General features: G+C 64.1%; 56 protein-coding genes (2 of these 56 cut by a window edge). 32 read left to right on the top strand and 24 right to left on the bottom strand.

All coding sequences use genetic code 11. The annotated features are described in order from the left end of the window. The 6 genes from GR158_RS02640 to GR158_RS02615 all read left to right on the top strand — a co-directional run. Nucleotides 1-1438: the 3' portion of an AAA family ATPase gene (locus GR158_RS02640; RefSeq protein ID WP_160869759.1), read on the top strand. Its footprint begins 473 nt before the window's first position; 1438 of the gene's 1911 nt are visible here — the last part of the coding sequence; its start codon lies off the left edge, out of view; the stop codon is at nucleotides 1436-1438. A gap of 69 nt (nucleotides 1439-1507) precedes the next feature. After that, complete coding sequence (locus GR158_RS02635; protein ID WP_160869757.1) at nucleotides 1508-1741, top strand: DUF6290 family protein; 234 nt, start codon at nucleotides 1508-1510, stop codon at nucleotides 1739-1741. Then, a complete protein-coding gene (locus GR158_RS02630) occupies nucleotides 1725-1994 on the top strand; it encodes a type II toxin-antitoxin system RelE/ParE family toxin (RefSeq protein ID WP_134646952.1) in 270 nt (89 codons plus the stop codon). The genes GR158_RS02635 and GR158_RS02630 overlap by 17 nt, the downstream gene beginning before the upstream one ends. Nucleotides 1995-2012: 18 nt before the next feature. Then, nucleotides 2013-3314, top strand: a complete 1302-nt coding sequence (locus tag GR158_RS02625; protein WP_134646954.1) for a DUF6638 family protein — start codon at nucleotides 2013-2015, stop codon at nucleotides 3312-3314. Beyond that, nucleotides 3307-4455: a DUF2333 family protein gene (locus tag GR158_RS02620; protein ID WP_134646956.1), complete on the top strand. Its 1149-nt coding sequence runs from the start codon at nucleotides 3307-3309 to the stop codon at nucleotides 4453-4455. The genes GR158_RS02625 and GR158_RS02620 overlap by 8 nt, the downstream gene beginning before the upstream one ends. Before the next feature lie 217 nt (nucleotides 4456-4672). Then, nucleotides 4673-6352 (top strand): formate--tetrahydrofolate ligase, encoded by a 1680-nt coding sequence (locus GR158_RS02615; protein ID WP_160869755.1) that lies wholly within the window; start codon nucleotides 4673-4675, stop codon nucleotides 6350-6352. A gap of 53 nt (nucleotides 6353-6405) precedes the next feature. On the opposite strand, the gene GR158_RS02610 is transcribed toward GR158_RS02615, so the two are convergent. The 3 genes from GR158_RS02610 to GR158_RS02600 form a co-directional block, all read right to left on the bottom strand. After that, nucleotides 6406-6912, bottom strand: coding sequence for a DUF1993 family protein (locus GR158_RS02610; protein ID WP_160869753.1), 507 nt, complete (start codon nucleotides 6910-6912; stop codon nucleotides 6406-6408). 86 nt (nucleotides 6913-6998) lie between these two features. Then, nucleotides 6999-7721: an extensin family protein gene (locus tag GR158_RS02605; protein WP_160869751.1), complete on the bottom strand. Its 723-nt coding sequence runs from the start codon at nucleotides 7719-7721 to the stop codon at nucleotides 6999-7001. Nucleotides 7722-7947: 226 nt separating this feature from the next. Continuing rightward, the gene (locus GR158_RS02600) at nucleotides 7948-10248 is read right to left on the bottom strand and encodes a TonB-dependent hemoglobin/transferrin/lactoferrin family receptor (RefSeq protein WP_160869749.1); all 2301 of its coding nucleotides are present in this window, start codon (nucleotides 10246-10248) and stop codon (nucleotides 7948-7950) included. A gap of 351 nt (nucleotides 10249-10599) precedes the next feature. Here GR158_RS02600 and GR158_RS02595 point away from each other — a divergent pair, with 351 nt between their 5' ends. From GR158_RS02595 to queF, 4 genes are all read left to right on the top strand, one after another. Beyond that, a complete protein-coding gene (locus tag GR158_RS02595) occupies nucleotides 10600-12795 on the top strand; it encodes an anthranilate synthase (protein ID WP_160869747.1) in 2196 nt (731 codons plus the stop codon). Nucleotides 12796-12852: 57 nt separating this feature from the next. After that, on the top strand, nucleotides 12853-13662 hold the full coding sequence (gene lepB, locus GR158_RS02590; protein ID WP_160869745.1) for a signal peptidase I: 810 nt from the start codon (nucleotides 12853-12855) through the stop codon (nucleotides 13660-13662). Between the two features lie 151 nt (nucleotides 13663-13813). Then, entirely contained in the window at nucleotides 13814-14731 is a 918-nt protein-coding gene (locus tag GR158_RS02585) for a cation diffusion facilitator family transporter (protein WP_160869743.1), read from the top strand. Then, the gene (gene queF, locus GR158_RS02580; protein ID WP_134646972.1) at nucleotides 14728-15192 is read left to right on the top strand and encodes a preQ(1) synthase; all 465 of its coding nucleotides are present in this window, start codon (nucleotides 14728-14730) and stop codon (nucleotides 15190-15192) included. Before GR158_RS02585 ends, queF begins: the two co-directional genes overlap by 4 nt. A 6-nt stretch (nucleotides 15193-15198) precedes the next feature. Here the strand turns inward: queF and GR158_RS02575 are convergent, their stop codons facing one another. Then, entirely contained in the window at nucleotides 15199-15777 is a 579-nt protein-coding gene (locus GR158_RS02575; RefSeq protein WP_134646974.1) for a HupE/UreJ family protein, read from the bottom strand. Between the two features lie 279 nt (nucleotides 15778-16056). On the opposite strand from GR158_RS02575, the gene GR158_RS02570 reads away from it, so the two are divergent. From GR158_RS02570 to GR158_RS02560, 3 genes are all read left to right on the top strand, one after another. Then, entirely contained in the window at nucleotides 16057-16635 is a 579-nt protein-coding gene (locus GR158_RS02570; protein ID WP_117366840.1) for an ATP-dependent Clp protease proteolytic subunit, read from the top strand. 531 nt (nucleotides 16636-17166) lie between these two features. Continuing rightward, nucleotides 17167-18873 (top strand): 2-isopropylmalate synthase, encoded by a 1707-nt coding sequence (leuA, locus tag GR158_RS02565; protein WP_134646976.1) that lies wholly within the window; start codon nucleotides 17167-17169, stop codon nucleotides 18871-18873. 131 nt (nucleotides 18874-19004) lie between these two features. Further along, nucleotides 19005-19478 (top strand): VOC family protein, encoded by a 474-nt coding sequence (locus tag GR158_RS02560; RefSeq protein WP_134646978.1) that lies wholly within the window; start codon nucleotides 19005-19007, stop codon nucleotides 19476-19478. A gap of 65 nt (nucleotides 19479-19543) precedes the next feature. On the opposite strand, the gene GR158_RS02555 is transcribed toward GR158_RS02560, so the two are convergent. The 4 genes from GR158_RS02555 to GR158_RS02540 all read right to left on the bottom strand — a co-directional run bounded on the left by GR158_RS02555 (nucleotide 19544) and on the right by GR158_RS02540 (nucleotide 22750). Continuing rightward, nucleotides 19544-20404 (bottom strand): anti-sigma factor, encoded by an 861-nt coding sequence (locus GR158_RS02555; RefSeq protein WP_160869741.1) that lies wholly within the window; start codon nucleotides 20402-20404, stop codon nucleotides 19544-19546. Continuing rightward, the gene (locus tag GR158_RS02550) at nucleotides 20404-20922 is read right to left on the bottom strand and encodes an RNA polymerase sigma factor (RefSeq protein WP_160869739.1); all 519 of its coding nucleotides are present in this window, start codon (nucleotides 20920-20922) and stop codon (nucleotides 20404-20406) included. The genes GR158_RS02555 and GR158_RS02550 overlap by 1 nt, the downstream gene beginning before the upstream one ends. Before the next feature lie 192 nt (nucleotides 20923-21114). Then, nucleotides 21115-21717 carry a hypothetical protein gene (locus tag GR158_RS02545; RefSeq protein WP_134646984.1) on the bottom strand — a complete coding sequence of 201 codons (603 nt, stop codon included), beginning with the start codon at nucleotides 21715-21717 and terminating at the stop codon, nucleotides 21115-21117. A 130-nt stretch (nucleotides 21718-21847) separates the two neighbouring features. Beyond that, nucleotides 21848-22750: a metallophosphoesterase gene (locus GR158_RS02540; RefSeq protein ID WP_160869737.1), complete on the bottom strand. Its 903-nt coding sequence runs from the start codon at nucleotides 22748-22750 to the stop codon at nucleotides 21848-21850. A gap of 109 nt (nucleotides 22751-22859) precedes the next feature. Here GR158_RS02540 and GR158_RS02535 point away from each other — a divergent pair, with 109 nt between their 5' ends. Continuing rightward, nucleotides 22860-23357 (top strand): NUDIX domain-containing protein, encoded by a 498-nt coding sequence (locus tag GR158_RS02535; RefSeq protein ID WP_160869735.1) that lies wholly within the window; start codon nucleotides 22860-22862, stop codon nucleotides 23355-23357. Between the two features lies 1 nt (nucleotide 23358). Here GR158_RS02535 and GR158_RS02530 read toward each other — a convergent pair whose 3' ends face one another. Then, entirely contained in the window at nucleotides 23359-24345 is a 987-nt protein-coding gene (locus GR158_RS02530; protein WP_160869733.1) for a glutathione S-transferase family protein, read from the bottom strand. Nucleotides 24346-24636: 291 nt separating this feature from the next. Here GR158_RS02530 and GR158_RS02525 point away from each other — a divergent pair, with 291 nt between their 5' ends. Next, entirely contained in the window at nucleotides 24637-25137 is a 501-nt protein-coding gene (locus GR158_RS02525; protein WP_134647248.1) for a GNAT family N-acetyltransferase, read from the top strand. A 20-nt stretch (nucleotides 25138-25157) separates the two neighbouring features. On the opposite strand, the gene GR158_RS02520 is transcribed toward GR158_RS02525, so the two are convergent. From GR158_RS02520 to GR158_RS02500, 5 genes are all read right to left on the bottom strand, one after another. Continuing rightward, a complete protein-coding gene (locus GR158_RS02520) occupies nucleotides 25158-25694 on the bottom strand; it encodes a glyoxalase superfamily protein (protein ID WP_160869731.1) in 537 nt (178 codons plus the stop codon). 194 nt (nucleotides 25695-25888) lie between these two features. After that, nucleotides 25889-27961 (bottom strand): hypothetical protein, encoded by a 2073-nt coding sequence (locus GR158_RS02515; RefSeq protein WP_160869729.1) that lies wholly within the window; start codon nucleotides 27959-27961, stop codon nucleotides 25889-25891. A 1-nt stretch (nucleotide 27962) separates the two neighbouring features. After that, a complete protein-coding gene (locus GR158_RS02510; RefSeq protein ID WP_160869727.1) occupies nucleotides 27963-30773 on the bottom strand; it encodes a DUF4159 domain-containing protein in 2811 nt (936 codons plus the stop codon). Continuing rightward, a complete protein-coding gene (locus tag GR158_RS02505; RefSeq protein WP_160869725.1) occupies nucleotides 30770-31687 on the bottom strand; it encodes a DUF58 domain-containing protein in 918 nt (305 codons plus the stop codon). Before GR158_RS02505 ends, GR158_RS02510 begins: the two co-directional genes overlap by 4 nt. 13 nt (nucleotides 31688-31700) lie before the next feature. Next, nucleotides 31701-32714, bottom strand: coding sequence for a MoxR family ATPase (locus GR158_RS02500; protein WP_134647000.1), 1014 nt, complete (start codon nucleotides 32712-32714; stop codon nucleotides 31701-31703). 191 nt (nucleotides 32715-32905) lie between these two features. Here GR158_RS02500 and GR158_RS02495 point away from each other — a divergent pair, with 191 nt between their 5' ends. Genes GR158_RS02495 through GR158_RS02485 form a run of 3 tightly spaced genes read left to right on the top strand, consistent with a single transcriptional unit; the run spans nucleotide 32906 to nucleotide 35408 of the window. Further along, on the top strand, nucleotides 32906-33523 hold the full coding sequence (locus GR158_RS02495) for a DUF1285 domain-containing protein (protein ID WP_160869723.1): 618 nt from the start codon (nucleotides 32906-32908) through the stop codon (nucleotides 33521-33523). Next, nucleotides 33520-34152: a CoA pyrophosphatase gene (locus GR158_RS02490; RefSeq protein WP_134647004.1), complete on the top strand. Its 633-nt coding sequence runs from the start codon at nucleotides 33520-33522 to the stop codon at nucleotides 34150-34152. The genes GR158_RS02495 and GR158_RS02490 overlap by 4 nt, the downstream gene beginning before the upstream one ends. Beyond that, nucleotides 34149-35408: a CCA tRNA nucleotidyltransferase gene (locus GR158_RS02485; protein ID WP_160869721.1), complete on the top strand. Its 1260-nt coding sequence runs from the start codon at nucleotides 34149-34151 to the stop codon at nucleotides 35406-35408. The genes GR158_RS02490 and GR158_RS02485 overlap by 4 nt, the downstream gene beginning before the upstream one ends. Before the next feature lie 25 nt (nucleotides 35409-35433). Here GR158_RS02485 and GR158_RS02480 read toward each other — a convergent pair whose 3' ends face one another. From GR158_RS02480 to hemF, 3 genes are all read right to left on the bottom strand, one after another. Then, on the bottom strand, nucleotides 35434-35625 hold the full coding sequence (locus tag GR158_RS02480; RefSeq protein WP_134647008.1) for a DUF1059 domain-containing protein: 192 nt from the start codon (nucleotides 35623-35625) through the stop codon (nucleotides 35434-35436). Between the two features lie 97 nt (nucleotides 35626-35722). After that, nucleotides 35723-35974, bottom strand: a complete 252-nt coding sequence (locus GR158_RS02475; RefSeq protein WP_134647010.1) for a hypothetical protein — start codon at nucleotides 35972-35974, stop codon at nucleotides 35723-35725. A 112-nt stretch (nucleotides 35975-36086) separates the two neighbouring features. After that, nucleotides 36087-36998 (bottom strand): oxygen-dependent coproporphyrinogen oxidase, encoded by a 912-nt coding sequence (gene hemF / locus GR158_RS02470; RefSeq protein ID WP_160869719.1) that lies wholly within the window; start codon nucleotides 36996-36998, stop codon nucleotides 36087-36089. A 171-nt stretch (nucleotides 36999-37169) separates the two neighbouring features. On the opposite strand from hemF, the gene GR158_RS02465 reads away from it, so the two are divergent. Further along, nucleotides 37170-37427, top strand: coding sequence for a hypothetical protein (locus GR158_RS02465; protein WP_134647014.1), 258 nt, complete (start codon nucleotides 37170-37172; stop codon nucleotides 37425-37427). 133 nt (nucleotides 37428-37560) lie between these two features. Further along, nucleotides 37561-38841: a hemolysin family protein gene (locus GR158_RS02460; RefSeq protein WP_160869717.1), complete on the top strand. Its 1281-nt coding sequence runs from the start codon at nucleotides 37561-37563 to the stop codon at nucleotides 38839-38841. A gap of 6 nt (nucleotides 38842-38847) precedes the next feature. On the opposite strand, the gene soxR is transcribed toward GR158_RS02460, so the two are convergent. Next, a complete protein-coding gene (gene soxR / locus GR158_RS02455; protein ID WP_134647017.1) occupies nucleotides 38848-39318 on the bottom strand; it encodes a redox-sensitive transcriptional activator SoxR in 471 nt (156 codons plus the stop codon). A gap of 70 nt (nucleotides 39319-39388) precedes the next feature. On the opposite strand from soxR, the gene GR158_RS02450 reads away from it, so the two are divergent. After that, complete coding sequence (locus GR158_RS02450) at nucleotides 39389-39961, top strand: NADPH-dependent FMN reductase (protein ID WP_160869715.1); 573 nt, start codon at nucleotides 39389-39391, stop codon at nucleotides 39959-39961. Next, nucleotides 39958-41193 (top strand): MFS transporter, encoded by a 1236-nt coding sequence (locus GR158_RS02445; protein WP_160869713.1) that lies wholly within the window; start codon nucleotides 39958-39960, stop codon nucleotides 41191-41193. Before GR158_RS02450 ends, GR158_RS02445 begins: the two co-directional genes overlap by 4 nt. 19 nt (nucleotides 41194-41212) lie before the next feature. Here the strand turns inward: GR158_RS02445 and GR158_RS02440 are convergent, their stop codons facing one another. After that, nucleotides 41213-41674, bottom strand: coding sequence for a tRNA (cytidine(34)-2'-O)-methyltransferase (locus GR158_RS02440; RefSeq protein ID WP_134647023.1), 462 nt, complete (start codon nucleotides 41672-41674; stop codon nucleotides 41213-41215). Nucleotides 41675-42104: 430 nt separating this feature from the next. Between GR158_RS02440 and GR158_RS02435 the strand changes: the two genes are divergently transcribed. From GR158_RS02435 to GR158_RS02400, 8 genes are all read left to right on the top strand, one after another. Beyond that, nucleotides 42105-43961 carry an ABC transporter ATP-binding protein gene (locus GR158_RS02435; RefSeq protein WP_134647025.1) on the top strand — a complete coding sequence of 619 codons (1857 nt, stop codon included), beginning with the start codon at nucleotides 42105-42107 and terminating at the stop codon, nucleotides 43959-43961. Nucleotides 43962-44061: 100 nt separating this feature from the next. Further along, the gene (locus GR158_RS02430; RefSeq protein ID WP_160869711.1) at nucleotides 44062-44334 is read left to right on the top strand and encodes a type II toxin-antitoxin system ParD family antitoxin; all 273 of its coding nucleotides are present in this window, start codon (nucleotides 44062-44064) and stop codon (nucleotides 44332-44334) included. Further along, nucleotides 44331-44642, top strand: coding sequence for a type II toxin-antitoxin system RelE/ParE family toxin (locus GR158_RS02425; protein WP_160869709.1), 312 nt, complete (start codon nucleotides 44331-44333; stop codon nucleotides 44640-44642). Before GR158_RS02430 ends, GR158_RS02425 begins: the two co-directional genes overlap by 4 nt. A gap of 60 nt (nucleotides 44643-44702) precedes the next feature. Continuing rightward, entirely contained in the window at nucleotides 44703-46571 is a 1869-nt protein-coding gene (locus GR158_RS02420; protein WP_160869707.1) for an ABC transporter ATP-binding protein, read from the top strand. A gap of 265 nt (nucleotides 46572-46836) precedes the next feature. Further along, a complete protein-coding gene (gene petA / locus GR158_RS02415; RefSeq protein WP_134647031.1) occupies nucleotides 46837-47415 on the top strand; it encodes a ubiquinol-cytochrome c reductase iron-sulfur subunit in 579 nt (192 codons plus the stop codon). A 14-nt stretch (nucleotides 47416-47429) separates the two neighbouring features. Beyond that, on the top strand, nucleotides 47430-48698 hold the full coding sequence (locus GR158_RS02410) for a cytochrome b N-terminal domain-containing protein (protein WP_134647033.1): 1269 nt from the start codon (nucleotides 47430-47432) through the stop codon (nucleotides 48696-48698). 26 nt (nucleotides 48699-48724) lie between these two features. Continuing rightward, nucleotides 48725-49603, top strand: coding sequence for a cytochrome c1 (locus tag GR158_RS02405; protein WP_160869705.1), 879 nt, complete (start codon nucleotides 48725-48727; stop codon nucleotides 49601-49603). A 107-nt stretch (nucleotides 49604-49710) separates the two neighbouring features. Next, entirely contained in the window at nucleotides 49711-50253 is a 543-nt protein-coding gene (locus GR158_RS02400) for an adenine phosphoribosyltransferase (RefSeq protein WP_134647037.1), read from the top strand. Nucleotides 50254-50287: 34 nt separating this feature from the next. Here the strand turns inward: GR158_RS02400 and GR158_RS02395 are convergent, their stop codons facing one another. After that, nucleotides 50288-50755, bottom strand: a complete 468-nt coding sequence (locus GR158_RS02395) for a MaoC family dehydratase (protein ID WP_134647039.1) — start codon at nucleotides 50753-50755, stop codon at nucleotides 50288-50290. Continuing rightward, the gene (locus GR158_RS02390) at nucleotides 50742-51212 is read right to left on the bottom strand and encodes a MaoC family dehydratase (protein WP_370359282.1); all 471 of its coding nucleotides are present in this window, start codon (nucleotides 51210-51212) and stop codon (nucleotides 50742-50744) included. Before GR158_RS02390 ends, GR158_RS02395 begins: the two co-directional genes overlap by 14 nt. Before the next feature lie 112 nt (nucleotides 51213-51324). Between GR158_RS02390 and GR158_RS02385 the strand changes: the two genes are divergently transcribed. After that, entirely contained in the window at nucleotides 51325-52440 is a 1116-nt protein-coding gene (locus tag GR158_RS02385; RefSeq protein ID WP_160869703.1) for a hypothetical protein, read from the top strand. A 37-nt stretch (nucleotides 52441-52477) separates the two neighbouring features. On the opposite strand, the gene ychF is transcribed toward GR158_RS02385, so the two are convergent. Further along, entirely contained in the window at nucleotides 52478-53581 is a 1104-nt protein-coding gene (gene ychF, locus GR158_RS02380; protein ID WP_134647045.1) for a redox-regulated ATPase YchF, read from the bottom strand. A gap of 157 nt (nucleotides 53582-53738) precedes the next feature. Between ychF and clpS the strand changes: the two genes are divergently transcribed. After that, nucleotides 53739-54050, top strand: coding sequence for an ATP-dependent Clp protease adapter ClpS (gene clpS, locus GR158_RS02375; RefSeq protein WP_134647047.1), 312 nt, complete (start codon nucleotides 53739-53741; stop codon nucleotides 54048-54050). A gap of 26 nt (nucleotides 54051-54076) precedes the next feature. Here clpS and pth read toward each other — a convergent pair whose 3' ends face one another. Together pth and GR158_RS02365 are read right to left on the bottom strand one after the other, a co-directional pair. After that, nucleotides 54077-54790: an aminoacyl-tRNA hydrolase gene (gene pth, locus GR158_RS02370; protein WP_160869701.1), complete on the bottom strand. Its 714-nt coding sequence runs from the start codon at nucleotides 54788-54790 to the stop codon at nucleotides 54077-54079. A 74-nt stretch (nucleotides 54791-54864) separates the two neighbouring features. Next, nucleotides 54865-55146, bottom strand: partial view of an ABC transporter substrate-binding protein gene (locus GR158_RS02365; protein WP_160869699.1) — the 3' portion only. Its footprint extends 468 nt past the window's final position; only the last 282 of its 750 coding nucleotides appear in the window; its start codon lies beyond the right edge, outside the window — the gene reads right to left on this strand; it ends in the stop codon at nucleotides 54865-54867.

Below are 55146 nucleotides of genomic sequence, written 5' to 3'. Positions count from 1 at the left end.
GGGCGAGCCGGTCGAGGATGGCGGGGAGCCGGACTATCTGTTCGACACGCCGCAGGATGCGCTGAAGAGCATGGTCTCGGGGCTCGACCGCACACTTGCCGGCGCGCCCGACGATGCCGCGCTCGTCAGCCGTGCGCGCGCCTTTTCGCGCGTCGCCATCGAGGGACTGATCTCGCGCCGCGCCCGTTTCACGGGGCTCGCCGGCTTCGAGAACGCGCATATCCGTATCGAGCAGGACGATTTCACGCTCTCCGGTTTCGACGTGGCGCCGGGCCAGAAGCGCAAGCCGCTGTCCATGACCTTCAAGAAGCCGAACGAGATCATCGGCAACCACATCGCCAAGTATCAAGCGATGAAGCTTGCCAAGATGCTGGTCGCCTACGATTTCGAACGGCAGATGAACCCGTTCGTGGAACTCGGAGGCTTCCTCTTCACCTTCATTGGCGATGGCATGCCGGGCACGGGCAAGACGATCCTGATCCAGATGCTGGCCGGCCTCGTCAACGATTACTGCCAGACCGCCGGCTATGCTTTCCACTACGAGAATTTCGGCGTCGACCAGATCTCGTCCTACCAGGGCAAGTCCGGCCAGAACTGCAAGGAGTTCGTCACCAACGTCATGAACCCGAAGGCGATCGGCTTCGGGACCATCGACGATGTCGACCAGGTGGCCGCCAAGCGCTCCGATGACCGGGCGTCCGCCGGCCAGCACGAAGTGACGGCTGTGCTGATGGAAAGCTTCGCCGGCGCCTCGACGGTGGTGCGCGGCAACTGCACCTTCGGCATGTTCTCCAACTATCCGGAGAATGTCGATGACGCGCTGCGCCAGCGCGCCGGCGCCCGCTGGCTGGTGGATGGGCCGCAGACCGAGGACGACTATATCGACATCTTCGCCATGCTGGTCGGCAAGAACCATTCGATCCCGCTCGGCGAGCACACCTTGTTCGAGGGGCAGGAGATCAAGCGTGCCGTCTCGACCTCCTACGGGCAGCACGCCAGGCCGCAGGAAGAGGGGTTGCTTGCCGTGTGGGAGGCACACGAGAAGGAGCATGGCGCGATCCGCTCGCTCGCCGATGTCGGCGGCTATCTTCACCGCATCAAGGTCGCCGAGCCGCGCTTCACCGGCCGCGCGATCAAGAACATCACCGACGCGATCAAGATGCGCGCCATGGACGTGGACCTGCCGGACGACTGGTTCGCGGACGCGGGCACCTTCATGCACAAGAGCTACGACGAGAAGAAGGCCATGATCGAGGAACTGCGCGGGCCGATCTCGATGGACATGGTGCTGCAGGAGATCAACCGCTACGCCGACTCGGAATTCCGCTACACCGACAAATCCGACGACGCCGCCGTCTCCGACATCATCCGCCGCGAGCGCCAGCGCGAGAAGGCCATCCGCGAAATGGAGAAGATGAAGGCGGAGGGGCGGTGGTAGCGGCCTTGTTGGAAAAGTCTTGGCACAGATGCTATATGTTCGGGATGCATGTACCCCAAGGAGGATGGCATGGCGAGACAGACGGCAATCCGACTTCCTGACGAAACCTATGAGCGGCTACAGGCATTGGCCGCGCGGACTGGGCGCACAGCGACATATTATATTCGCGAGGCCATTGAACAGCATATCGAGGATCTCGAGGACATTTATCTCGCGGAGCAGGAACTTGAGCGCGTGCGGCGTGGCGAAAGCCGTGTCTATTCTCTGAAGGAGGTTGAGGACGAGCTTGGCCTGGGCGATTGAGATCACCGAAGGGGCTAAGAAAGAGCTCGATAAGCTCGGTCATGTCGAGGCAAAGCGCATTCGTAATTTTCTTGTCACGAAGCTCGCTTCCTCCGAAAATCCCCGTTTGCTCGGGAGCGCTTTGCAAGGCGCGCGGCTGGGAAGCTATTGGCGGTATCGCATCGGCGACTATCGGGTCATTTGTGACATCCAGGACAACAGGCTTGTCGTGGTCGTCGTTCGTGTAGGACATCGGCGTGAAATATATTCCTGAAGCTTCCGGTGTCTCGGCATGAAACTCCTCCTCGAAGCCGAACTGATCTATGGGCGTTTGCTGCCGATCGATGAGCCGCATCTTGTCGAGCGCTACAACAAGGCACTTGACGGGTTCGGCATGCGGCGTACGCAGCTTTCGCGTTTCCGCATCGACATGACGGGCTTTTCGCCTGAAATCGCTGATGAACTGGGCGACCGGGATTATCTCGATCCGAACCGCGTCAACCGCCGCTTCATCATCATGACGCCGGAGCAGGTGAACCTGCCGGTGGTGCATACGAGCTTTTCCAATACCGCCGCACTGATGCACGAGTTCTTCTCGGCCAATGCACGCGCGATCAACGCGATCACCATCCGCGATGCGCTCTATGGCGAGATCGAGGACTCGGTGTCTGTCGTCAACGATATCGACGACCTGCTGTCGATCAACGAAGTGCGCTTCAAGGTGCTGTCGGCGGAGGACATGCTCGGCAAGGCGGCGGAGCTGCGCGGGCTGGTCGACCGGCTGAAGACGGTGCCGAACGCCTGGTCGGACGATGCGATGCTCAACCGCATGGTGGACCTCGCCAAGCAGACCGGCGACATCAGGCAGAACGCGCTGGTGCCCGACCAGCTCGTGTTTCGCCATGATGCCTATTGGGCGAACCATTTCGGCGGCGTCTATGTCTTTCTCGACGACAAGACGACGACGGTCATCTGCGATCCGACCGTGCCGGGCTTCCGCCGTTCGCGCCCGTGGCAGGTCAGCTATATCGCGCTCGACGACCACAAGCGCATCTTCGATTTCCTTGCCTCCACCGGGAGGCTGGAACTGCCGCGTGCCTCCTGGGTCGAGCCGTCCGGGCTCTTCCAGCACCGGGCGGACATGACGATCGTGAACCTCGTCAACCAGGCCGATCCCACGACCGATCTGGAGAAGATGGACCGGATCTGGCTGCAGACCTGGATGCACCGCAATGCCGGTCTCGTGGCGCGCGACGGAACCTATCCCTTCCTGCAGGAAGCGATCCGCACGGTAGCGGCGACAGGCGAGATCAAGATTGCCGACGTCGCGCCGGAGCGGCGGTTCATGCTGGTGCGGGCAGCCCCGGCGCATCCCGATCAGTGGCTGGTCAACCGTCTGATTTCACAGATGGTTCCTTACGACTTCGTGTCCCGCTTCGTGTTCGACAAGCAGGGTTTCTACACCGCCTACGATCAATACAGCGAAAAGTTCCGCGCCTATGTTGTTGCAACGTTGACGCGGACCTATCTGCAAGACAAGGCTGCCTTCCGCAGGAAACTTTACGGCATCAGAGAGGATGACCCCTATGCTTGATCCGGTCGTCGCGTTCTTCCAGCGCATCTTTTCGGCCATCGGCCGGGGCATCGGCACGGCGGTCGCCTGGCTGCTCTGGCCCTTCGTCACCGCCACCAACTGGTGCCGGGAGCGCAGCTGGATCATCAAGGGACCGATCGGTATCGGCGTGCTTCTACTTGTGGGCTTCTATGCCTATTTCATCTGGCAGACGCAGGTGTGGAGCGGGTTCAATCCCGACTACGTCAACGCCTACAACCTCGCGCAGCGCAAGCAGGATGCCGGGGTCGCATCGGGTACCGCCGCCACCACGCCGGCAACCGGCGAAATCGCAGAGCCTGCGCCAAAGACCTGCGTGCGCTCGGCCATCGTCGACGTGACGGCCGATCTCATCGATTATAACGTCAACCAGAACGCCTGGATTTCCTCCATGCTGCTCTACAAGCTCGGCCTGTTCGGGCTCGACTGGGACAGGACGCCGTGGTTCGACAACAAGGCGGCCTTCCAGCGCGGCGTTAACCAGACCGTTCGCCGGACCGCCGTCGAGCTTGTGGACGCGCTCGGCCGCGTTCGCGGTACTTCCGGCATCAATGCCGATCTCCAGCGCGCCCGCGGTAACATGCAGTTCGACGAGGAGACCTGGTATTTCAGATCGAATTCGATCCTGCCCACGACCCCGACGCCGAACTATTATCGTACCGCCATTGCGGACCTGCGCAAGTTCAACGCGTCGCTCGAAGCCTGCGATGCGATCTTCGACGGCCGCTCCGACAACCTGATCGAGTTCCTCGACCGCATTTCGAACGACATCGGTTCCACCTCGGCCATCATCCGCGAGCGCTCCGAGTTCCACAACGGTGGCTGGTTCGATACGCGGGCGGACGATCGCTTCTGGTTCGCTTATGGCCAGCTCTACGGCTATTACGGCATTCTCTCCGCCGCCGGTGCGGATTTCGACGCCGTGATCAAGGCGCGCGGCATCGAGCCGCTGTGGACGGAAAGCATCAAGCAACTGCGTTCGGCGCTCAACATCCAGCCGGCGATCATCTCCAACGGCCGCGAGGACGGCTGGATCATGCCGACGCATCTGGCCACCATCGGCTTCTACATCCTGCGCGTGCGCTCCAACCTCGTGGAAATGCGTGACGTCCTGGCACGCTGATCGCCGATCCATTCCGGACGGCACGCATCCTTCGATGCGTGCCGTTTTCGTTTAGGCGCAATTTAAAAGCCGCATGTCGCTTCTGGTGTATCGGGCGGCAAATTCCGGCGTGGCATCGCGCACGGCTTCACGATGAAATGACGCGTCAGGACAAGAAAGTGCCGCTGCGGGAGAGGAGCCCGTGGTAGCCAGAACGCTGAAGAGGGAGCGACACCGTATGGCCGATGTGAAGTCCGATATCGAAATTGCCCGCGCCGCGAAAAAGAAACCGATCGTCGAGATCGGGGCGAAGCTCGGCATTCCGTCCGAACACCTGATCCCCTATGGCCACGACAAGGCCAAGATCGACGCCGCGTTCATCGCCGCGCAGAAGGGCCGCAAGAACGGCAAGCTTATCCTCGTCACCGCCATCAATCCAACACCGGCGGGCGAGGGCAAGACGACGACCACGGTCGGCCTCGGCGATGGCCTCAACCGCATCGGCAGGAAGGCGATCACCTGTATCCGCGAGGCGTCGCTCGGGCCATGCTTCGGCGTGAAGGGCGGGGCAGCTGGCGGCGGCTATGCGCAGGTCGTGCCGATGGAGGACATGAACCTCCATTTCACCGGCGATTTCCACGCGATCACCTCGGCGCACAACCTTTTGTCCGCCCTGATCGACAACCACATCTACTGGGGCAACGAGCAGAATATCGACATCCGCCGCATCGCCTGGCGTCGCGTGATGGACATGAACGACCGGGCGCTGCGCCATATCGTCGGCTCGCTCGGCGGGGTCGCCAACGGTTATCCGCGCGAGACGGGCTTCGACATCACGGTCGCCTCCGAGGTCATGGCGATCCTGTGTCTTTCGGTCGATCTCAAGGACCTCGAAACGCGCCTCGGCAACATCATCGTCGGCTATCGGCGCGACAAGTCGCCGGTTTTCGCGCGCGACATCAAGGCGGATGGCGCGATGACGGTGCTGTTGAAGGATGCCATTCAGCCGAACCTCGTGCAGACGCTGGAAAACAATCCCGCCTTCGTGCACGGCGGTCCCTTCGCCAATATCGCGCATGGCTGCAACTCCGTCATCGCCACCACGACGGCCCTGAAGCTCGCCGACTATGTGGTGACGGAAGCCGGCTTCGGCGCGGACCTCGGTGCGGAAAAGTTCTTCGACATCAAGTGCCGCAAGGCCGGGCTGAAGCCCGATGCTGCCGTCATCGTCGCCACGGTGCGCGCGATGAAGATGAACGGCGGGGTGAAGAAGGACGATCTCGGCCGCGAGAATATCGAGGCGGTCAACAAGGGCTGTGCCAATCTCGGCCGGCACGTGCAGAACGTCAAGAAATTCGGCGTTCCCGTCGTGGTGGCGATCAACCACTTCACCACCGACACGGATGCAGAAATCCAGGCGGTGAAGGACTATGTCGCGACGCTGGGTGCAGAAGCCGTTCTGTGCAAGCATTGGGCGGAGGGTTCGGCCGGTATCGAGGAACTGGCGCACAAGGTGGTGGAACTCGCCGAATCCGGCCTCGCGCAGTTTTCCCCGCTCTACCCCGATGAAATGTCGCTTTTCGAGAAGATCGATACCATCGCCCGCGAAATCTACCACGCCTCGGAGGTCACCGCCGACAAGAGCGTGCGCGACCAGTTGCGGGCGTGGGAGGAGCAGGGCTACGGGCACCTGCCGGTCTGCATGGCCAAGACGCAATATTCGTTCTCGACCGATCCGAACCTGCGCGGCGCGCCCTCCGGCCATGTCGTGCCGGTGCGCGAGGTGCGGCTGTCGGCCGGCGCCGGTTTCGTCGTCGTCATCACCGGCGAGATCATGACCATGCCCGGCCTGCCGAAATCGCCATCGTCGGAGCGGATCCGCCTCAACGAGCAGGGCCAAATCGAAGGCCTGTTCTAAAGGCTGAAAGGGGCGCCGCAGGGCGCCCCTTTTGCTTTCGCTGAAAGTGGCGGCTACGCGCGGCCGAGATAATCCAGCTTGCCCACCGGCACGCCATTGTGCCGCAGGATCGCGTAGGCGGTCGTGAGATGGAAGTAGAAGTTCGGCAGCACGAAGGTCAGCAGATATTCCTTGCCGGTCGACGTGTTGTCGCCGCCGCGCGATTTCACCGTGACCATGCGCTCCATCGCGTCCTCGAAAGCGGCCTGCGGCACGGACGCGAGGTATTCGGTGGTCCTGGCGATACGGGCGCGCAGGTCGGCAAGCGTCTTCTCGTCGTCCGCGAAGCTCGGCGCTTCCGTGCCGGTGAGACGTGCGGCGGCGAACTTCGCCGTGTCGCTCATGCGCTGGACCTGGCCGGCCAGAGACAGCATGTCCGGCGCCAGCCGCGCTTCGACCAGGACCTCCGGCTTGATCTTGCGTTCCGCCGCAAAGGCCTCCGCCTTGTCGAGCAGTTTGGAGAGCACGGTAAAGCCGCGCTGGAAGGCGGGCACGGAGATTTCGTAGGGCGTGATCGACATGAAGGGACCTTTGCGAATAAAGCGGGTCCGGGACAGATAGGTGGCGTGACCGGTCTTTTCAGGGGGACCGCGCAATTAATCCGCGCCTACCAGCAATACCGATAGCCGCCGCGCCGTTCCTTCACGTCGAGATGCAGATGGTTCTCGTGGGCGGCGTCGCTGCCGGGATCGAGCACCGTCGTGAAATAGAGGCAGGCGGCCTCCGTGATGGCGCGCTGGAACGCGCCTTCAAGGGACGGGTCCTTGTCGGCCGGGCGGATGGTGATGGTCTTGCCGCTTTTCAGCGTGAAGCCCGCGATATCGATGGCGTTGCCGAAAGCATGCTCGGAAATCCGCCCCGTCTCGGCATTGTTGCGATTGCGGCAGACATAGGCGGATGCCTGAGAGACTTGACTGACCGTCTCGCCCGGCATGGCCGTCGACAGCGCTGGCGCCACCGAGCCTTCCACCCAGCGGGCCAGCTGGAGCGCCGTGTCGCAGCGCACCGTGGCGGGCGGCTCGACCTTCACGCCGTCCTTGAGCGCACTGAGGAGGAGCGGCTTGTCGATGCCGCAAGCCTTGCCGTCCTCGATGGCCGGCACCTCCTTGAAGACGGCGCCGATCTTCTGCAAGGCAACCCGGCACGCCGCCTCGTCGGCAGCGCTCTCCTTCGGCCGCTCCGCAGCCTTCTCCTCCTCTTCAGCGCTCTCCTTGTCCTTTCGTACCGCCTTGTCCTGTTCGGTGGACTTGCCCTCGCCCTCGCGCTTGCCCTTGTCGGCCTCGGCGGCAGCGCCCTCCGGCGCGGCCTTTCCCTTCTCAGGCGTCACCATTTCCTCCGGCCGCGGAACCGGTCGAGGCCCGTTCTCCGGCAGCTCGGCGACGCCGGTGAGGGTGAGGATGGCCGCAAGAAGCGCGATGCGAGAAATGGTAGCGATCGGACCCGTCTCCTACGAAAGAGCAGGTTGAAAACGCGGTAGGACCGATTTTGTTGCCGTAACCGGCCCCATAAATGCAAAAGCCCGCCTGATGGCGGGCTTTCTCAGGTTCTGCGATCGATCAGAACTTCTTCGTAATCGAGACCTTGAACGTCCGGCCCGGTTCGCTGAAATAGTCTCGGGCGGCAAGCGCCGTGTCCGCCGGCACATCGAGAGCATTCCAGTACCGCTTGTTGAAGACGTTGAAGACGCCGGCCTGGACGCGCAGGCCGCTCAGATCGGTGTCGCCGATCTTTTCCGGCTGCCACCAGACGGTCGCGTCAACGATGCCGTAACCCGGGGCCTCGAAGCCCTTGCCCGTCACCTGGCCGTTGCTGGTTTCGCCGCGGCTGACCTTGTTGCGAGCCGACGCCATGCTCAGGGAGAGATCGCCGCCCCATGTCTCCGTTGCGTAACCGAGACCGACAATGGCGCGCAGCGGAGCGACAGAGTTGAGGTAGTCGTCCTTCTGCGTGTCCTTGCCATGAGACCAGGCGACCGAACCCCATGTGCGCCAGTTCTCATGGAAGCGCCATTCGCCGCCGAGCTCGACACCGTAGATCCGCACCTTGTTGCGATTTTCGTAACCGGTGATGCCGCCGACCGGATAATCGCCGCCCGGGGGAGCGATGACGACGGTGTCGATGAAGTTGCGGTAGTAGTTGTTGAAGACCGTGGCGGACAGTGTGTAGTCGTCGCTCTCGTACCGGGCACCGGCTTCAAAGCCGTTGCTGGTTTCCGTATCCAGATCCGGATTGCCCAGGCGGGCATACGAGCCGGGCGCGCCGTAGTTCTGATAGAGTTCGGTCACTGTCGGCGCACGGAAGCCGCGGGCGTACTGGGTGAAGAGTTCCAGTTCCTCGGTTGCCTGCCATGCAAGGCGCAGCTTGGGCGAGATGCCGAAGTCATCGGCCTTTTTCATATAGGCCGGGTCATAGTTCGGGCTGCTTTCGAAGGTCGCCGTCCGCTGAGGCGAATGGCTGTACCAGTCCAGGCGCACGCCGGGCGTAACGGTCAGGCGGTTGTCGAAGAACTTGATGTCGTCCTCCAGAAACAGGCCTGCCACGCTGCTGTCCACATCCGGCATGTCGGATGCGTTGGTGTGCAGCATGCGGCACGACTGCGGGCCGAATGGCTGAGGAATGCCGTTCCAGTTGATCGTCGGGCAATTGTCCTTGCCTGCGGAATACTGATGGGTGTCCTGCCAGTAAATTTCGCCGCCGAAGCGGAAGTTATGAGTGACGCCGCCGAGTACCAATTCCTTCGAAGCATTCCCGGTCAGGCCGTAGGAGGACTGCTCGAGCATGTTGTCGCGCATGTAGTCGCCGGTCGGGAAACCGTACCGGAAGGGGTCTCCGGGGATGATGTCGGCGCGTGCGTCGCGGAGACGGAAGCCGTTCGTCGTGCGGTTGAGGGTTTCCTTTTGCCAATAGGCGGTGAGGCTTGCCTTGTCGACGATGTCCGAACCATCGGGGGATTCGAAGTCGTAGCTTGCGGAGAGACGCTTGCGATCGACTTCCTCGCCGGTCTTCAGCGTGCCCGGCCGATAGCTGGCGGTCGTGCCACGCCGATCGTCGATGTCCTCGTCGCGGTTGTATAGGTCTGCCGTCAGGCCGAGACGGTGACCGCCTTCGAGATACTGATGGAATTTGACGAGGAGGTTTCTCTGTACGAAGTCGGACGGATTGGCTTCCGTGCGGGTGTTTCCGTAACCACCGATTTCACCGCGGTTCTTCGTTTCGTGGCCTTTCTTGTAACCACCCTGCACGAGAACCCAGGTATCGTCATAACGCGCGGCAACGGCGGCATTGCCTCCCGTGCTGCGGTCGGTGCTGTCATATCCGCTCTTCACGAGGCCGCCAAAAGCCTTGCCGTCTTCGATGAGGTCTTCCGGATTGAGCGTGCGCAGTTCGACGACGCCGCCGAGCGCACCCGAACCGTACTTGCTCGAATCCGCTCCCTTGGTGATGTCGAGCGAGGACAGGCTGTCGAAATCGAAGGCGTTGACGCCGCCCTTGGCGCTGTCGCGCGGGTCGGTCAGCCATGGCAACCGGATGCCGTCGATCGTCGTCAGGACGCGGTTATCCTGAAGGCCGCGCAGGTTGACGCTCTTGCTGGTGCTGTTGAAGTTCACACCGGCGTCGACACGGCGGGAGAAGTCGTTGAAGTCGGTGACCATTCGTTGGTCGAGTGTGGACCGTTCAGTCGTCTTCGTCAGGGGTGATTGTGCAACGCGCGCCTGCTTCTTTCCCTGGACCGTGATGGTTTCGAGTTGCGTCTCGGTGGTCGTCGCCTGCTGGGCGAGGGCGACCGGGGGCATGCAGAAGATGAGGGCGACCGATCCACTCAACAGACGTAGACGCGGCGATTGGGACCAGCGCATGAAGGCTCCTTGGCATTTTGCAATTGGGCGGAAATGTGGCTACTAAATGTTTCCTCAATGAGTCAAGTTTGAATATGATTTTTTTAATCATGTTTTTTCGGCGTTGCGCTTTTGCGACATGTGAGGAAATGCCCTGCCTGCGCATGCGGTGGTCTTGCGCTGTTGCGCATCTCGCGCTAACAATCCCGCCATGACAAACATGAACATCATCGCTGGCTGGTGGTGGGCTCGCTGAGGCGGCCTTGACCAGTCATGCGTGATTGAGACGACAAGCCGCCCGGAAAATTCGAGGCGGCTTTTTTGTGTTTTGGGCCGCCTTCTCGAAGACCGGGCCTGAAAACGGAGTGGGGAATGGCGACGAAAGTTCTGGATGACGGCAGCGAGGCCTATGAGACCAAGGGCGGGGTGACCGTCACGCGGCGGCGTCGCGCGGCAGATTACGCCAATGCGATCTCGATCTATGTCGATAAGCTCGACGAGCGGCGCGGCGCGGTGTTCTCGTCGAACTACGAATATCCGGGGCGCTATACGCGCTGGGATACGGCCGTCGTCGATCCGCCGATCGGCATTTCCTCCTTCGGCCGCGCCGTCTGGATCGAGGCCTATAATGCACGCGGCGAGGTGTTGCTCGCCTTCATCGCCGACCGTCTCGCCGCTGTGCCGGAACTGGCGCTCGGAGCCCGTTCGGCGACCCGCCTCGATCTCGACGTGAAGATGCCCGACCGGGTGTTCACCGAGGAAGAGCGCTCGAAGATGCCGACGGTCTTCACGGTGCTGCGCGCCGTGACCGATCTCTTCCATTCCGATCAGGACGCCAATCTCGGTCTTTATGGCGCCTTCGGCTACGATCTCGCCTTCCAGTTCGACGCCATCGACCTGAAGCTCAAGCGGCCGGACGACCAGCGCGACATGGTGCTGTTCCTGCCGGACGAAATCCTCGTCGTGGATCACTATGCCGCCAAGGCCTGGATCGACCGCTACGACTTCGCAAAGGATGGGCAGTCGACCGAGGGCAAGGCCGAGACGATTGCGGCCGAGCCGTTTGAGACCGTCAATGTCATCCCGCCGCATGGCGACCATCGCCCGGGCGAATATGCCGAACTCGTCGTCAAGGCGAAGGAAAGCTTCCGGCGCGGCGACCTTTTCGAAGTGGTGCCCGGCCAGAAATTCTTCGAGCGCTGCGAAAGCAAGCCCTCGGAAATCTCGCGCCGTCTCAAGGCGATCAATCCGTCGCCCTATTCCTTCTTCATCAATCTCGGCAACCAGGAATATCTCGTCGGCGCCTCGCCGGAAATGTTCGTGCGCGTGTCGGGTCGGCGCATCGAGACCTGCCCGATATCAGGCACGATCAAGCGCGGCGACGACCCGATTGCCGATTCGGAGCAGATCCTGAAGCTGCTCAACTCGAAGAAGGACGAGTCCGAGCTCACCATGTGCTCGGATGTCGACCGCAACGACAAGAGCCGCGTGTGCGAGCCCGGTTCGGTGAAGGTCATCGGCCGCCGGCAGATCGAGATGTATTCGCGCCTCATCCACACGGTCGACCATATCGAGGGGCGGCTGCGCGACGACATGGATGCTTTCGACGGCTTCCTGTCGCATGCCTGGGCCGTCACCGTCACCGGTGCGCCGAAGCTCTGGGCGATGCGCTTCATCGAGGCGCATGAGAAGAGCCCGCGCGCCTGGTATGGCGGGGCGATCGGCATGGTCGGCTTCAACGGCGACATGAACACGGGTCTGACGTTGCGCACCATCCGCATCAAGGACGGCATTGCGGAAGTGCGCGCCGGCGCCACGCTGCTCTACGATTCCAACCCGGACGAAGAAGAAGCCGAAACCGAACTGAAGGCCTCCGCCATGATCGCAGCCATTCGTGACGCAAAGTCCGGCAATGCCGCCAAGGTCCAGCGCGATGTCGCTTCGGTCGGGGCAGGGGTGAAGATCCTGCTCGTCGACCACGAGGACAGCTTCGTTCACACGCTCGCCAACTACTTTCGCCAGACCGGCGCGGAGGTGACGACCGTGCGCACACCGGTGCCGGAAGAGGTGTTCGACCGCATCAAGCCAGATCTCGTCGTGCTGTCGCCCGGTCCGGGCAACCCGAAGGATTTCGACTGCAAGGCGACGATCAAGAAGGCGCGCGCCCGCAGCCTGCCGATCTTCGGCGTCTGCCTGGGCCTGCAGGCGCTGGCGGAGGCCTATGGCGGGGAGTTGCGGCAGCTCGCCATTCCCATGCACGGCAAGCCCTCGCGCATCCGCGTGCTGGAGCCGGGCGTCGTGTTTTCCGGGCTGGGCCGCGAAGTCACGGTCGGCCGCTATCACTCGATCTTCGCCGATCCCTCGACCCTGCCGCGTGATTTCATCATCACGGCCGAGAGCGAGGATGGCACGATCATGGGCATCGAGCATGCCAGCGAACCCGTCGCCGCCGTGCAGTTCCATCCGGAATCGATCATGACGCTCGGGCAGGATGCCGGCATGCGCATGATCGAAAACGTGGTGGCGCATCTTTCCAAGAAGAAGGACGCCAAAAGCAAGGTGGCCTGACCGACCGTTTGCCGCGCCCGTCCACGGGACAGGCGCGGCGCAGCCGGAGATGATGGAATGATACAGTCAAAGCGAATGATCGCCGTGATTTTTGCGGCTCTCGGCCTGTCGGCGGCAGGGGCCCACGCGGCGGACGAGCGGGAGGCGGCGGCCAGGCCCCTCGTTACGGCCAGCCTGCCGGTCTGGCTGGCGCAGGCCGGCGCCTTCACCGCCGATACGACGGCGATCAAGACGGCGACCGAACGTTCCGCGCATGGTCTGGCATCCACGCTCCCCGAGACCTGCGACGTGGCGCGCATGAACCGCGACCTCTGCGGCGTGAAGCTGGTGCGCATTCCGTCCTTGTCGATGGCGCCGGGACTACTCGAAAAAGACACCGTCGCCGTGCTGCAAAAGGATTTCGGCGCCGTCCGCCGGGGCGATGTCCTCGTGCACAATGCGATGTACCAAGGCGCTGCCTCGCTGGGCATAACACGGGTCATCGGCATGCCGGGCGATACGGTCGAGATCCGGGCGGGGGACGTGCTTGTCAACGGCACGCCGTTTGCCCGCGAGGCGACCGGCGAGACCTATGGCGACGACATCTTCTCCGCTGCCGTCGTGCGCGAGACGACGCCGGAAGGGCGCAGCTACACGATCGCCATGCCGGACCCGCGTCCGCAGACCCAGGCGGACAATTTCGGGCCGGTGACGGTGCCGGCCGGCAAATATTTCGTCATGGGCGACAACCGGTACAACTCGCTCGACAGCCGGTTTCCCGACATGTTCAACGAAGACGGCTTCGTCGCGCAATCCGACGTCGTCGGCATCGCCGCCTCGGTTCTTGCGGCCAACGACCATGCGCGCATAGGCCTGACGCTCCGTTGAGACGCCGAAGGCCGTTTGCGGTTTTGACAAACCCGCCCGTCTGCTCTAAACGCCATCATTATCAAACCGCCTGCGCGACACACCGCGCGGGCGGTTTTGCGTTGATGGGCCAGGCTTCTTGCAACTCGGTTGCATGCGCATGGAGAGCGGCATGGAAAAATCGGATATCAGGACGGTCCAGCGGCTGGCGCTGTGGGGCATTCCCTTCGCATTCTTCGTGATGGGCCTGAAGCTCGTCGCCTGGTGGGTGACCGGTTCGGTCGCGCTCCTGTCGGATGCGATGGAATCGAGCGTCAACGTGATCGCCGCCATCGTGGCCTTCGCGGCGATCAGCTATGCGGCGAAACCGGCGGACAAGACGCACCCTTTCGGCCATCACAAGGCGGAATATCTTTCGGCGGTGCTGGAGGGCGTGCTGATCGTCGTCGCAGCACTCCTCATCGTGAAGGAGGCGCTGCCGGCGGTCTTCGCCCCGACAAGGATGGATGCGCCGGCGCTCGGCCTTGCCATCAATTTCGCGGCCGCTGTCTGCAATGCGATCTGGGCGACTGTGCTCATTCGTGCCGGCAAGCGCTACCGCTCGCCGGCGCTGGCGGCTGACGGGCAGCATATCCTTTCGGACGTCGTGACATCCGTCGGCGTGCTTGTCGGCCTCGTGCTGGCGATCCTCACCGGCTATGCGGTGCTTGATCCGCTGCTTGCCGTGCTGGTCGCGCTCAACATCCTCTATCAGGGCTGGAAGGTCATCACGCATTCGGTCGACGGGTTGATGGACCATGCGGTGGAGCCTGAGGAGGCCGAGGCGATCAAGGCGGCGATCGCGGCCAATGCCACGGGTTCGCTCGGCGCGCACGATCTCAAGACCCGGCGTGCGGGCGCGGCGACGTTCGTGGATTTCCATCTGGTCGTTCCCGCGACGATGCCGGTCGGGCAGGCGCATGATATCTGCGATCGCCTTGAAGATGCCATCCGGGCGGTGCAGCCCGGCGCACAGATCGCCATCCATGTCGAGCCGGAAACGGAGCAGGCGCATGGCATCAAAGTCAAGATTGAAAGGATCATACGATGAGCAAGACAGACGTTTCAGGCCTTTCCCAACTGGGCCAGAAGGTCGATCTTCCCGCAGATCCGGACGCGGCGGTGCTGGAAAGGGTGCCAAGCAGCCATGCCGGCACGGATTTCGTGGTGCGTTTCACCGCGCCCGAATTCACCTCGCTCTGCCCGATGACCGGTCAGCCGGACTTCGCGCATATCGTCATCGACTACATTCCCAACGGCTGGCTGGTCGAATCGAAGTCGCTGAAGCTCTACCTGCATTCCTTCCGCAACCACGGCGCCTTCCATGAGGACTGCACCATCGACATCGCCAAGCGGCTGGTCGACCTCCTGGAGCCGAAATGGCTGCGCATCGGCGCATACTGGTATCCGCGCGGCGGCATTCCGATCGACGTTTTCTGGCAGACCGGAGATGCGCCGCAGGGCGTGTGGATTCCCGAACAGGGCGTGCAGCCCTATCGCGGACGCGGCTGAAGCGGTTCAGCCGAAGGCAAGCGCGAGGCCGGCCAGTGCCGTCAGGCCGCCGATGATCCGGGCCACGATGCCGTTGCCCGAAAGCCGCGCAATGCCGAGACCGAGCCCGATGCCGGCGGCATGCAGCAGGGCCGTCGCGATGACGAAGCCGACGCCGAAGGGCAGGGCGCCCGCAGCACCGAGTTCGCCGCCATGGGCGTGGCCATGGAACAGCGCGAAGACCGCGACGATCGCCATCGACATTGCGGTATCCAGCCGGACGGCCATGGCCACAAGCAAGCCGAGCGCCACGACGGAGGCGAGGATGGCGGGCTCGACGAAGGGCAGGCCGATGCCGGCTATGGCGAGGCCAAAGCCCACGGCCATGGTCGCGACGAAGGCGAGCGGCACGCGCCACAGGGCATTTCCGCCGATCTGCGCTGCCCAGAGGCCGACGGCGACCATCACGAGAATGTGGTCGAGGCCGAAGAGCGGATGCGAGAAGCCGGCCATGAAGGAGCCGTGTTCGGCCGGGTTGAGATGGGCGAAGGCGGGTGCGGTGGTGGCGGCGAAGGCGAGGGCCGCCAGCGCAAGGATCCTGATCATGATGTCCCCTGTCTTCCGGCCCCGGGAGCGGGCCGGGCATCGATTTATCACCGTGCCATCCTAGGGGCAGCGCGGCGGCCAAGTCCATACGCAATTCATGCAGGGTCGGGTCATGCAGGGTCGGGCGTGACCGTTGTCCGCCCGCACGGCGTTTACCCTGTTTTCCGGTGTCGCGGCGAGGCTCTATCGCGCCTTATCCGTTTTGTTGCATTGTCTTGGCGGGTGAGTCGCATTATCTGACAGCGACACGACTATTGACGAGCAATCCGGAGACTTTGGATGAGCGACGAGGACGACAAGAAGACGGAACTGCCCCTGGGCAAGGAAACGGAGGCGAACCTTTTCAAGTCGCGTTCGATCTTCATCTACGGGCCGATCAATCAGGAACTGGCGCAGAAGGTCTGCTCGCAGCTCGTGGCGCTTGCCGCCGCCAGCGACGAGGATATCCGCATCTACGTCAATTCGCCGGGCGGCCATGTCGAATCGGGCGATTCGATCCATGACATGATCAAGTTCATCAAGCCGAAGGTCTGGATGATCGGTACGGGCTGGGTGGCCTCCGCCGGCGCGCTGATCTATGTCGCCGCTCCCAAGGAGCAGCGCCTTTGCCTGCCCAACACCCGCTTCCTGCTGCATCAACCGTCGGGCGGCACCCGCGGCATGGCGTCGGATATCGAGATCCAGGCCCGCGAAATCATCAAGATGAACGAGCGCCTGAACAAGATCTTCGCGGATGCCACCGGCCAGCCGATCGAGAAGATCGCCAAGGACACGGACCGCGACTACTGGCTCTCGGCTGAAGAGGCCAAGGGTTACGGCCTCGTCTCGCGCATCGTGACGTCTCAGGCGGATATCTGAGCGGCCTTGCCCCTCATCCCTATGCCGGGACCTTCTCCCCGCAGGCGGGGAGAAGGGGCAGAACGGTTAAGCCCATCGCTCCTCTCCCCACATTCGGGGAGAGGATGCCGGCAGGCAGGTGAGGGGCATCTGCTAAAAATTTCATCCCCCGCTTGCCCTTTTATCATTCAAAAGTTATAGACGCCTCATGTTGAAGACCGGCGCACAGATCATCGAACGAGTTTCCCGCGGCAGCGCAGCTGTACGCGAGCGTTCGCGCGGCTTCTCCTCGCTTCTTCTTCTCGGCCTTACGCGCGGTTGCCGGGTTCGTTGAGGAGCGCCCGGCGGCCGAAAAGCCCGCCCAGGCCATAGCTCCTCGTTTCACCCCTATGCATTCATTCCGGTTCTGGCCGCCATGGCCACATTCGCCGTCGCAAAATGCGCATGGTCCTTGCTACAGCGGCCTTTGCACGTCATGAAATGACGTGCGGCGCTGGAGAGCTTGCGCTAAGACGCTTTCGCGAATGCCGGGACGACGAAGAGACGAAGACGATGATTTTGAAGACCCATACGCCCAAGCAGGGCATGCCCGAAGCCGCCGCCAAGTATCAGCCCTATCCCGCCATCAACATTCCCGACCGCACCTGGCCGGGCAAGGTTATCGACAAGGCGCCGATCTGGTGTTCGGTGGATCTGCGCGACGGCAACCAGTCGCTGGTCAACCCGATGGGCCACGACCGCAAGGCCCGCATGTTCCAGCTGTTGCTGGACATGGGCTTCAAGGAAATCGAGATCGGTTTCCCGTCGGCATCGCAGACCGACTTCGATTTCGCCCGCTGGTGCGTCGAGCAGGGCAATGTGCCGGAAGATGTATCGCTGCAGGTGCTGGTGCAGTGCCGGCCGGAGTTGATCACCCGCACCTTCGAGGCGCTGGAAGGCGCACAGAACCCGATCATCCACTTCTACAACTCGACGAGCGAATTGCAGCGCCGCGTGGTGTTCGGCAAGGACGTCCATGGCATCAAGCAGATCGCGACCGATGCCGCCAAGATGATCACCGATATGGCCGCCAAGGCCGGCGGCGGCTACCGTTTCGAATATTCGCCGGAAAGCTTCACCGGCACCGAGCTGGAAGTGGCGCTGGAGATCTGCAACGCGGTCGTCGAGATCGTGAAGCCGACGGCCGACAACAAGCTGATCCTGAACCTGCCCTCGACCGTCGAGATGGCGACGCCGAACGTCTATGCCGATCAGATCGAGTGGATGTGCCGCAACATCGACAACCGCGAGAATGTCATCATCTCGCTGCATCCGCACAACGACCGCGGCACGGGTATCGCGGCCACCGAACTGGGCCTGATGGCCGGTGCCGACCGCGTCGAAGGCACGCTGTTCGGCAATGGCGAGCGCACCGGCAATGTCGACGTGGTGACGCTGGCGCTCAACATGTACACGCAGGGCGTCGATCCCAAGCTGGACTGCTCGGATATCGAGCGCATCAAGTCGGTCTATGAATATTCCAACGAGATGGTCATTCCCGAGCGGCACCCCTATGTCGGCGAACTGGTCTATACGGCCTTCTCCGGCTCGCACCAGGATGCGATCAACAAGGGCATGAAGGCCATCAAGAAGGCCAACAAGTCGCTGTGGGAAGTGCCCTACCTGCCGATCGATCCGCAGGATGTCGGCCGTTCCTACGAGGCGATCATCCGTATCAACTCGCAGTCCGGCAAGGGCGGCATCGCCTATATCCTGCAGGAAGACTACGGCATCAACCTGCCGCGCAACCTGCAGGTCGAGTTCCGCGACGAGATCCAGCGCATCACCGACGAGGAGGGCGTCGAGCTGCCGGCCAAGCGCATCCACGAAGAGTTCATGCGCACCTATGTCACGCAGCCCGACACGCGCCTGCGCTTCGTCGACCATCACACCTATCCCGATACGAACGGCAAGGGTGGCCGCATCGTTGCCGCCGAGATCACAGACGGCGGCGAGACGAAGCGCATCGAGGGCAAGGGCACCGGCCCGATCGACGGCTTCATTCATGCCCTGTCGATCTACCTGGGCATCGACATGTCGGTCGCCGACTATTCCGAACACTCGCTGCAACAGGGTTCTAATGCCGCGGCCATCGCCTATGTCGAGGTCGTGCATCCCGGCGGCAAGCTGTTCGGCGTCGGCATCAACACGAATATCGTGACCGCCTCGCTCGAGGCGATCGTGTCTGCCGCCAACAGGGTGCTCACGACACGCCGCTGATCGGCCGTCATCAGACATAAAAACCCGGCAATCGCATTGCCGGGTTTTTTGTTTTGGGTCTGTCGGTCTGGCCGAATGCCGTTCGTCTTCCAGATATCGATCAACCAGGCCACTGAAGAGAGGATCATGTCATGGCGAAGAACACCATCTGCATCTGGTACGACAAGGATGCCGAGGCGGCCGCACGCTTCTATGCGCAAACCTTTCCCGACAGCTCTGTCGGCGCCGTCACGCGTGCGCCCGGCGACTATCCCAGCGGCAAGGAGGGGGAGGTGATCGTCGTCGCCTTCACCGTGGCGGGTGTTGAATGCATCGGCCTCAACGGGGGCCCGATCTTCAAGCACAACGAGGCCTTCTCCTTCCAGATTTCCACGGAGGACCAGGAGGAGACCGACCGCTACTGGAACGCCATCGTCGGCAATGGCGGGCAGGAAAGCGAATGCGGCTGGTGCAAGGATCGCTGGGGCATTTCCTGGCAGATCACGCCGCGTGTGCTGACGGAGGCGCTTGCCGCAGGCGGCGCGGAAGCCAAGCGCGCTTTCAACGCGATGATGACGATGAAGAAGATCGACGTGGCGGCGATCGAAGCGGCACGGCGCGGCTGAGGCCGGAGCCTTTCCATCCGGCGCGGAATCGCTTCCGCGTCGGACGATTCGGCAGAACGAAAAACTCAGATCGTCGTGGAGACAGCCTCGGCGATACGCTCGAGATCCGGGTCGGCGGACGGGCCGACGACCACGAAGGAGGCATCGCCCTTCTGCCAGGAAATGAGTCCGACATCGTTGCGCATGCTTTCCACCATCGCGGTGGTCCCCTCGACCGGGTCGCTCTTCAGGAAACAGATCGCGAAGATCTCGTTTTCGGCGTCCCGGTAGAGCAGTTGCGCCGTCGGCTTGCCGTTGGCGACCAAGAGACGTGCGCCTTCGAAGGTCAGCTTCTGCGCCGTCAGGTCGGGCACGGTAAAGGCCACGCCGGTGCTGGCCGAGAGCCACTCCGCGATATGGTCCTTCTCGCTTGCCGGCACTTCCACGAGATGACGCGCCTGCCGCGCATAGATGCGGTGATAATCGGCGATATCGTCGAGCCAGGTTCGGGCGGGCGTGAATTCGTTTGCGGCGGACTGGAACGAGGTCTGCTTCTGCTCCGAAATCAGGTAGCCCACGGCGCCGCCGGCGAGAAAGATCACCAGCGAGGCAGCCAGCGCCTGCGGCCAGAAGGCGCTCCGGCGCGGGGCGCGGGTTTCCGAAATCGGGATGGCGGCAAAGCCGAGCGAGGACGACGTGTCGTCATCGCCGCCGCGGGCTTCCTTGATGTTGCGCACCAGATCGAGCGGGATCGGCTCCTGCAGCATCCTCTCGAAGGCGCGGGCGCCGAATTCGCTGCCGAGCTTGAGCTTTTCGTAGACGGCGCGTGCGGCGGCATCCTCGGCGAGGATCGCGTCGATTTCGGCCACTTCGTCCGCCGGCAACTGGCCGTCGAGATAGGCGGACAGGCGGACTTCCAACGGGAGACCCTGCGTACTTCCAACCATCAGGCCCTCCTTTCCGTCTGCTCGGAGATCATGGCCGACAGCCTGATGCGCGCCGCCGAAAGCCGGCTCATCACGGTGCCGATCGGTATGCCGAGAATATCGGCCGCCTCGCGGTAGCTGTGGCCTTCGACATTCACCAGAAGGAAGACGCTGGACAGGCCTTCAGGCATCGTCATGATCAATTTGTGCAACTGCTTGGCATAGACCGCCTTGTCGGCCGACGCCTCGATATGCAGGCTATCCTGCTCGGCCACGTCTACCGTGCCGGACCCTGTGCGGACCTTTCGCTTGCGGATTTCGTCCACCCAGAGATTGCGCGTCATTGCATAAACCCAGCTTTCGAGCCGACCCTCACCGTTCCAGAGATGGCACCGCGTGATCGCTCTTTCGCACGCCTCCTGCACGAGATCGTCTGCATCGCTGCCGTTGCGCGTCAGGGTCATGGCGAAACGACGCAGTTTCGGCAGCAAATTGACCAGTTCTCGCCGGAACTCATTCGATTCAGCCGTCGGACGCATTGCTTTTCCAGGGAAACGTTTGGGATCAAAGCTCTATTCGCCGCCGCGATGACGGCGAATGCCTGATATGAAACATTCTTCCACTGGTCTGCAAGCATGAACGGCACCCGGATGAGCAGTTTCCTGCGTTCCCGTCTGGATTGTCTGTCGGTTTCCGGCGTCGTCAGCGTCCTGGGGCACGCATGGCCGATGTCAGTAGGCGGTGCGTTCGCCGCCGAGCGATTGCAGGAGCGCGCGATAGGCCCAGGTGTTTTCACCGCCGCGGTCGCGAATCTCGACGAGCTGCACGCGGGCACCCTCGACATCGCCCTGCTCGAGCAGCGCCTGGCCCATATAGGAGCGGGCGAGAATGTAGTTCTCGTCCTTCTGGAGCGCGCGCTTGTAGTAGGTCATGCCGAGCTCGATGTTGCCCAGCTTGCGGGTGTTGTAGCCCATATAGTTGAGGATGCGCGGATCCTCCTGGTCATAGGCGGCGCGCAGCGCGCGAAGCGCATTTTCATGCTGGCCGGCATAGGCGAATTCGCGCGCGGCTTCATAGAGCTTGTCGTCGATGCGGCGCTCGCTCTTTTTCTGTTCCTCTTCCGTCGGCTTCTTCTCGGCGGGCTTCAGGTCTTCCGGCGCGACGCATTCCTTCTTCTCGTCGCTCCAGATCTTGCCGTCGGTGCAGGTCGTCGTGGTCTCGGTCGCGACAGGGGGTGTCGTCGTATCGGACTCTGCGGCCCGCGCCGGCAAGAAGGCCGCAAGCGAGACGGCGGCGCAGAGTGAGAGCAGCAGTTTATGGCGGTGAATGGTCATGGGTTCCCTCCGAACGTCTCGACTGCCGGGTGCTGGCAGTCAGGGAAACGGGCCCGTCCGATGTCGTCGCATCCGCCGGGGCTGTCCAAGAAATCATGACGGATCAATGGTGTGATTTATTCGGACGATTCTAGAATTTTGTCATTTCCGCAAGGGCCAGGCTTTGTGCATCCGGCGTCAGCGCGTAACGTTCGCGCAGGATGTTCCAATCGCCCGGCGAACCCGAGATCGAGAACAGATTGTAGCCCGCCGGCGGCTTGTGCCCGCCCGGCCCCTGCGAGGCGGAGGCGATGCCGACGACCGGCACGGGCTTCGTCTGGCCGGGCAGCCAGTGCACGGTGTCGAGATGGGTATGGCCGTGCAGCACGAGCTCGGCGCCGCCGCTGGTAATGGTCGCGGCGAAGCGGCGGATGCCGATCATGCGCTTGTGGAAGGCGGTGGCGCCGCGGATGGGCGGATGGTGGATGAGCACGACGCGGAACAGGCCGGCTTCGCCCGCCGCCCGCAGCATGTTGACGGTCTCGCGCGCCTGCCGCCTGCCGAAATAGCCGGAGGCGGAGAAGGGCGGCGTCGCGACCGCCGTCGAGCAGCCGATGATGGCGACCGGCCCGCGCACGCGCATATAGGGGAAGACATGCATGTCCTCCTGCCATTCCACCGGGGCAGCGTCGCCGCGCATATAGGGATACCAGGCGCGCGTCGATTTCTCGTAGGCGCCGCGCACATAGGCGTCGTGATTGCCCGGCACGACCGAGACGTTCTCCGGCTGACCGGCCTCGGCGAGCCAGTGGCGCACGGCCGCAATCTCCAGCCGCGAAGCGAGGTTCACGAGGTCGCCGGTGATCGCCAGGTGATCGGGCGCCTGCCGCTCGATATCGTCGAGCACGAGGTCGAGCGTGTTGGTGAAGAGATGCCGGCGGCGATTGCGATGCCAGTTGACGAAGCCCGTGATGCGCTTGGAAAACAGTTCCACGAAGGTGAGGGCGGGCAGCGGCCCGAGATGGACATCCGAGATATGGGCAAGTCTGAACATACCCTTCCTTAGAGCATAAGGTCGTTAAGGGAAACGCAAGGCGTGGATATTCCGGCCCGTGCGATCACGCAGGCTTGATTTGCGGACGGCGTTGCTGCGAAGTGCCGGAATGGAACAGGACACGCTGCCCGATTTTCCGACGCGAAGCCTTCAGGCGCGGCTCCTGACATGGGTGCTGCACCGCTATTTCGCATGGTCGCGCGGCATGACGATGGGCGTGCGTGCGGCCTGTTTCGATGCCGATGGCCGTGTCTTCCTCGTGCGCCACAGCTACGTGCCCGGTTGGCATCTGCCCGGCGGCGGGATCGAACGCGGCGAGACCGCGCTTCAGGCGCTCGCCAAGGAGATGCGCGAGGAGGGCAATCTCGAAATCGGCGCCGCGCCGCGCCTGCTTCATGTCTATTTCAACCGGCGGACCAGCAAGCGCGACCATGTGCTGTTCTATCGCTGCGACGGCGTGACCCAGACCGCCCCGCGGCTCAAGGACCGGGAGATCGTCGAGGCGGGGTTCTTTTCCCCCGATGCGCTGCCGGCCGCAACGACCGTGGCCACCCGGCGGCGGCTGGAGGAAATCGCCGGCCGCGCGCCGTTTGCGGATATCTGGTAGGTCAGGCCGCCTTCAGCTTTTCCCTTCCATGCGGCGCGCTCAGGTCGATGGCCGGTCCGACCGGGACGATGCCCGTCGGGTTGATCATGGTGTGGGAGCGGTAATAGTGCTCCTTGATGTGGCGCATGTTGACGGTCTCGGCGACGCCCGGCACCTGGTAGAGCTCGCGCAGGTAGCCGTATAGGTTGGGATAATCGGCGATCCGGCGGATGTTGCATTTGAAGTGGCCGACATAGACCGGATCGAAGCGCACCAGCGTCGTGAAGAGCCGCCAGTCTGCCTCGGTGATGCGGCCGCCCGTCAGGTAGCGGTTCTTTTCGAGCCGGTCCTCCAGGCTGTCGAGCGTTTCGAACAGCGTGGTGACGCTGCCCTCATAGGCCTCCTGGGTGGTGGCGAAGCCGGCCTTGTAGACGCCGTTGTTGACGGTGTCGTAGATCCGGTCGTTCAGCGCGTCGATTTCGGCGCGCAGCATTTCGGGGTAGAAATCGTCGGTCGAACCGGTCAGGTGGTCGAAGGCGGAGTTGAACATCCGGATGATCTCGGCGGATTCGTTCGAGACCATGCGGTTTTGCTTCTTGTCCCACAGGACCGGGACGGTGACGCGGCCGGAATAGTGCGGATCGGCCTTCAGATAGATCTCGTAGAGCGCGGAGGCGCCGAACAGGGGATCGAGCGTGCCGCCGTTCTCGCCCTTGAATTCCCAGCCCTTCGATAGCATCAGCGGATCGACGACGGAGACGGTGATGAGGTCTTCCAGCTTCTTCAGCGTGCGGAAGATCAGCGTGCGGTGCGCCCAGGGGCAGGCCAAGGAGACATAGAGATGGTAGCGGTCGGCTTCGGCCGCAAAGCCGCCTTCGCCGCTCGGGCCCGGCGCACCATCCGGCGTGATCCAGTTGCGGAACTGCGAAACGGAGCGCTTGAAATGACCCTTGGTGGCCTTCGTGTCGTACCAGACGTCGTGCCAGACGCCGTCAACCAGCATGCCCATGATCTTCTCCTTCTGATCGGCCCGGCGGCCGTGAACTTGGGTTCATAGATAGCGCATGGGTCCGCACTGGATAGGCGCAATTTCGTGAACAGTGCGTTTTGCCCTTTGACGAAAGCAAATTTTCTGCTATCGGCGCAATCCAGCACCGGCACTCAGGCCGGCGAGGAAGACGAACGCATGTTCCATACGGGAAACCCACGACGACGCTGATGCTCCTGCTGCGCCCCCTTCGGCGGCGGCGCGATAACCCGCATCCCCAAGCTTCGTATCCGGTTTCCTATCGCCATGAACATGCTCAAGCACGATCTCGTCTACCTGACGGAAGATGTCTCCCACGACGCCGCCATCGAACTCATCAATGAAGAAGCCTTCGGCCCCGGCCGCCATGTGCGCGCTGCCGCGCGCATCCGCGAGCAGGGCCCGCACGACCTGTCGCTTTCCTTCGTCTGCACGGATGACGGCGAGACGATCGCCTCGGTGCGCATGACCCCGGTTCTGGCCGGCGGCGTGAAGGGCCATCTGCTCGGTCCGCTTGCCGTGCGGCCCTCGCACAAGAACCAGGGTATCGGCCGCGAACTGCTGCGCATCGCCTGCGCTTCCGCCCGGCGGAAGGGCTCTGAAGCCGTCATCCTGGTCGGCGACCCGCCCTATTACGGCCCGCTCGGCTTCGAGAAGGTCGCGTGGAATGCGCTTTCCTTTCCGGGGCCGGTCGATCCGGCACGGGTGCTGGTCATGCCGTTTGCGGCGGATACGCACGAGCGGCTGAAGGGTGTGATCGCCTGGCGGGGGTGATGAGGGGGCTTCTCGACGCCTCAATCCTTCACTTCCATGAAGCGGATGCGGTTCTGGAACGGGTCCGTCACCGTCACTTCCAGACGCGAGCCTTCATCCTCCAGCCCGGGCTTCATGTAGCGATAGTCCTTGTCGATCAGTTCCTTCTGGAAGGCGCGGATGCTCTTCATGTAGACGACCATGTTGCCGCCGGGCGTGGCGTCGCCCGCATGTTCGGAGAGATGCAGCCTGAGGCCGCCGCGCGAGACCTGCGTGTAGAGCGGGAAGTTCTCGCCATAGCGATGCTCCCAGTCGACCGAGAAACCCAGGAAACCGAGATAGAATTCATGCGCCTTCGCAACATCGAAGATGCGCACGATCGGCACCGCCTGCTCGAAGGCGATGCCGCGCTCGGCGGGCTTTGCCTCGATCCTGGCGGACAGGATGTTCCAGGTGTCCGCGCCGAACTGGCGGGCGACGATTTCTAGCGCTTCACTGTGGGTGATCTCGATCTTGCGGGCGGCCAGCATGTCCCGCATGGCTTTCGCCATGGCCTTGGCATCGCGAAAATCGCGCATGTCTGTTCCTCGTCTTCCGGCGAAGTCCCCGTCAGTGCCCGCATTGCCGACGCCTTCGCCCAACGATGAACGGTGGAGAAAGGTTCTGGTGGAGGCGTTCGCCATACCTTGGGGAAAGGCGCGGGTCTGCCGGCCGCCTCCGGCCGTGCGGCAAGTCTAGCCCAGGCCGGCGTGGCCCGCCAGCGCTATTCGCGCTAGCGGCCTTCGCGATACCACATGGCCGAGAAGGCGAGCAGCAATAGCCCGGCACCGGCAAAGCCGGCGAACAGCGGCAGGGAATTGATGCCCTTCAGAACGGTCTCGTCCGTCATGCGCAACGACAGGCGGCCTTCATCGACGGTGCGGACCTGCCCGGAGACCGGCAGCAGGGGCGGCAGCGAAACCGCGTCGCCCTCGGCGTCCACCAGCCGGCGCACGGTGCCCTTGGTGGCATCGGCAAGCGGCTTCAGCGTCTGCGTGGTGGAGATCGTCGCCTTGAACTCGGGCGCATCGACCGCGCCGACATGGACGAGGGCGTTGAGATCGCCGTTGGTGATCTCGTAGAGGCCGGTTTCCGTGGTCTGGACCTCGGCGCGGTAGAGGCCGGGTTCGGCCTCTGTGAGCGCGACCTGCTGCGTTGCGCCGGATGGCAGCTTGAGCGTCGCCTCGCCGGGCGCATCGCCGATGGTCTGTCGGTTGATCTGCAAGGTGCGGCCGAAGGTTCGCGCCGTCAGCGCCTCCTCCTCCAGCGCCGGCTCCTGCATCAGCCAGTGCGCGGTGCGCCGGTAGAGCGAGACATGCGGGCCGCCGCCTTCGAAGCCGCGTGCCCACAGCCAGCCCTGGTCGGAGAGCAGCATGGCGACGCGGCCCTTGCCGGCGCGGTTGAGCACGAGCAGCGGCTTGCCGTCATTGGCTTCCATCACGACGTTGCCCTCGGGGCGCTGCACGTCCACGGTGCGGAACCAGCGGCCCCAGTGCGGCGGCTCGTCGTTGGCGCCTTCCAGGCCGCGCGTCACGGGATGTTTCCTGCCCTGGTCGGACAGCCGCGGATAGAACGGCGTATCGTTCATCGCGCCGGTCGGGGCGGCGGGCAGCACGACCGAGAGCGGCGTCAAGGCGATGGAATCGCTGCCGGCATGTTCGGGACCGGCGGCAATCAGCAGGGCCCCGCCGTTTTCCACATATTGCGCGATGTTGTCATAGTAGAGGATCGGCAGCACGCCGCGGTGCTGGTAGCGGTCGAAGATGATGAGGTCGAACTCGTTGATCTTGTCCACGAACAGTTCGCGCGTCGGGAAGGCGATGAGCGAGAGTTCGTTTATGGGCGTGCCGTCCTGCTTTTCCGGCGGGCGCAGGATGGTGAAGTGCACGAGGTCGATGGCGGTGTCCGACTTCAAGAGGTTGCGCCAGGCGCGTTCGCCGGCATGCGGCTCGCCTGACACCAGGAGCACGCGCAGGTTCTCGCGAATGCCCTCGATGACGTGGACGGCGCGGTTGTTGGCCGTCGTGATCTCGCCTTCGACCGGCGCCACCTCGAATTCGAGGATGTTGTTGCCGCCGCGCGGCACGGTGAATTCGAGCGGCTGTTCGGTGCCGGGCGTGGCATTTTCGGCCGCGATCTCGTTGCCGTTGAGGCGCACGGTGACACGCGCCGTGCCGCCGGGGCCGGCACCATCATCCACCACACGGAACTTCAGTGCCTGCTTTTCGCCGACAATGCCGAATCGTGGGGCGCTGACCACCTCGATCCGGCGGTCGAATTCGTCGGGACGCCCCGTCACGAGCGCGTGCAGCGGCGCGTCGAAGCCGGTGAAGGCGGCGGCGTCGGGAATGTCGTGCACCTGCCCGTCGGTGATCATGATCGCGCCGCCCACCCGCGAACGCGGCACATCGGCAATGGCGGCATTGAGCGCATCGAACAGGCGCGTCGAGGGCGTGTCCGAGGTGCCGTCGTCGCGGGCTTCGACGATGCGCGGCTCGATGCGCGGATAGCGGGCGAAGCGCTCCTTCAAGCCCTCCAGCGCGGCATCGGTCTGGGCGGTGCGGGTCTCGTTGTCCTGGCTCTGGCTGCGGTCGACGATGACAGGGACGATGGTGGACAGTGCCTCGCGGTCCTCCTGAAGGAAGACCGGATTGGCGAGCGCCAGGACCAGAAGCGCGAGCGCCAGCGCCCGGATGACGGAGCCGCGCAGGCCGCGCCAGAAACCGAGGGCGGCAAGCGCAAGGCCGACGAGGCCGATGGCAGCGATCGCGATCCAGGGCAGGAAGGGGGAGAACTGAAGCGTCATGTCACTGCCCCAGCCGTTCGAGGAGGGCGGGCACATGCACCTGGTCCGCCTTGTAGTTGCCGGTCAGCATATACATCATGATGTTGACGCCGGAGCGGAAGGCGTGTTCGCGCTGCATCTCATCCGGCGGCACCGTCGGCAGCAGCGCCATGCCGTTGGTGTCGATGGCCCAGGCGCCGGCGAAATCGTTGCCGGTGATCATGATCGGCGAAACGCCGTCGCCCGCGCGCGCCGGCCGCGCAGGGTCTTCCGCGCGGTCGAGCTCCGCTTCGATCCACAGCGGGCTTCCGGCATAGCGGCCTGGAAAATTCGCCAGCAGATAGAAGGATTTGGTGAGCACATGGTCCGCAGGCACGGGTTCCAGCGGCGGAATGTCGAGATTGGCGAGGATCGCCTGCAGGCGCTCTGTATTGGGGCTCGTCGCATTGCCGTCGAGCGTCACGAACTGGTCGCGCGTGTCGAACAGCACCGTGCCGCCGTTGCGCATATAGGCGTCGATGCGGCTGATCGCGGCGTTGGACGGCATGGGCGCGGTGGCGCTGACCGGCCAGTAGATGATCGGGTAGAGCGCCAGTTCGTCCTTCTCGATGTCGATGCCGACAGGCTCGCCGGGCTCCAGCGTCGTGCGGTAGGTCAGGAACTCCGTGAGGCCGGCAAGCCCGCGTTCGGAGATGCGGTCCACCTCGCTTTCGCCGGTCACGACATAGGCGAGATGCGTGGTGTCGAGCCGTGACAGGATGGTCTCGTCGCCGGGTTTGCTATCGGCCGCATGACCTTGCTGCGGCACCGCCATCAGCGCGCCCGCGCAGAGGGCGAGCAGCACGGCGGCCGTCGCACCGCGGCGCGGCACGTGGCGGGCGGCAGCGGCAAAGGCGCCGCCCATCAGGAGCACGATGGCGCAATCGAGGATCAGCAGCAGGGCCGCGAGCGTGAAGAGATAGGGTTTCAGCGACCAGGTCTCCTTGCCGGCAAGCGGCTCGCGCAGGATACTTGCGCCTTCGGGCAGGACAAGCGGGCGGATGGCGTATTCCGGCGGGAAGAGGTTGCGCGCGACATAGCCATCCTCCGAGCCGTAGAGGCCGGGGGGATTGTCGAAGCTCGCGACGACCTTCGATCCATCACCGGCCGCGAGCGGCTTGGCCTCGCCGGTTGCGGCGGCAAGCGTACCGCTCGCCGTCATCAGTCGGTAGGGGGGAAGGCCCGCCGCCGCCTGGCCGCCTTCGGTCGAGACGCCGCCGCCGCGCGACAGCTGCACGGTGCGGCGGAGCATTTCCACGAAATCGCCCGACAGCGGCAGGTTCGACCAGCCGGTTTCCGCACTGATATGGAAAAGCACGATGCGGCCGGAGCCCAGTGGGCCCGTCGTGACCAGCGGCGTGCCGTCGGCAAGGCTTGCCCAGGTGCGTTCGGCGAGGTCGGGCGTCGGCTCGGCAAGCACCTGCCGCTTGATCAGGATGTCCTGCGGCGCGCGCATGCCGAAGAACGGGCTGTTTGCCGGATAGGCCGACAGCGGCTGCGGCTCGGACCAGGACAGCGCGCCGCCGAGCGCGCGTTCGCCCTTGCGCAGCACGACAGGCACGAGCGGATCGTCGCCCGGAGCGGCTGCAAGGCGCGGGCCTGCGAAGCGGATGAGCATGCCGCCGGCCTCGATCCAGCGCTGGACCTCGCCTTGCACGTCTTCGGGAAGGCGGCCGATATCGGCCATGATCAGGACGGACGGGTTCTGCTCGAGAATCTGGGGAATGGCGACGGAAAGGTCTGCCACACTCGGTTCGATGAGATCGGCATAGGGCGCAAGCGCCCGGTTGATGTAGTGCAGCGGCGACAGCAGCGGCTGGCTCGCATCCACCACCTCGCCGGACAGGAAGGCGACGCGCCGACGGCGGAAGCCGTCATCGAGCAGGTAGGCACCGCCGGCATTGGCGAGGCCGTCGATGCTGATGCGGGCAAAGTCGTTGCGCAGCTCGAAGGGGGCCGTGATGGTCCCGGTCGTCGTCGTCGCGCCCGCCGCGAAGCTCGCGGTGCCGGTGGCGATGGGGCGGCTGCGCGAATCGAATGCCGTCAGCGGCAGGCTGCGCGCCGGGCCGCCATCGAGGCGGGTCAGGGTGACGGTCAGCGCATCCGCGCCGTTCACCGCCGACGTGATGGCGACGGCGGCCGCACCGTCGCCCTCGATCAGGCGGAAATCGGCAGGCGAGAGCCCTTGCAGGGCGGCAACGGTTTCGTCCGTTTCGCTGCCGGCCATGCCGTCGCTGATGAAGGCGAGCGTGCCGGGTGCCGCGCCGTCGAGCGCGGTGCGCAGCGAGGCGATGGCGGCGGTGCGGTCGGCGGGCAACGGGCGCGGTTCGGCGGCGGCAAGGCGGGTGCGCGCGGTCGCGGCATCGACCGGCACCGCATCATGCTGACGGTCGGCGGTCAGCACCAGCGCGATGGGCACGTTGCGGCTTTCGGCGTCGTCGATCAGCGTGGCGGCGGTGTCCACACGGTTTTGCCAGTCGGTGGCCGAGGCCCAGGTGTTGTCGACGACGAGCGCGAGCGGGCCGCTCGATGCGAGCGTGTTGGTGCGCGGGTTGAAGACGGGGTCGGCGATGGCGAATATGACCGCGGCCGCCATCAGCATGCGCAGCAGCGTGAGCCACCAGGGGCTCTGCGCCGGCGTCTCCTCGCGCTTCAGGATCGAGGCGAGAATGGCGAAGGGCGGGAAGACCTCGGCCTGCGGCTTGGGCGGCGTGAGGCGCAGCAGCCACCAGATGACGGGCAGCAGTACGAGCGTGGTCAGCACGGCGGGAAAGGCGAACGCGAAGGCGCTCATCGGCCGCCCTCCGCCCGCATCGCCGGCATGCCGGAGAGATACATGTGAACGGCGACCAGCGCTTCGGAGGCGAGACGATCGGTCCGGTGCGGCACGAAGCTCCAGCCGAGATGGCGCAGGCTTTCGGCCAGCGTCTGACGGCGCGCGACATAGGCGCGGGCGTAGTCGTCCTTCAGCGTCTCGGCACGGCCGGCGGTGATCTTCTGGCCGCTTTCGGGATCGGTGAATTCGGTGCGGCCCGTATAGGGAAAGGTCTCTTCCGCCGGGTCCGCGACCTCGATGACGTGGCCCTTGAGGCCGCGGCGGGCAAGCGGGCCGAGACGCGCCATGACGTTTTCGACCGGATCGAGGAAATCGCCGATCAGCACCACATCGCTGTTGCCGCGGATCATGCCGGTGTCCGGCAGGCCGCCGGTGGCGGGATTGTGCATGAGCGCGGTGGCAAGGCGCTCGGCGGCGTTGCGCGCGGCGATCGGCTCCATGATTCCAGGGCAGCCGATGCGTTCGCCCGAGCGCGCGAGAATTTCGGCCAGCGCCAGCATGATGACGAGCGCGCGGCTCTCCTTCGAGACGGTGCCGAAGGTCGACTTGTACATCATCGAGGGGGAAAGATCGGCCCAGACCCAGACGGTGTGAGCGGCCTCCCATTCACGGTCGCGCACATAGGTATGGTCGTCGCGGGCCGAGCGCCGCCAGTCGATGCGCGACAGGCTTTCGCCGTCGACATAGGGGCGGAACTGCCAGAAATTCTCGCCGATGCCGCGCTTGCGGCGGCCGTGCCAGCCGGCGATCACCGTGTTGGCGAGTCGCTGGGCTTCCACCATGCAATCGGGAATGAGGGCGGCGCGCGCCTGTGCGCGCGAAAGCACATCGCGGGTCGGTGTTGGCTCGACGATCTGCCCGACGGAGGCCATGCGCTTTCTCCGCTCAGCCGCCCGCCTGCCGGACGAGATCGGCAATCACATCCCGAACCGACATGCCTTCGGCGCGGGCGGCGAAGGTCAGCGCCATGCGGTGCTGGAGCACGGGTTCGGCAAGCGCCAGCACGTCGTCGACCGAGGGTGCAAGGCGGCCTTCATAGAGCGCGCGGGCGCGGGCGCACAGCATCATCGCCTGGCCGGCGCGCGGGCCGGGGCCCCAGGCGACATGCTTGTCCGTCGAGGCGATGCCGTTGCCGGGGCGGGCGGAACGCACGAGCGAGAGGATCGCATCGAGCACCTTTTCGCTGACCGGCATCTGGCGGATGAGGGTCTGGATTTCCACCAGCCGCTCGGCCGAGATGGCGGCCTCGGCCCGCGTCTCGCTGACGCCGGTCGTTTCCAGCAGGATCTGCCGTTCGGCGGCAAGCTCGGGATAGTCGACATCGACCTGCAGCAGGAAGCGGTCCAGCTGCGCCTCGGGCAGGGGGTAGGTGCCTTCCTGCTCCAGCGGGTTCTGGGTCGCCAGAACGTGGAAGGGCTTTGGAAGGTCGTTGCGGGCGCCGGCCACGGTCACATGGTATTCCTGCATGGCCTGGAGCAGGGCGGACTGGGTGCGCGGCGAGGCGCGGTTGATCTCGTCGGCCATCAGGAGCTGGGTGAAGATCGGACCGGGGACGAAGCGGAAGGAGCGCTTGCCGTTCTCGTCCTGGTCCATCACTTCCGAGCCGAGGATATCCGACGGCATGAGGTCGGGCGTGAACTGGATGCGGCTGGAAGCCAACCCGAGCACGGTGCCGAGCGTGACCACCAGCTTCGTCTTGGCGAGGCCCGGCACGCCGACGAGCAGCGCGTGGCCGCCGGAGAGCACGGCGAGCATGGTCTGCTCGACCACGCTTTCCTGGCCGAAGATGACCTTGGAGACTTCCTTGCGAATGACGGCGATATCCGAAAGCGCCCGTTCCGCCGCCGCGATCACCGCCTTTTCGTCCAGGCCTGCCTCGTGGGAATTCTGAACGCCCATGCTCATCTCCAGTGCCGGTAAAGGATATCCGCGAATCGTGGTCCTGCCGCGTCCGCGTCCTACATAAAGACCTTATTAGCGTAGCCGTGGCTGACAAGCGGCCACGAAATGACTATCTCGTGAGTGTATCCACCCTTTCCTCGCGGGAAGAACGGTCTCTTGTCGAGATAGGGGTGAACCGGGACGGAACAATGGCAACGGGTGAAATTCGCGAAAGCACGGATGCGGCGGGACTGGCCGCCCTGATCGCGCGCGCCGGCGCGGAGACGGGCGGACGCGGCCTGCCGCCGGTCGAACGCTGGAATCCGCCGTTCTGCGGCGATATCGACATGGAAATCCGCGCCGACGGCACGTGGTTCTATCTGGGCACGCCCATCGGCCGCGCGCCGCTGGTGCGCCTCTTTTCCACCGTCCTGCGCAAGGACGAGGACGGCCGGACCTATCTGGTGACACCGGTCGAGAAGGTGGGCATCCGCGTTGTCGATGCGCCGTTCCTGGCGGTGGAGATGAATGCGAGCGGGAAGGGCGATGCGCAAACGCTCACCTTCCGCACCAATGTCGGCGACGTGGTCGAGGCCGGGCCGGAGCATCCGCTGCGTTTCGTGATCGCGGGCGAAAACAGCGAATTGAAGCCCTATCTGCTCGTGCGTGGCCGGCTGGAGGCGCTCGTCTCGCGCGCCGTGATGTACGATCTGATGGCGCTTGGCGAAACCATCGCCATCGACGGTGTCGACATGTTTGCCGTGCGCTCGGGCGGCAGGGTCTTTCCCGTCATGCCGGCCGCCGAGCTGGATGCGCTTTCACGATGAGTTCTGCGCCGTACAGTGCCGCGGAGTTCCGCCGCCGCGCGGGCGAGCAGATGCTCACCATCGGCGACGAGACCTGGCGCGAGCATGGCGACAGCCTGCTCAATCCCGCCGTCATTCCCCATCTGGAAGGCATGAAGCTGCGTGATGCGGCGGTGCTGATTCCCGTCGTCGACGACGGCGAGGAGGCGCGGGTGATCTTCACCCAGCGCACGGCGACCCTACGCAAGCATTCCGGCCAGATCGCCTTTCCGGGCGGGGCCGTGGATGACGAGGACGCGGATGTGGAAGCGGCCGCCCTGCGCGAGGCGGAGGAGGAAATCAGCCTCGACCGCCGTTTCGTGGAGCCGGTCGGCCGCCTGCCGCAATACAAGGCGCTGTCGGGCTTTTCCATCACGCCGGTGCTGGCGGTGGTGCAGCCGGGTTTCGAGCTCGTTCCCAACCCGTCGGAAGTCGACAAGGTCTTCGATGTGCCGCTGTCCTTCCTGATGGATCCGCGCAATCACGAGCGGGGCAGCGGCGTCTGGCTCGGCAGCGAGCGCCATTATTATCGCATGCCCTATGAGGGGCATAACATCTGGGGCATCACCGCCGGCATCGTGCGGGTGATCTATGAAAGGCTTTATGCATGAGTTCGGTTGCGGGCGAGGCGTGGTTTTCCGATCCGGCGCTCGTGCGGGTGCTGTCGCTGCTGAACAGCGACGGAGGCGAGGCGCGCGTGGCGGGCGGCGCGGTGCGCAACAGCCTGATGGGCCTGCCGGTCGCCGATATCGACATCGCCACCACTCTGCCGCCGCAGGATGTCGTGGAGCGGGCGAAGGCAGCGGATATCAAGGCGGTGCCGACCGGCATCGAGCACGGCACGGTTACGCTCGTCATCGGCGGCAAGCCCTTCGAGGTGACGACCCTGCGCCGTGACGTGGCGACAGACGGACGCCATGCCGAAGTCATGTTCGGCACCGACTGGCAGACCGATGCCGAGCGGCGCGACCTGACCATCAACGCGCTTTACGCGACGCAGGACGGCACGGTGATCGACCTCGTGAACGGCCTGCCGGATATCGAAAGCCGCACGGTGCGCTTCATCGGCGACGCGGCAAAGCGCATCGCCGAGGATCACCTGCGCATCCTGCGCTTCTTCCGCTTCTTTGCGCTCTACGGCAGCGGCCGGCCGGATGCCGAGGGGCTGAAGGCCTGCGCGCGGGCAAAGGACAAGCTCGGGCGGCTGTCGGCCGAGCGGGTCTGGTCCGAGACGAAGAAACTTCTAGCTGCGCCCGATCCGGGCCGTGCGCTGCTGTGGATGCGGCAGGCCGGCGTGCTGAGCGAGATCCTGCCCGAGACGGAGAAATGGGGCATCGACGCCATCCCCGGGCTGATCGAGGCCGAAAAGGCGTTCGGCTGGCAGCCGGATGCACTGCTCAGGCTGGCGGCCATCGTGCCGCCGGATCGCGAACGGCTAAAGGCTCTTGCCGAGCGGCTGCGTCTCTCCAAGGCGGAGGCCGCGGTTCTCGACGGTTGGGCGGCCGCGCCAGAGATCGCGCCGAAATTGGCGGAAACCGCCTTCGACCGGCTGCTCTACCGCAATGGCCCGAAGGGACTTTCGATGCGGTTGAGGCTTGCGCTTGCCTCGGCCCGCGCGCGCGGGCTTGGCGATGCGGATGCACTTGCCTTCGCCGGACTTTGCCAGCGGCTGTTGGCGCGGGCTGACAAATGGCAAAAGCCCGCTTTCCCACTCACGGGGGCGGACGTGCTTGCCACCGGTGTGCCGGCCGGACCGGACGTCGGTACGATGCTCGCGCGCATCGAAGATGAATGGGTGGGTGGGAATTTCCATGATGACCGGGCAAGGCTTCTTGCCCGGCTGAAGGCGCTCGCCGGGGAGGGCTGACCCTCCCGTCATTCCGCTTCCGCCGTCAGGCGGCGTCGGCGGTGTTTTCGTCCACGATGCGCTGCTTGATGTTTTCCACCATGTTTTCGCGGATCGTGGTTTCGCCATGGGCTGTGCGCATGTGCTCGACGGCGCGGCGCACGACTTCGGCGTCGTCGCTGGCGCGTGTGTGCCATTCGCATCCCGGGACAAGTGAACCGCATTCAAAAAGTCTCATGACTATCTCCTGTCGTTTCAACGGGGGCAGTTTAGCAGACAAGGCCCCGAGGACCAAATCCGCAGAGCTGGGCAGGGTTCCGCCCGAGGCTTCGAAATCAGCCGTTGTGGCCGGCCTTCGCCCAGGCGTCGAAGCAGGCCGAGGTCTCCGGCTTGGCCGGTTTGGCGGCCTTGCCGGACAGATGGTGGACGCCGCCACCGGAAAGGCGCATCCGGGCTTCCGCGACGAAATAGTCGTGCGGAAGATCCACGCCGCTTTCGGCGCGCATGGTTTCGGCGAACTGATTGATAAAGTCGACGGACTGCGGGCCGTGGCCCGGCTGCAATCCGGTCTTTGCGGCATTGCTCATGACTGTCTCCTCCACGAGTACGTCAATGGAGGTAGTGTACCATGCAAAAGGATCAAGTGCCGATCACAACACCGCTAGCGGTGAAGATCGTGTACAGGCAAACGGTGAAACGTCAGGGCCAGCGCACCACGGGCGGGAGCGACGACAGGATGGAATCCACGTTGCCACCGGTCTTCAGGCCGAAGAGCGTGCCGCGGTCATAGAGCAGGTTGAACTCGACATAACGGCCGCGGCGCACGAGCTGTTCGTCGCGGTCCTCTTCCGTCCAGCCCTTGTTGAAATTGGAGCGCACGATACGGGGATAGACCATGGCAAAGGCGCGGCCGACATCCTGCGTGAAGGCGAAATCCGCGTCCCAGCCGCCGAGCTCTTCCGGCGAATGCAGCCAGTCAAAGAAAATGCCGCCGGTGCCGCGCGGCTCGTTGCGGTGCTTCAGGAAGAAGTATTCGTCGCACCATTCCTTGAACTTCGCATGATCGGCGACCGCATGGCGGTTGCAGGTGATCTCCATCGCCTTGTGGAACAGCGCGGTATCAGGATCGCTCATCACCCGGCGACGGTCGAGCACCGGGGTCAGGTCCGCGCCGCCGCCGAACCAGCGGCTGGTGGTGACGACCATGCGCGTGTTCATGTGAACGGCGGGGACATTGGGGTTGACCGGATGGGCGATCAGCGAAATGCCCGAGGCCCAGAAGCGTGGATCTTCGGCCGCGCCCGGAATCTGCTCGCGGAATTCGGGGGAGAATTCGCCGTAGACGGTGGATGTGTGGACGCCGACCTTCTCGAAGACGCGGCCTTCCATCATCGACATGCGGCCGCCGCCGCCTTCGCCACCCTCGCGAAGCCAGTCCTTGCCGACGAAACGGCCGGGCTGCATGTCGGAGAGGGGGCCTTCCAGGTCGTCCTCGATGGCTTCGAAGCTCGCGCAGATCGCGTCGCGCAGATGCTCGAACCACGCACGGGCAGCGGCCTTCTTGTCCTCGATGTCGTCGGGCAGGCCTTTCGGCAGGTCTGGTCGTTCCATGATGTTTCCCGCTGACGGCCGCGCCGCCGAATCGCATTTCGGTCACACTCCTTAACTTTGCACCATTTGGCAACAAAGCGGGGCATTTCCGCTGGGGACGGCGGGACTCGCAAAACGGGCGCAGCCGGCCTATATTGAGCGTATAGAATGTGCTGCCAGGAGGAAACCTGCATGGCGCGTGTTCCAGGACCGCCGCCCCTCGACGGGCTCCGCCGCCATATCGAGCGCAGCAGGCTCGCGAAAGGCGCGAGCGGAGGGCATTTCGTGCGCGAGACCTTCTGCATGGAGCGCCAGGACGCCCGGGAAAAGGCCCGGGAGTGGTTCGACCAATGGCCGAAGGCCGCCTACTGGACAGAGGTGGAAAGCTGGCGGGCGCTGGACGGCGACCGTATCGAGTTCACCATGCGCCGGCTGCCGAGCGCCGATTGAGGCGCTGCTGCAGGGCGTGATGGAGCGCCGTACGTGCAAGCTTGATTGACGGCGGACCGCGGCCCCCCTATTTTACCGCTATCGTCATCAACAGAAAGGCGCCGTTGCGGTTCTCAAGCACGGCTCATAGTCCTTGTTCGAACTCGCGATTGCTGTCTTCCTTATCCTCTTCAACGGGGTTTTTGCCCTTTCCGAACTTTCCATCGTTTCCGCCCGCAAGCCCCGCCTGAAAACCATGGCGGCGCAGGGCGTGCGCGGCGCGGCGACAGCGCTGCGACTGGCCGAAGACCCCGGCAAGTTCCTCTCCACCGTCCAGATCGGCATCACGCTCATCGGCATTCTCGCCGGTGCGTTCTCGGGTGCCGCGCTCGGTGGCCGCCTGCGCGATATCCTCGCCGCCGAGGGCGTGCCGGACTGGCTGGCCGACCCGCTCGGCTTCGGTATCGTCATCTTCATCATCACCTATCTGTCCGTCGTCGTCGGCGAGCTGGTGCCCAAGCAGATCGCGCTGCGCAATCCCGAGCGCTTCGCCTCGATGGTGGCGCCCTCCATGTCGCTTCTGTCGAAGATCGGCGCGCCGGCCGTCTGGGCGCTCGATGCCTCGACACGGCTGATCTTCCGCCTCATGGGGCAGCACGCGGCGTCGGAAACGGTCGTGACGGATGAGGAAATCAGGACCATCGTGGCCGAGGCGGAAGCCGCCGGCGTCATCGAAGGCGGCGAGAAGCTGATGATCGCCGGTGTCATGCGCTTTTCGGACCGCGAGGCGCGTGGCCTCATGACGCCGCGCAACGATGTCGACTGGGTCGACCTCGGCGACACCATCGAGGAAATCCACCAGCAGCTCGTCGAAAGCCAGCATTCGCGCCTGCCGGTCGCCGATGGCGGACCGGAAACCATCGTGGGCGTTGTGCAGAAGCGCGAGTTGCTTTCCGCCCTTCTGAGCGGCCAGCCCCTCGACATCCGCTCCTTCGTGCGCCCCGCGCCGATCGTGCCGGATACGATGGATGCGATGCGCGTTCTGGAAACGCTGCGCAATTCGGAAGTGCCGATCCTGCTCATCCACGACGAGTACGGCCACTTCGAGGGCGTCATCACGCCCGCCGACGTGCTGGAAGCGATCGCCGGCGTGTTCCGCTCCGATATCGAGGAGGGGGACGACGAGTACGCGGTCCAGCGCGACGACGGTTCGTGGCTCATTTCCGGCGCCATGCCGATCGACGAGATGGCCGACCGGCTCGGCCTGTCGCTTCCGGCTCGCCGCAGTTACCAGACGGCCGCCGGCCTGGTCATCGAATCGCTGCAGAAGCTGCCGAAGACAGGTGAGGTCACCGAAACCCAAGGCTGGCGCTTCGAGGTGGTCGATATGGACGGCCGCCGCGTCGACAAGCTGCTGGTCACCCGCCTGGACTGACCTCGGCTAGACGGCATCGGGCTCGAGCAGTCTCGGGCCCGGGCCTTCCGCGCCAAGCGTATCCATCGGGTTGCGCAGCGGGCATTCCTGCATGGACAGACATCCGCAGCCGATGCAGCCGTCGAGCTGGTCGCGCAGCCGCGTCAGCCGCTCGATGCGCTCGTCGAGCGTGCGGCGCCAGGTCCTGGAGAGCGCGCTCCAGTCCTTCACCGTCAATGGCCGGTCGTGCGGCAGCACGGCCAACGCTTCAGCGATTTCGGCAAGCGGTATGCCGGTGCGTTGCGCCACCTTGATCACCGCGACGCGCCGCAGGATGCTGCGTGGGTAGCGCCGTTGGTTGCCGCGGTTGCGCTCGCTGCGGATCAGCCCCTTCTCCTCATAGAAATGCAGGGTGGAAACCGCCACCCCGCTGCGTTCGGCGACCTCGCCGACGCTGAGTTCCCGGGACATCACGCCGTTGGGACATTTTTCCGTCATGGTGTTGACCTCAAGTTTGGTTGAGGTTTTATACCACGCGCTCCCAGTTTTCAAACGGAGCCCAAAACACATGACGACACGACTGACCATCGCCCTCATCTATGGCAGCGGCCGCGAGGGGCGTTTCGCCGATACGGTCGCGGGGTGGCTGGAACCGGAGCTCGCCGGCTTTTCGCACTATGATATCGTGCGTATCGACGCCGCCGAGCTGGCCTTCACGCCCGGCGGTCTTGACGAGGCGTCGGCGGCGCTGGTGGAAAGCCGCATTTCGCAGGCGGACGCCTTCCTCATCGTCACGCCCGAATACAACCACGCCTATCCGGCGGCGCTGAAGGCGATCATCGACAGCTGCTTCCGCCCCTGGCATGCCAAGCCTGTCGCCTTCATATCCTATGGCGGCATCTCGGGCGGCCTGCGTGCCGTCGAGCAGTTGCGGCTGGTCTTTGCGGAACTGCATGCGGTGACCATCCGCGAAACGGTCAGCCTCGCCCATGCATGGACGCAGTTCGACCCCGCCGGCAATCCGTTCCGCCCCGGCATATTGAACGGCCAGCTCGCCATGCTGATGTCACGCCTTGCCTGGTGGGCGCATGCCTTGAAGACGGCGCGGATCGCAACGCGCTACGACGAGGTGGCGGCATGAGACCGGCCAAAGCCGCGCAGATCGCGCATTCGCCGCAGGACTATCGGCGCAACACGACGATGCTCCTGGTCAGCACGCTCACCATCATGTCGGGCGCGACGATTTCCGCCTCTTTGCCGGGCATCGCTGCGCGTTTCGCCGATGTCGATAACGTGGCGCTGCTCAGCCGGCTGGTGCTGACGCTGCCGGCGGCGTTCATCGCGCTCTTTTCGCCAGCCGCCGGTTTTCTGGTCGATCGTTTTGGCCGCAAGCCGCTCCTGCTCGCCTCGCTTCTCCTCTTCGCGCTGGCCGGGGCGTCTGGTCTCTTTGCCGACACCCTGCCGGGACTGCTGGCGGGGCGTGCCATGCTCGGTATCGCGGTCGGCGGCATCATGACGGTGATGACGGCGCTTGTCGGCGATTTCTTCCAGGGAGCCGCACGCGATCGCTATATGGGTTTGCAGCAGGCCTTCGTGGGGATCGGCGGGACGATCTTCCTGACAGGCGGGGGCTTGCTGGCGGAGGTTCACTGGCGGGGGCCGTTCCTCATCTACACGGTGGCGATCCTGCTTTTGCCGGCGGCCGTCGCCTTCCTGCCGGAGCCGCGTCGCACGCCGGCGAAGGGACCGGTCGAAGGCGCGGGGCGGCTTGGCGAGCGCGAGGTGGCGTTGCTCGCGCTGCTGTTTGGAGCGGCGATCATCAACATGATCGCGTTCTACATGATCCCGACGCAGCTGCCGTTCTATCTGGCGCATCTCGGTTTTGCCGCGCCGAGCCTTGCAGGGACGGCGATCGGCGCCGGCCAGCTTGTCGGGGTGGTCTGTGCGCTTGCCTTCGCGCCCGTCCGGCGCGGGCTCGGCATCATGGGCGTGTTCGGCCTCGGCTTCGTTTCGGCCGGGCTCGCCTTCCTTCTGCTGTCGAATGCCGAAAGCTATGCCGGGGTGCTGGTCGCCATGGCCGTCTCCGGCGTTTGCATGGGCACGATCATGCCGAATTTCGCGGCCGCCGCGATGGTTCTGGCGCCGCCTGCACTGCGCGGCCGCATCTCCGGCCTGCTGGTCGCGAGCATCTTCGCGGGCCAGTTCCTGTCGCCTGTGGTTTCGCAACCGCTCATTTCCGCCTCGGGTTTCGAGGGTGCCTATGCTGTTGTCGGAACCATCGTTTTGGTCGTCGGCATCGCGGCCTTCGCGGCCCGGCTTCTGCTTCGGAGACAGGATGATAGGAGTGCGCGGGCACGCGGCGAGCATGCCTAGCGATCTGTCGGAACGCGCTTCAGGCGAAACCGGTCTGGCGCAGCGCCTCACCGCAGATCATCGCGGCGGAGAGGGCGACGTTGATGGAGCGCTGGCCCTCGACCATGGGGATGAGGACGCGCCCGTCGGCGATGTCGTGCACATGGTCCGGCACGCCGGCGCTTTCGCGGCCGAAAAGCAGGATGTCGTCGGGGCGGTAGGCGAAGTCGGTGTAGAGGCCTGCGGCCTTGGTGGAGGCGAGGATCAGGCGGCGGCCGGTCTCATTGCGCCAGTCCTCGAACCTGTCCCAGCTGACATGGCGCGTCAGCGTCACCGCGGCGAGATAGTCCATGCCGGCCCGCTTCAGGCTGCGATCGGATATGTCGAAGCCGGCCGGCTCGATGATGTCGACGGAAAGACCCATGCAAGCGGCGAAACGCAGCATCGTGCCGGTGTTGCCGGCGATGTCGGGCTGGTAGAGGGCGATGCGCAGTGCAGACATGCGCGCTTCGCTACAGCAATTCACGATCCGATGCGATGCCGTTCTGCAAGCCGCGCGGCGAAATGGTGGGAGACACAGCGCCTGGGGGAGGCGGGGCCGATGGATGTGGCGGCAGGGCAACAGGATTGGCCGCAGATGGGAAATCGCGCCGAAGCGTCTGGAAAATTGCATCGTTTCGGGTTAATCACGGCACATCTGAAACGCGAGAAAGGGAGGAACATGATGATTAATGCCCATCGGCTGCGCCTCCCGGCTGGAATCACGCCTCTTCTCGCTTAGGCATTTCGCCGCCTCCATTTCCTTCGTGCCTGCATATCAATTTGCCGTGTGACGCTTTCGTCGCCCCGCGGCACACCAAGCGGAATCCCGCTCCCGACTGCGCCCCTTTGCGCCGTTCGTGCCGGTTCCGTCCCATATTACGGAGAAAGCCATGTTCGGCTGGTTCGAAAGACGTTTGAATCCTTACCCCTCGGCGGCGCCCTCGCTGCCGCCCAAGGGGATCATCCCCTTCGTCTGGCATTATACGCGCCCGGCGGCACCCTGGCTTGCGGTGCTGGGCTTCTGCTCCATGGCGCTCGGCATCGCCGAAGTGCTGCTGTTCCAGTTCCTCGGCAACATCGTCGACTGGCTCTCGGCCGGTGACCCCGGCACGTTCCTCGCCCGCGAGGGCGGCACGCTGATCTGGATGGCCGTGCTTCTGCTCGTGCTCATTCCGCTTTTCGGCGCGCTGCACACGATGACCATGCACCAGGCGCTTGCGGGCAATTTCCCGATGATCGCCCGCTGGCAGATGCATCGTTATCTCATCCGCCAGAGCATGACCTTCTTCTCCAACGAGTTCGCCGGCCGCGTCTCGACGAAGGTGATGCAGACCTCGCTTGCCGTGCGCGAAACGGTGATGAAGATCATCGACGTCTTCATCTATGTGGTGAGCTATTTCGTCTCGATGATCGCCATCATCGCGTCGGCCGACCTGCGCCTCGTGGTGCCGCTGCTCGTGTGGTTCGTCGTCTACATCTGCATCCTGCGCTACTTCGTGCCGAAGCTCATGCGGGTTTCGCGCGAGCAGGCGGATGCGCGCTCCATGATGACGGGCCGGATCGTCGACAGCTACACGAACATCGCGACCGTGAAGCTGTTCTCGCATGCCGGCCGCGAGGAAACCTATGCCCGCGAAGGCATGGACGAGTTCCTGCAGACGGTGCACAAGCAGATGCGCTTCATCACGGCCTTCAATATCGCCATCGACGTCAACAACGTCATCGCGATGTTCTTCACCACGGCCATCGGCATCTACTTCTGGATGTCGGGCGACGTGACGGTCGGCGCCGTCGCGGTGGCGGCCGGCCTTGCCATGCGCATCAACGGCATGTCGCAGTGGGTGATGTGGGAAGTGACCGCGTTGTTCGAGAATATCGGCACGGTCTATGACGGCATGGGCATGATGACCAAGCCCCACGACATCAAGGATGCGCCCCAGGCGCCGGCGCTGCCGGCGGCGAAGGGCGCCATCACCTTCGATCACGTCCGCTTCCACTACGGCAAGAACAAGGGCGCGATCGAGGACCTGTCGCTCGACATCGCCGCCGGCGAGAAGGTCGGCCTTGTCGGCCGGTCCGGTGCCGGCAAGACGACGCTGATGAATGTACTCCTGCGCTTCTATGACCTGGAGGCCGGCCGGATCACGATCGACGGCAAGGACATCGCCACGGTCACGCAGGACAGCCTGCGCTCGCAGATCGGCGTGGTGACGCAGGACACGTCCCTGCTGCACCGCTCCATCCGAGACAACATCGCCTATGGCAAGCCGGATGCGACCGATGCCGAGATCATCGAGGCGGCCAAGCGGGCCAATGCCTGGGACTTCATCGAAAGCCTGAGCGACCACCAGGGCCGCAGCGGCCTCGATGCCCAAGTCGGCGAGCGCGGCGTAAAACTCTCCGGCGGCCAGCGCCAGCGTATCGCTATCGCCCGCGTCTTCCTGAAGGACGCGCCGATCCTGGTGCTGGACGAGGCGACCTCGGCGCTCGATTCGGAAGTCGAGGCGGCGATCCAGGAAAACCTCTTCGCCCTTATGCAGGGCAAGACGGTGATCGCGATCGCCCACCGCCTGTCCACGCTGACGGAGATGGACCGCCTCGTCGTGCTCGACAAGGGCCGCATCAGCGAGATGGGCACACATGCCGAACTGGTCGCCCGGGGCGGCATCTACGCCGACCTCTGGACCCGCCAATCCGGCGGCTTCATCGCCGATGACGCAGCCGAGACCGAGGCGGCGGCGCAGTAGCCATGGATATCCCGGCCAAAAGCCGGGATATTTCATATCTGTTCTTATCTATTGGGAAGATCAGGCAAAGCTGCTATCTTGGAAAGACAAGGAGCTTCCCATGGCAACGATCACCATTTCCCTGCCGGATACCCTCAAATCCTTCGTCGACAGCCAGATGGAAACGAAGGGTTATGGCAATGTCAGCGAGTATTTCCGCAGCCTCCTGCGGGACGCGCAGGAGAAGGAAAAAGAGGCGCGGCTGGAATCGCTGTTGCTCGAAGGCCTTGCTTCCGGCAAGGGCGAGGTGGCGGATGCTGCCTTCTGGTCTGATTTGAAGGCTGAAGCGGCAGCGCTTCTTGCCGCCCGGTCGCGCAAAAGTGGTGCGCGTTGAAGCCGGTCGTTCTTCCGGCGGCTCGTGCGGATATCCTGCGGCAGGTGGTTTATCTCAGGGAAATCGGGCAGGAGTTCGTGGCAGAGCGCTTCTTGGCCGCCGCGCAAGAAGCGATCACTGCGCTTTGCCACACACCGAGTGCAGGCCCGCCGCGCCCGCTGCGGAATCCGCGTCTGGCGGGACTGCGAACGTGGTCTGTGGAAGGCTTCGAGGATATCAAGGTGTATTATCTCGTTGTGGAACGTGAAGTCAGGATCGTGCGCATCCTTCACGGGCGAAGAGATATTGACCGTATCCTTGAGCGATAGCCCGTTTTTCCTTTCCGAACTTTAATTTGCCGCCCGGCCAAAACGGCCTATATCGGGGGCATGATCTTGCGGCCGCTTTTCGCCTTCTTCGAGACCTGGATAAAGCCATTCGAGCGGCGCGATGACCTGCGGCCGCCGGCGGGGCTGTTTGCCTTCGTTTGGTTCTACGTGCGGCAGGCCAAGGCGCCGTTTGCGGCGCTGCTGGTGCTGGGCGGCATCACGGCGGGGATCGAGGCGGCGACCTTCTGGTTCGTCGGACGCCTCGTCGACATGCTGGCGACGGTCAGGCCGGGCGAGGGGTGGGGCGGCCTGCTTGCCGCCCATGGAACCGAACTGCTGCTGATGCTCGGCCTCATCGGGATCGTGCGCTTCGTCGTGGCGTTTCTCACAGCGCTGGTGGACCAGCAGGTCATCACGCCGGGCTTCTACAATCTCGTGCGCTGGCAATCCTATGTGCATGTCGCGCGCCAGTCGCTGTCGTTCTTCCAGAACGACTTCTCCGGCCGCATCGTCACCAAGGTCTGGTCGGCGGGGCAGGCGACGGGCGACGTCATCACCTCCTTCATGGAAAGCATCTGGTTCGTGTCGATCTACACGGTCTCGACGCTCGTGCTGCTCGGCCAGCTCGACTGGCGGCTGGCGGCCGTGCTGTTGGCCTGGCTTGCCATCTTCGCCGTGCTGGCGCGCCATTTCGTGCCGCGCATCCGCGAGCATGCCCGCCAGTCGGCCGAGGCCGGGTCGATGATCAGCGGCCGCATGGTCGATGCCTATTCCAATATCCAGACCCTCAAGCTCTTCGGCCGCGACGATGCGAACGACCGCTACATGCGCGATGGCTTCGATATCTTCCAGGCGACGATCCTGACATTCACGCGGCTGCTGACGTCGCTGCGCGCGTCGCTTGCCTTCCTCTCGGGCCTGATGATCGCCGGCATGGCGGTGCTGTGCATTCACCTCTGGCTGACCGCCGTCATCAGCTCGGGCGCCGTCGCCTTCACCATGGCGCTGGTGCTGCGCCTGAACTTCCTGCTCAACCGCCTGATGACGCAGCTCAACAGCATCATGCGCAATGTCGGCACGATCCAGAATTCCGCAGACCTGATCTCCCAGCCCATCGGCCTCGTCGACAGGCCGGATGCGACGGCGCTCAAGGTCGTGAGCCCCGATATCCGTTTCGAGAACGTACGCTTCCATTATGGGCGCCAGTCCGGCGTCATCGACGACCTGACGCTGTCCATCCGGCCGGGCGAGAAGGTCGGCATCGTCGGGCGCTCGGGGGCGGGCAAGTCAACGCTCGTCAACCTTCTCCTGCGGTTCTACGACCTGGAGGGCGGCCGCATCCTGGTCGGCGGACAGGATATTGCCGCCGTCACCCAGGAAAGCCTGCGCGCCAGCATCGGCATGGTCAGCCAGGATACGGCGCTGCTGCACCGCTCGCTGCGCGACAACATCCTCTTCGGCAACCCGGATGCCAGCGAAGAGCAGATGATCGAGGCCGCCAGGAAGGCGGAGGCGCACGATTTCATCCTCCAGCTGGAGGACCAGCGCGGGCGCCGGGGTTATGACGCCCATGTCGGGGAGCGCGGCGTGAAGCTGTCGGGCGGCCAGCGCCAGCGCATCGCGATTGCGCGCGTCATGCTGAAGGATGCGCCCATCCTCGTGCTGGACGAGGCGACCTCGGCCCTCGATTCGGAGGTCGAGGCGGCCATCCAGTCCAATCTCGAGCGGCTGATGCGCGGCAAGACCGTGCTGGCGATCGCCCACCGCCTCTCGACCATCGCCGCCCTCGACCGCCTGATCGTGATGGATCGCGGCCGGATCGTGGAGGAGGGCACGCATGGCGAGCTCGTCGCGCGCGGCGGGCTTTATGCGGACCTCTGGTCACGCCAGTCGGGCGGTTTTCTCGGGCAGGCGGAAGCGGCGCAATAGGGCCGCCGCGTGGTCGTAAACAGGCACGCCTTTGTGCCTTGAAAGGGTTGCGCTTTCCGGCGCCGTCCTGATCGATGTCAAGCCCTTACGGTTTTCCCGCGACAATGTGCCCACCTCCCCTTGCCAAGGCTGGACATAATTTGCGATCAAGCATAGAACGCGCCGGATTGACGGGGAATCTATGGCCGTATTGTGTCCGGATATTGCCGGTTCCCAGGGGGCGTTGCGGTTTTCCGCAGACTTTGCGTGAGAGGATGGTTTAGCCGTGAGCGAACACGAGACAACAAGCGAATCCCATGGCGAGCCCACTCGCCGCGATTTTCTTTACCTGACCACCGGTATGGCGGGCGTCGTGGGCGGCGTCGCCGTCGCTTGGCCGTTCATCGACCAGATGCGTCCGGACGCGTCCACGCTGGCGCTCGCTTCCATCGAGGTCGACGTCTCCAGCCTGACGCCGGGCATGTCCCTGACTGCCAAGTGGCGCGGCAAGCCGGTCTTCATCCGCAACCGCACGGACCAGGAAGTCGAGGAAGCCAAGGCCGTCGCGCTCGCTGACCTGAAGGACCCGGTCGCGCGCAACGCAAACATCGCGCCCGACGCCCAGGCGACGGATATCGACCGCTCCGCCGGCGAAGGCAAGGAGAACTGGATCGTCATGATCGGTTCGTGCACGCATCTCGGCTGTGTTCCGCTCGGCCAGGCCGGCGATTTCGGCGGCTGGTTCTGTCCCTGCCATGGTTCTCACTACGATACGGCCGGCCGTATCCGTAAGGGTCCCGCCCCTGAGAACCTGGCTGTGCCGACCTTCTCGTTCGTATCCGACACAGTCATCAAGATCGGTTGAGGGGACACCTGATAATGAGTGCTGAACATTCCACCTACCAGCCGACGACTGGCATCGAAAAATGGGTCGATTCGCGCCTGCCTCTGCCGCGCATGATCCATGACAGCTTCGTTTCCTACCCGGTACCGCGCAACCTGAACTATGCCTACACCTTCGGCGCCATGCTGTCGGTGATGCTGATCGTGCAGATCGCCACCGGCATCGTGCTGGCCATGCACTACGCCGCCGAAACCACCGTCGCGTTCAACTCGGTCGAAAAGATCATGCGCGACGTGAACCACGGCTGGCTCTTGCGCTACATGCACGCCAACGGCGCGTCCTTCTTCTTCATCGCGGTCTACCTGCACATTGCCCGCGGCCTCTACTACGGCTCCTACAAGGCGCCGCGCGAAATCCTCTGGATCCTCGGCGTCGTCATCTATCTCCTGATGATGGCAACGGGCTTCATGGGCTACGTTCTGCCCTGGGGTCAGATGTCCTTCTGGGGCGCGACCGTCATCACCGGCTTCTTCTCGGCGTTCCCCTGGGTCGGCGAATGGATCCAGCAGTTCCTGCTCGGTGGCTTCGCCGTCGACAACCCGACGCTGAACCGCTTCTTCGCGCTGCACTACCTGCTGCCCTTCATGATCGCGGGCGTCGTTGTCCTGCACATCTGGGCGCTGCACGTCACCGGCCAGACGAATCCGACCGGCGTCGAGGTGAAGTCCAAGACGGACACGGTTCCCTTCACGCCCTATGCGACGCTGAAGGACGCCCTTGGCGTGTCGGTCTTCCTGATCGTCTTCGCCTGGTTCATCTTCTACATGCCGAACTATCTCGGCCACCCGGACAACTACATCCCGGCTGACCCGCTGAAGACCCCGGCCCACATCGTTCCGGAATGGTACTACCTGCCGTTCTACGCGATGCTGCGCGCCATCACCTTCAACATCGGCCCGATCGACTCCAAGCTCGGTGGCGTCCTGGTGATGTTCGGCTCGATCATCATCCTGTTCTTCCTGCCGTGGCTCGACACCTCCAAGGTTCGTTCCGCCGTCTACCGTCCGTGGTACAAGCTGTTCTTCTGGATCTTCGTGGCCAATGCCATCATGCTCGGCTGGCTGGGCGCCATGCCTGCCGAAGGCATCTACGTCATCCTCTCGCAGCTCGGCACGGTCTATTACTTTGGCTTCTTCATCATCCTCATGCCGTTGCTCGGCCTGATCGAGACCCCGAAGCGCATTCCGAATTCGATCACGGAAGCGGTTCTGGAAAAGAAGAACGCCAAGGCGGCCAAGGCCTGAGACGGGCGACGAAAGGAACCATGACAATGAAAAAGCTTGTTGCAGGCATTCTGTCGCTCGCCCTCGTCGCCGGTCTGGGCGTCTCCTTCGCTACGGCGGAAGAGGCAGCGCCCGCAGCCGGTGCGGAGGCCGAACACGCCACGCCGCACTATCCGTTGCATAAGCCCAAGCAGCAGGACTGGTCCTTTGCCGGTCCGTTCGGCAAGTACGACAAGGGCCAGCTTCAGCGCGGCCTGAAGGTCTACACCGAAGTCTGTTCGGCCTGCCACTCGATGAACCTCGTCTCCTTCCGCACGCTGGAAGGGCTTGGCTACTCCGAGGCCCAGGTCAAGGCCTTCGCAGCGAACTACGAAGTCCAGGACGGCCCGAACAGCGACGGCGAGATGTACATGCGGAAGGCCGTGCCCTCCGACCACTTCCCGTCGCCTTACGCCAACCACGAGGCGGCTGCCGCTTCGAACAACGGTGCGGCTCCGCCGGACTTCTCGCTGATCGCCAAGGCGCGCGGCATCACCCGCGGCTTCCCGCAGTTCGTCTTCGACATCTTCACCCAGTACCAGGAAGGTGGCCCGGACTACATCTACTCGCTGCTGACGGGATATGAGGAAGAGAAGCCTGCGCATCTCGAAGTTGCCGAAGGCACGCACTACAATCCGTACTTCGCCAATGCCGCGGCACTCGCCATGGCAAAGCCGATCTCCGACGATCAGGTCACCTATGACGACGGTTCGCCGCAGACGGTCGACCAGTACGCACATGACGTCGCCGCCTTCCTGATGTGGGCCGCCGAGCCGCATCTGGAGGAGCGCAAGCGCACCGGCTTCATGGTCATGGTCTTCCTGCTGATCTTCACGGGCCTGATCTATCTGACGAAGAAGTCGGTCTACGCGAGCAAGGAACACTGAGCGATCCCGTCGCCCGGTTCGAAAGGCGGCCTTCGGGCCGCCTTTTTTGTTGTGGGGCGGTGCTGCACCTGCAATAACCGGTCCGTCTTCCGCAGCCGGGAAATTCCATGTCTACCGTTGAACAAGAACTCGTCGCCGCGATCCGCAACATTCCGGACTATCCGAAGCCCGGCATCATGTTCCGCGACATCACCACGCTGCTCGGCAATCCGCGTGCCTTCCGCCGCGCCGTGGACGAGCTGGTACACCCTTACGCGGGCATCGGCATCGCGAAGGTCGCCGGCATCGAGGCACGCGGCTTCATCCTCGGTGGCGCCATGGCGCATCAGCTGTCGACCGGTTTCGTTCCCATCCGCAAGAAGGGCAAGCTGCCGCACGAAACCGTGCGCATCGCCTACAGCCTGGAATACGGCGTGGACGAGATGGAGATGCACAAGGATGCCATCAAGCCGGGCGAGAAGGTGATCCTCGTCGATGACCTGATCGCCACCGGCGGCACGGCGGAAGCCGCCGTGAAGCTGCTGCGCCAGATGGGCGCCGACATCGTCGCCGCCTGCTTCGTCATCGACCTGCCGGAAATCGGCGGCCGCAAGAAGCTGGAAGCGCTCGGTGTGGAAGTGCGAACGCTGGTGGCCTTCGACGGGCATTGAGGCGGGCCAGAGGGGGGTAACTCCAGGCCCCTTGTTAAACGAACTCCAGCACCGTGCTCTCGAACCGGATGACCGGCTCGCCGTTCTGGTTTTCGCCCGCGCAACGGATCGTGTTGAGCACCCGGTCCTTGCGCGTCGCCAGTTCGCGCGAGGCGAGCAGCGTGACCGAATAGCTGATCGTATCGCCGGCGAAGACGGGCCTGAACCACCCGAGCTTGGTGAAGCCGGGCGAGGGGCCGAGCTTCGGCGGCGCGATGCCCTCGGCGGCCAGACGCCGGCATTCGGCGGTCCAGAACGCGACGAAGCATTTCATCCAGCCGGCGCTGGTGTGCCAGCCCGAGGCGCACAGGCCGCCGAACAGGCTTTGCCGGGCGAGCTCGGCATCCAGGTGAAAGGGCTGCGGATCGAAATCCCGGGCGAAGCGGATGATGTCTTCCGCCGTGAAGGTGTTCGAGCCGATCGCGACCGTCTCGCCGAACGGATAAAGCTCAGCCATCCGCATGGGCGGCATCCTTTCCGGCAAGGCGCATCATGTTGACATATTCCGAGATGGCGACGATCTCGCCGCGCTGGTTGGTCACTTCGGCGCGCAGCCGCACGATGCCGATGTCCGGCCGCGAGCGTGAGACGCGTGCCTCCAGCACCTCGCAGTGGCCGCCGAGCGTGTCACCGGCCAGCACCGGGCGCTTCCATTCCATCAGGTCGACGCCGGGTGAGCCCTCGGAGGTGGAGCCGTCGATATAGGCTTCGCAGAGCATGCGCATCATCACCGCGCTGGTGTGCCAGCCGGAGGCGGCCAGTCCGCCGAGAATGCTGGCACGGCCGGCCGCTTCGTCGAGATGCATGGGCTGCGGGTCGAATTCCCGGGCGAAGGCGATGATCTCGTCTGCCGTCAGCGTGCGCTCCCGGAAGGTGAAGCGGTGTCCGGGTGTGAAATCTTCAAAGCTTCTGTCGGCCACGATCCGTTTGTCCTGTTGCGGGCATGAGAATGGCGGTCATGACATTGTTTTGCAAGACTTGTCAGGGGCAGGCGCGGCGCTATGGTGCGCGGGCAACAGGAGACGACGCGCGATGCAGACTTTGAAATCGGTTCTCGACGGTGCGGCCGGCGAGGGCATCATTTCCGGCGAACAGGCCGGTGTGCTCCTGCCCTATATGGAAGCGCGCGGCGTCGGCCTACATGTGCCGGCGCGTGCCGATGCGCTCGATATCGGCGGGCCGGCGGAGGATCGGGCCATCGCGCCGGTCGAGGATACCGAAGCGCCGCGCTTCATTCGCGGTTTCCACGATGTGCTGATCACCATCGGCGTCGCCATCGTCATGGCGGGCGTCTGGGGCATCGGCGCGTTTCTCCTGGCGTTGCCGGCCATCATCATCCTTGCGGAAATTCTCGTGAAGCGGCAGCGCCTTGCGCTTCCGGCCGTGCTGCTGACGGCGCTCTACGTGCACTGGATCCTCACGACGTCGCTCCTGATGCAGGAGGATGCGATCAACCAGCAGGATGCGATCGTCGGCTTCCTGCTGACGGTGGCGCCGCTCTGCGGGCTCCTGCCGCCGTTCTACTGGCGCTACCGTATCCCGCTGTCATTGAGCCTCTGGTATCTGTCGCTGGCGGCTCTGGCGCTCGGCATCGTCTTCCTCGTGCTCGGGCGCATGCTTCATAGCACCGACCTCTTCACCGAGCACTCGACGCTGTGCGCCGGCATCTTCCTTGTCACGGCACTCGCGCTGTTTGCCGTGGCGATGCGCTATGATCTGTCGGATCGTTTCCGTGTCACGCGCCGCTCCGATATCGCCTTCTGGCTGCATCTCGTCACTGCACCGGCGCTGCTCTATTCGACGCTCAGCTTCGTCTTTCTCGGCGACTTCGCGAACAACACACTGTTCAGTGGTGACAAGGGCCTGCCGGATGCGCTGGTCATCGTTGCGATCGTCGTCGTGCTCATGGGCATCGGGCTTGCCATCGACCGCCGCGCCTTCGTGACCTCGGGCCTGCTGTCGCTCGGCATTGCCACGGCAAGCCTGCTTCAGCGCACCACCGCTGCCCCGGAAACCTATATCTTCCTGTCGCTGCTGATCGTCGGGATTGTCGTCTTGACCATCGGTATCGGCTGGCCGCATTTCCGGCGCTGGGTTTTGACGCCGCTGCCGCTCGCGCTCAAAGAAAAACTGCCGCCCCTCCGGTGAGGGACGGCAGTTCGAAAGTCGTCGGTCCGGCGCGGCCTTACGTGTTGAAGCGGAAGTGGATGACGTCGCCGTCCTGCACCACATATTCCTTGCCTTCGTCGCGGCCCTTGCCGGCTTCCTTGGCGCCGACCTCGCCCTTGTAGGCGATGTAGTCGTCATAGGCGATGGTGAAGGCGCGGATGAAGCCGCGTTCGAAATCCGTATGGATGACGCCGGCGGCCTGGGGCGCCTTGGTGCCGCGCACGATCGTCCAGGCACGCGTTTCCTTGGGGCCGACGGTAAAGTAGGTGATCAGGTCGAGCAGGTGGTAACCGGCCCGGATCAGGCGGTCGAGGCCGGCTTCGTCGAGGCCGAGCGCGGAGAGGAATTCCGTCGCTTCCTCTTCCGGCAGCTGCGCGACCTCGGCCTCGATCGCAGCCGAGATGATGACGCATTCCGCACCCTGTTCCTTCGCCATGGCGGCGACGGCTTCGGTGTGCGCGTTGCCGTTCACCGCATCGCCTTCGGCGACGTTGCAGACATAGAGGACCGGGTGGGAGGTGAGCAGGTTCAGGCCCTTGAGGATTTCGATCTCCTCCGGCGCCAGCGTCTTGAGGAGAAGACGCGCCGGCTTGCCCTCGTTGAGCAGCTTCACCACGGCTTCCATGATCGGCAGCTGGGCAAGCGATTCCTTGTCCTTGCCGGTGGCGCGCTTGCGGGTCTGCTCGACGCGGCGCTCGAGGCTTTCGAGGTCGGCGAGCATCAGCTCGGTCTCGATGGTCTCGGCATCGCCGACCGGATTGATGCGGCCTTCGACATGGGTGATGTCGTCGTCCTCGAAGCAGCGCAGCACATGCACGACGGCATCGACTTCGCGGATATTGGCGAGGAACTTGTTGCCGAGGCCTTCACCCTTCGATGCGCCGCGCACGAGGCCGGCGATATCGACGAAGGAGATGCGCGTCGGGATGATTTCCTTGGAGCCCGCGACGGTGGCGAGCGCCTTCATGCGCGGATCCGGCACGGCGACTTCGCCGGTGTTCGGCTCGATGGTGCAGAAGGGATAGTTCGCCGCCTGGGCGGCAGCCGTCTTGGTGAGTGCGTTGAAGAGGGTCGACTTGCCGACATTCGGCAGGCCGACGATACCGCATTTGAAGCCCATGGAGATGGTCCATTCGTCTTGATAAAATCGTTGCCACCGCTATGGGGGAAGGACGGGGCAGGGTCAAGACCCGGACGGCGCGGGGCCTTGAACTCCGCCCGCCTGCGGTGCACAATGAGCGCACACTGCTCGAAGCCAATGTCGTGAGGAGCTTCCGATGAGCAATGGCGACACCATCCTCGACCCGAAAACCACCACCAAGCCCAGGCTCGAAAGGCCGAAGCTCTACAAGGTGCTTCTCGTCAACGACGACTATACGCCGCGCGAATTCGTCGTGCTGGTGCTGAAGGCCGTGTTCGGCATGGCGGAGGAGACCAGCTACCGCGTCATGATGACGGCGCACAAGATGGGGACCTGCGTGGTCGTCATCTGCGCCCGCGATATCGCCGAGACCAAGGCCAAGGAGGCGACGGACCTTGCCAAGGAGGCGGGCTTTCCGCTGCTCTTCCAGACCGAGCCGGAAGAATAGGTTTTCGCGCCTGTTCGGCCGGGACGTCAGTCGCCCTTGTTGCCGAACAGCTTCTTCAGCATGTCGGCCATCGGGCCGCTCGTCGGCAGCGCCTTCGGCTGGGCATGGTTGCGCGCGGCGCGGATATGGGACTGGGCGGCGGGTTTCTTGGCCGGTTTGTCCTCCTCCGGCTTGCTGCCGGTGGCGAGCGCCAGCTTGTTCATCAGTTGTGAGTCTTCGCCGCGCACCAGCATGTCGGCGTGGATCGCAAGCTCGTCGAGCAGCGGATCGAGCCAGGCGTGATCGGCCTTGGCGAAATCGCCGAGCACATGGTTGGTCACGAGTTCCTTGGCGCCGGGATGGCCGATGCCGAGGCGCAGGCGGCGGTAATCCTTGCCGCAATGGGCATCGAGCGACTTGATGCCGTTATGCCCGCCATGGCCGCCGCCAACCTTGATGCGGGCCTTGCCGGGCAGCAGGTCCAGTTCGTCGTAGATGGCGACGATATCCTTGGGCGCGAGCTTGTAGAAGCGCATGGCTTCGCCGACGGATTCGCCCGACAGGTTCATGAAGGTCTGCGGCTTGACCAACAGGACCTTGTCGCCGGCAAGCTCGCCCTCGGAGATTTCCGCCTTGAACTTCTTCGACCAGGGCGAGAACGGGTTCTTGCGATGGATGGCATCCAGCGCCATGAAACCGATATTGTGGCGGTTGCCCGCATATTTCGCGCCCGGATTGCCGAGGCCTGCGATGATCAGCATGGATTGCTCCGCCAAAGCATGTCGTTTCGCCTTCACCACCGCGAATGCGCGCGGAAGTCAACCATGAGCGCGCATTATTTGTGGGCGCGGGTCTGGGACGTGCGCGGGTTCGGCGGCAGGCCGTAGGCCGCAAAGATGCGATCCTGCTCTCCGCTGACGATCAGCTTGTCGAGCTCGGCCTGCATGCGTTCGACAAGATCAAGGGGCGTATCCTTGTTGCAGGCGACGCCGTAGACCTGACCGGCCAGCATCATGGCCTTTTCCACGGGAACGCCATCCAGCCGCATCTTCTCATAGGTCTTGACCGAGGTCGGCATCAGGTCGATGCGGCCGCTCAACAGCTTGCGCAGGGTGAC

This window comes from Shinella sp. AETb1-6, assembly GCF_009826875.1.
Classification (GTDB): Bacteria; Pseudomonadota; Alphaproteobacteria; order Rhizobiales; family Rhizobiaceae; genus Shinella; species Shinella sumterensis.
This window is presented reverse-complemented; position numbering and strand designations above follow the sequence as displayed.

Coding starts and splice junctions, on each gene's coding strand:
- GR158_RS02560 (WP_134646978.1), top strand. CDS start 19,005: ATGGCGAAGAACACCATCTGCATCTGGTACGACAAGGATGCCGAGGCG.
- lepB (WP_160869745.1), top strand. CDS start 12,853: ATGATACAGTCAAAGCGAATGATCGCCGTGATTTTTGCGGCTCTCGGC.
- GR158_RS02615 (WP_160869755.1), top strand. CDS start 4,673: ATGGCCGATGTGAAGTCCGATATCGAAATTGCCCGCGCCGCGAAAAAG.
- GR158_RS02395 (WP_134647039.1), bottom strand. CDS start 50,755: ATGCGGATGGCTGAGCTTTATCCGTTCGGCGAGACGGTCGCGATCGGC.
- GR158_RS02600 (WP_160869749.1), bottom strand. CDS start 10,248: ATGCGCTGGTCCCAATCGCCGCGTCTACGTCTGTTGAGTGGATCGGTC.
- GR158_RS02620 (WP_134646956.1), top strand. CDS start 3,307: ATGCTTGATCCGGTCGTCGCGTTCTTCCAGCGCATCTTTTCGGCCATC.
- GR158_RS02490 (WP_134647004.1), top strand. CDS start 33,520: ATGAGTTCTGCGCCGTACAGTGCCGCGGAGTTCCGCCGCCGCGCGGGC.
- GR158_RS02585 (WP_160869743.1), top strand. CDS start 13,814: ATGGAAAAATCGGATATCAGGACGGTCCAGCGGCTGGCGCTGTGGGGC.
- GR158_RS02515 (WP_160869729.1), bottom strand. CDS start 27,961: ATGACGCTTCAGTTCTCCCCCTTCCTGCCCTGGATCGCGATCGCTGCC.
- GR158_RS02465 (WP_134647014.1), top strand. CDS start 37,170: ATGGCGCGTGTTCCAGGACCGCCGCCCCTCGACGGGCTCCGCCGCCAT.
- GR158_RS02510 (WP_160869727.1), bottom strand. CDS start 30,773: ATGAGCGCCTTCGCGTTCGCCTTTCCCGCCGTGCTGACCACGCTCGTA.
- GR158_RS02410 (WP_134647033.1), top strand. CDS start 47,430: ATGAGTGCTGAACATTCCACCTACCAGCCGACGACTGGCATCGAAAAA.
- GR158_RS02500 (WP_134647000.1), bottom strand. CDS start 32,714: ATGGGCGTTCAGAATTCCCACGAGGCAGGCCTGGACGAAAAGGCGGTG.
- GR158_RS02635 (WP_160869757.1), top strand. CDS start 1,508: ATGGCGAGACAGACGGCAATCCGACTTCCTGACGAAACCTATGAGCGG.
- GR158_RS02405 (WP_160869705.1), top strand. CDS start 48,725: ATGAAAAAGCTTGTTGCAGGCATTCTGTCGCTCGCCCTCGTCGCCGGT.
- GR158_RS02570 (WP_117366840.1), top strand. CDS start 16,057: ATGAGCGACGAGGACGACAAGAAGACGGAACTGCCCCTGGGCAAGGAA.
- GR158_RS02610 (WP_160869753.1), bottom strand. CDS start 6,912: ATGTCGATCACGCCCTACGAAATCTCCGTGCCCGCCTTCCAGCGCGGC.
- GR158_RS02495 (WP_160869723.1), top strand. CDS start 32,906: ATGGCAACGGGTGAAATTCGCGAAAGCACGGATGCGGCGGGACTGGCC.
- queF (WP_134646972.1), top strand. CDS start 14,728: ATGAGCAAGACAGACGTTTCAGGCCTTTCCCAACTGGGCCAGAAGGTC.
- GR158_RS02575 (WP_134646974.1), bottom strand. CDS start 15,777: ATGATCAGGATCCTTGCGCTGGCGGCCCTCGCCTTCGCCGCCACCACC.
- GR158_RS02430 (WP_160869711.1), top strand. CDS start 44,062: ATGGCAACGATCACCATTTCCCTGCCGGATACCCTCAAATCCTTCGTC.
- GR158_RS02555 (WP_160869741.1), bottom strand. CDS start 20,404: ATGGTTGGAAGTACGCAGGGTCTCCCGTTGGAAGTCCGCCTGTCCGCC.
- GR158_RS02520 (WP_160869731.1), bottom strand. CDS start 25,694: ATGCGCGATTTTCGCGATGCCAAGGCCATGGCGAAAGCCATGCGGGAC.
- GR158_RS02605 (WP_160869751.1), bottom strand. CDS start 7,721: ATGGTGACGCCTGAGAAGGGAAAGGCCGCGCCGGAGGGCGCTGCCGCC.
- GR158_RS02485 (WP_160869721.1), top strand. CDS start 34,149: ATGAGTTCGGTTGCGGGCGAGGCGTGGTTTTCCGATCCGGCGCTCGTG.
- GR158_RS02440 (WP_134647023.1), bottom strand. CDS start 41,674: ATGTCTGCACTGCGCATCGCCCTCTACCAGCCCGACATCGCCGGCAAC.
- GR158_RS02625 (WP_134646954.1), top strand. CDS start 2,013: ATGAAACTCCTCCTCGAAGCCGAACTGATCTATGGGCGTTTGCTGCCG.
- GR158_RS02595 (WP_160869747.1), top strand. CDS start 10,600: ATGGCGACGAAAGTTCTGGATGACGGCAGCGAGGCCTATGAGACCAAG.
- GR158_RS02525 (WP_134647248.1), top strand. CDS start 24,637: ATGCTCAAGCACGATCTCGTCTACCTGACGGAAGATGTCTCCCACGAC.
- GR158_RS02385 (WP_160869703.1), top strand. CDS start 51,325: ATGCAGACTTTGAAATCGGTTCTCGACGGTGCGGCCGGCGAGGGCATC.
- GR158_RS02540 (WP_160869737.1), bottom strand. CDS start 22,750: ATGTTCAGACTTGCCCATATCTCGGATGTCCATCTCGGGCCGCTGCCC.
- GR158_RS02420 (WP_160869707.1), top strand. CDS start 44,703: ATGATCTTGCGGCCGCTTTTCGCCTTCTTCGAGACCTGGATAAAGCCA.
- hemF (WP_160869719.1), bottom strand. CDS start 36,998: ATGGAACGACCAGACCTGCCGAAAGGCCTGCCCGACGACATCGAGGAC.
- GR158_RS02475 (WP_134647010.1), bottom strand. CDS start 35,974: ATGAGCAATGCCGCAAAGACCGGATTGCAGCCGGGCCACGGCCCGCAG.
- leuA (WP_134646976.1), top strand. CDS start 17,167: ATGATTTTGAAGACCCATACGCCCAAGCAGGGCATGCCCGAAGCCGCC.
- GR158_RS02435 (WP_134647025.1), top strand. CDS start 42,105: ATGTTCGGCTGGTTCGAAAGACGTTTGAATCCTTACCCCTCGGCGGCG.
- GR158_RS02530 (WP_160869733.1), bottom strand. CDS start 24,345: ATGGGCATGCTGGTTGACGGCGTCTGGCACGACGTCTGGTACGACACG.
- soxR (WP_134647017.1), bottom strand. CDS start 39,318: ATGACGGAAAAATGTCCCAACGGCGTGATGTCCCGGGAACTCAGCGTC.
- GR158_RS02535 (WP_160869735.1), top strand. CDS start 22,860: ATGGAACAGGACACGCTGCCCGATTTTCCGACGCGAAGCCTTCAGGCG.
- GR158_RS02505 (WP_160869725.1), bottom strand. CDS start 31,687: ATGGCCTCCGTCGGGCAGATCGTCGAGCCAACACCGACCCGCGATGTG.
- GR158_RS02480 (WP_134647008.1), bottom strand. CDS start 35,625: ATGAGACTTTTTGAATGCGGTTCACTTGTCCCGGGATGCGAATGGCAC.
- GR158_RS02450 (WP_160869715.1), top strand. CDS start 39,389: ATGACGACACGACTGACCATCGCCCTCATCTATGGCAGCGGCCGCGAG.
- ychF (WP_134647045.1), bottom strand. CDS start 53,581: ATGGGCTTCAAATGCGGTATCGTCGGCCTGCCGAATGTCGGCAAGTCG.
- GR158_RS02545 (WP_134646984.1), bottom strand. CDS start 21,717: ATGACCATTCACCGCCATAAACTGCTGCTCTCACTCTGCGCCGCCGTC.
- GR158_RS02445 (WP_160869713.1), top strand. CDS start 39,958: ATGAGACCGGCCAAAGCCGCGCAGATCGCGCATTCGCCGCAGGACTAT.
- clpS (WP_134647047.1), top strand. CDS start 53,739: ATGAGCAATGGCGACACCATCCTCGACCCGAAAACCACCACCAAGCCC.
- pth (WP_160869701.1), bottom strand. CDS start 54,790: ATGCTGATCATCGCAGGCCTCGGCAATCCGGGCGCGAAATATGCGGGC.
- GR158_RS02400 (WP_134647037.1), top strand. CDS start 49,711: ATGTCTACCGTTGAACAAGAACTCGTCGCCGCGATCCGCAACATTCCG.
- GR158_RS02550 (WP_160869739.1), bottom strand. CDS start 20,922: ATGCGTCCGACGGCTGAATCGAATGAGTTCCGGCGAGAACTGGTCAAT.